Raw genomic sequence first — 57,671 nt, 5'->3', positions numbered from 1 at the left:
TATTCGGCCAGAAAATCTACCAGATAATAGCGGGTTATGCGGAAGATGATGCTGCGGACCACCTGACGGACGATCCGATTTTCACTCAAGTTCTCGGACAAGGAGCGTTAGCTTCCCAACCCAGTCTATCTCGTTTTTGGCCACGTTTTAATCCGGAAGCGATGATTCAATTACAACAAGCCAACCAGGAACTGCTCGATAAAGTGCATCGGCACCGGAAAGCTGAAGCGATCATCTTCGATCTGGACTCGACACATGCCGATACCTACGGCAACCAGTGCGATGCGGCGTACAATGCCCATTACGGGACGGTCGGTTTCCATCCGTTGGTCGCTTTTGACGGGATCACCGGTGATTTCTTGAAAGCCCAGCTGCGCCCCGGCAATGTCTACACATCCAACGGAGTCGTGGATTTCATCCGGCCGCTGATTGAACATTATAATGAACAGTTTCCTGAGACGACGCCGTTCATCCGCGGGGACAGTGGGTTTGCCGTTCCGGCTTTGTATGAACTATGTGAAAAGGAATCGGTCTATTACGTCATCCGGCTCAAATCCAATGCCATCCTGCAATGTCTTGCGGAGGAATACCATCCATCTTCGACACCATCTGACAGCACAAAGACCGAATATCATGTTTCAGAAACAACCTATCAGGCGAAAAAATGGGATAAGCCCCGGAAAGTCGTCATCCAGTCCGCACGGCCTGCGGGTGAATTGTTCTTTACCCATACATTTTTTGTGACGAATTTCACGGACGTGTTCTCCCCGGAAGCCATTGTCCGCACCTATCAAAAAAGAGGAACCATGGAAAATTACATCAAAGAAGCTAAAAATGGGTTTGGATTTGATCGAATGAACAGCCATTCCTACCAAGTGAACGAAGCGAAAATGATGCTAAGCCTGTTGGCTTATAATTTAGTGAATTGGCTGCGCACATTAACGTTTCCGGAAGGGCAAAAGAAGATGCAGATCCAGACCATCCGGACACGACTGGTAAAAGTGGCCAGTAAGCTGGTGAAGTCAGGACGGTCTCTTTACTTCAAATTGTCTTCCAGTTTTGTCTACCAAGACTTCTTTTGGAAAATCCTCGCCCGGATTCAACAGCTGAAAATCGAATAGCTTCTCATTACTCCTTTTTTGAAATTTGGATCTCTGCCAAGGGAGTCGTCTGCCCAAAAACGCTCTTTTTAAATGAGTCGATGCAGAATTTCACGTAGATGAAATGAAAAAGAGGAAATATGCCTTAAAAAATTTCGACAATCAGTGAATTTCAGCTAAATTCCCGGATGAGCGACCAAGCGTGAATAATTCAGGTTTGGGTGTGTTTTCTAAATAAATATTAATTTGTTCTATGTTTGATTCGAATTTATCAGAGTCACTTTCTTCTGTTGGAAAATCAGATATTCCTTTAATGATAATGCATTCAATATCATTCTTCTTACAGATATAAGCAATTGCACTCGCTTCTGTATCGGCTATTGTTATTTCGTTTTCTTTAAGTTCTAAATAGTCCTTCCACATAACTACAGCTTTATCAGCGGTGCCAATTGTTCCCGTATAAAAGTCATTGCCATATTTGGATAAATCAATATCAACTATGAAGGATTGTTTAATAAAAGGCTCAATTTCTTTTACTGTGCAATCATATTGAACGGCTTTCTCAGGTATAAAGATATCCAAATTACTGAACTGCTGATCTATTCCTGCACATGTGCCGGCAACGATTACTTTAGTTAAATTAAATTTAGCAATCATATACTGATTGCCACCAACACCATTTACTTTTCTTACCCCTGTACTATAAAAAACAAGTTCGACATCATCAATTGTTCTTATGAAATATTCGCCATAAGGATAACCGAAACGTTCATTATTTATTACGCTGAAATATTCCAATGTCGCTTCATATTCCCACTTCGTTGCTATACTTATTCCTACCATCGATTGATCACCCTACAAATATAATTTGTCACCGTTTTTGCCAATAATACTATGTTGAAACCCTAAAATTATAATCGAAGAAATATTTTAGAAAATAGCCTTTCGCAAAAGCATTCTTTTTTTAGACTAAAAAAGAAATATGTCTTAATCAGCCAAATAATTCATTCAACCAATGAATCCACCTATCTCTTGTAGTAGTTCTTAATTCTGTACCGTGTCCAATTCCTTCCGCAATATGCAGTCCGACTTTTTTCGAACCGAAACTTTTGAGGATATTATAAAAATTTTGTGTATGAAAATGTCGGATCGCGTGGTCCTCAGTGCCATGAATTAAAAGTAACGGTTTTTCTTTTAAGTTTTCCAAGTAATTCGCAGGAATGGCAATATGGTTTCCCTGTATATAATTTAGCCATTCTTTTTCATCCAGATTCCGGTACACATTTTCATGACATCTCTTTAAATAAGGGTAGAGTGTTGCCAAGTCATCCTCAGGTAAAGCCGGATCGGTATTCTGATACTCGGGTTCTATCAGCGGACATAAGGCGATTGCAGCATCGGCTAAATCAGTTGAACCCAACGCCGAAATGGCTATGCCGCCACCATAACTGACACCAACCAAGACAAGATGCTCTACATTCCAACTTACTTCTTTTTGGTTATTTAGATTAATTGTCTGGCCTTGGGAGAGTAATTCCAAACCTAATATTGCTCCATCAAGCGATGTCGAAGGTCCAAAATCTCCGTAACTTTGCCAATTTCCAGGATAGCGTGCCTGTAATACCGTGAAACCTAAGTCTGACAATGGTTTCCCCATATCTTCAGCCATGGGTTTATTTGGGAGTCCTGCTAGCCACACGAGGCCAATCCCATTATTTTTTTCTTTAGCAGGTATGTATAAATCTCCAAGAATATCTTTATGTTGAACGTATGCAATCATCTAAATCCCCCTATATGCTACTGTAAAAGCGCAGCCAGAGTCGTATCTTCTGAATGCTAATTTGTTTTTATATTATCGGTATTTAAAGGGATGGTTTAGGAACAATCCCCTTAACCTTCTTTAGTTCTTCAGTTTAGTATTAATCTCATATTATCTACCTACCATTAATTGAGCTTCTAAAAGAATTTCTTGATATAACCCATTCCATTCATGATAATAATTAGCAACTTCATTAATCGGAATGAATATTCTTTGTGCGGATTCATGTTCCGCCTTAAAGGGATGCAATGTCTCGATATTCATCCGATAAAATACCTGGTACCCGACCTTAGGGTATTTTCCATTTTCATCCCAAACCAAATTTTCTGAGTGATCGACCACAATATACCCTAGTAGTTGAGAACTCCCTGAAACATATCCCTCTTCCATCGCTTCTCTTTGAAAACATTCCTTCGGGGTTTCGTTCTCTTCGATATGCCCTCCAGGGAAATCCCATCCGCGATGATTCAAATCGACTAAGAGCAATTGATCTTCATAAAAACAAAAGCCATGCACACTAGTTATTAACCGATACTCGGGAAGGGAATTATTCGCTTCCCAAGTTAATTTAACTGTGGCTTCTCCCCACTTCACATACGATGTGGTCATGTATCGATTCCCCTTTTAATAAAGTATAAGTTTCAAATCTGACTTAATTTATATCGCCTAAATAAACAGTATTTCTTTTTTTGTCCTTATACTCTTGAATATATTTACGAATCCCTTTTGGGTAGATGCGAAAGTCCATCAAATCTTGTATCGGTACCCATTCAATTCCTACTTGATGGGAGTCAGGATTAGAAGGCACAGAAGAAATATTTTGTTCAGTGCTAATATGGCACACAAAATAATATTCAATTTGATGAACGTGGCTGTCAAAGTGCGCATGTTCATGATTTTTGCCTATATATTCTCGAATGTGAAGAAGGTCTTTCACTTTCACGTTTTCGCCGATTTCTTCTAAGCATTCTCTTTTTACGGTATCTGACAGAACTTCTCCATGATCTTGTCCCCCGCCAGGAAAAAGATAAAAGTGACCTTCTTGATCTATATTTTTTGTAAGTAGAATTTTGGAGTCCTTAATAATAATTGCTTTAGCAGAATTTCGAATCGACATTTGCTTACCCCTTTAGTATTAATTTTGACTGCATTTTTTTCTAACTTTCTTTTTCTATTCTTTTGAGAGTAAATAACAACAACTAATTTACATTCAATTCTGACTAACCTATATTAGATTAACATTAATTTCCATAAACATGAAGGTGGGCTAAATATTCTTTCTTCAAAATAAAAACCGTTCGTAAAAGTACACTTTTACGAACGCTCTAAAAACAGTGACAAAGCATCAAAAAGAACGTTCGTAAACGTGTCAAAACACTTTACGAACGTTCGCGAATTTGCGGATACATTTACGAACGCTTAATCAGACCAATTTCAGCCTATTCACGTTTCTGCATTTCCTCTGCGATCAACTGAAACGTTTTCAGTTTAGCATTAAAATAATAGGCAGAGGAAACCAACATCACTTCGTCTGCCTCGTACTCTGCGGCTAGTTCTTCTAGCCGGTCCACAACTTCTTCGGGTGTCCCGACAACCATTCGCCGCCGGTTTTCAGCGACCAGTAATTTTTCGAATCTGGAGTAGGGGTAGGCTATTGCCCTGTCAGGCGGGGGCGTACCTTTAGAGGGCATACCTTGGGCTCCCATGGAAAGTGATAAATCCATTGAGGAAGCCACCCACTCCGCCTGTTCCTGTGTTTCCTGGCAGACGACAAAAATGGCAAAGCCTATATGGGGCTTACTTTTTTTATAGGGCATAAAACGTTCACGGTACTCCTTGGCAAAATGCTGCCCGCCTTCGCCATTGATGAAATGTCCGAATAGATAAGGCAATCCTTTTTCTGCTGCGAGCAGTGCCGAGCTTTCACTCGAGCCCAGTATCCAAATAGGCGGGCTGTGCTCAGTGATTGGTGTTGCCTTCATGCCGTAGTATGGATGCTCTTCAGGGATCGAGTCGGTCAAATACATGCGAAGGTCGTCAATCTGGGCAGGGAATTGGCTGGTGTCGCGCTTTTTGCCTTCATTCAATGCATAAGAAGCACGCGGCATGCCTCCAGGTGCTCTGCCGACTCCTGCATCGATCCTGCCTGGGTATAAGGCTTCTAGCAATTTGAAGTTCTCTGCAATTTTAAAAGCTGCGTAATGCGGCAGCATAACACCACCCGAACCAAGACGGATGGTTTTTGTGACAGCACCAAGATGTGCAATTAGCACTTCCGGTGACGACCCAGCTAAAGTCGGTGCATCGTGGTGTTCAGACACCCAAAACCGTCTATAGCCCCACTCTTCAGCTTGTTGCGCGAGTAGTGCTGTCTGTTTTAAGGCTTCCTGCGGCGAGCTGCCTTCTGAAATTGGTGATTGATCCAGCACACTATAGATTATTGCCAAACTTCTTTCTCTCCTTTATCACACGTAACCTGTCATTGGGACAAAGCGTACGACATTGATTTTCTTTATCACTCTTCGATCAAATACCCGACAGAACGCAAAACGGTATGGATAAATGCCTGAGTCGCCAGAAAAGCTGCTTCTTTTTCCGGTTCCTGAAATATGTCGTGGTAACAGAATTTCCATTCTTTGTAGCTGAACTCGGTAAGCTGCTGCTTCAGCAGCCATTGGCGAGCCGCTTCTTTTTCGGTGATCACATCCCGCTCCGCTGTGTGTAGATAAGTCGGAATCTGAGGATACACCTGAACAGCAGCTGCAGTTTCTTTCATATATCCCTGTAACTCTTTATACCATCCCGCAGTAATAACAGAGTGATAAAGCTTGCTTTCGGTTTCCTGGCTATAAGAAAAGCGGTCGCGTGTTAGATGGCGCAGCTCGATGCCATGGTCTATTTTTCTGCGGCCCGTCAATTGCGCAACGCCTGGGAATGCATTCGGCGCTTTTGGCGGCAATTTCTTTAACTGCAGCCAAGGAGACGTAAAGATGGCGCCTGCTACATTGAATTTGCGGTTGCCGAGGACATTCATGGTGATCGTAGCACCGAGGCCGTGGGCAATAACAAACACCGGCAGATCATTTTCTGACGAAAGCTTCAGCATATCATTAACTGCCTGCTCATAGTCATCGAATGACTCCCGGTGAACCTTGTCTGCCCCTGCGTTTTTGCCATGACCCGGCAAATCACCCATATAGATATCAAAACCGGCCGAACGCCACTTTTCAATTTGCCATGCATAACGCAAATGTTGTTCATATGCACTATGTATCAACAAGACTACTGCCTTTGCTGGTCCGTCAGCTTGCCATTTCCACATAATCCAACTTCCTTTCCCTGCCAATCAATTCTTGATGTTGTATTTTAATTTGACGTTTTGACTTGATTTGTTACGATTAAGAATATCTTATCTTGTTTAAAGGAGCTTTGCCATGATTTATCCATTTAAAGAAAAATCCCCCCAAATCGATCCATCTGTTTTTATTGCAGATTATACCACCATCTCCGGTGACGTGATGATTGGCGCAGACTCTTCTGTGTGGTTTAACACCGTTATTCGTGGTGACGTTTCCCCAACGATTATTGGTGAAAAAGTTAATATTCAAGACCTGTGCATGCTTCACCAAAGCCCAGGGAAAATATTGCTCCTTGAAGACAACGTGACGATTGGCCATCAAGTGACTCTGCATAGCTGCACCATTCGGAAAGGCGCTTTGGTCGGCATGGGTTCTATTATTCTTGATGGTGCAGAAGTCGGAGAAGGTGCGTTTGTTGGGGCGGGCAGTTTAGTGCCCCCTGGCAAAGTGATTCCTCCTGGCATGCTTGCTCTCGGTCGTCCTGCAAAAGTCATTCGCGAACTCCGCGAAGACGACAAAGAAGACATGGAACGAATTGTTCGTGAGTACGCTGAAAAAGGGGCTTATTACAAATCGTTTCAAAAAGAGTAAAGCATTAAAAAAAGGACGACCGGGCATTACTGCCTAGTCGTCCTTTTTTTACATGCCAGCTTATACGCCAGCCTGTTCTTTTAAGATCGCTGCTTTGTCTGTACGTTCCCAAGGCAAATCAACATCTGTACGGCCAAAATGTCCGTAAGCTGCAGTCTGCTTGTAGATCGGGCGACGAAGATCTAGCATTTTGATGATTCCAGCAGGACGCAAATCAAAGTTCGCGCGTACCAAATCGTCTAATTTGTCTTCATCGACAAGACCAGTGCCAAACGTGTCAAAAGCGATCGATACAGGATGTGCTACACCGATTGCATACGCCAATTGCACTTCACATTTGTCTGCAAGACCAGCTGCTACGATGTTTTTCGCTACATAACGAGCAGCGTAGGCTGCTGAACGGTCAACTTTTGTCGCGTCTTTTCCTGAGAAAGCACCGCCGCCGTGACGTGCATAGCCACCGTATGTATCAACGATGATTTTGCGGCCAGTCAAGCCTGCATCTCCTTGAGGTCCGCCAATAACGAAACGACCAGTTGGGTTGATGAAGTACTTGGTTTCTTCATCGATCCATTTTGCTGGTACAACTTCTTTAATGACATATTCTTTAATATTGCGTTGAATTTGCTCCAAAGTTACTTCTGGATGATGTTGAGTAGAGATAACAATCGTGTCCACGCGAAGTGGTTTATTGTTTTCATCATACTCAACGGTCACTTGCGTTTTGCCATCTGGACGTAAATACGGAAGAATTTCTTCTTTGCGTACTTCAGCTAAGCGGCGCGCCAATTTATGCGCCAACGAAATCGGCAATGGCATCAATTCTTCTGTTTCATTGTTAGCGTACCCGAACATCAACCCTTGGTCGCCTGCTCCGATATCATCCAATTCTTTATCTGTCATTTGGCCTTCGCGTGATTCAAGTGCTACGTTGACACCTGCAGCAATATCCGGTGATTGCTCATCAATCGCTGTAAGAACAGCACTTGTTTCTGAGTCAAAACCATATTTAGCTCGCGTGTATCCGATTTCTCTTACGGTTTGTCGAACAACTTTTGGAATATCTACATAAGTGGAAGTGGTGATTTCTCCGGCTACCAGAACCAACCCTGTAGTTACTGTTGTTTCGCACGCGACACGCGCATTTGGATCCTCGGTTAAGATTGCATCTAAAATAGCATCTGATATTTGGTCACAGATTTTATCCGGATGTCCTTCTGTTACTGATTCTGATGTAAACAATCGACGGTTTTTCAAAAATGTTCCTCCTTATATCCTGCGAGATTGCTCTCGAAATTGATACGGTACTCGTTTCCCATGTCAAGTTTGTTCCAGAAAAATCCGGATTGAACTTCAAGCCGTTGTGGCCTTTTACACGAGGATTAAGGGCATTCCATAAGAAAAGCGCAAGCGCCCGTGTAGATTCGACGGGCATGAGACGATCTGGCGAAGCAACGTGTTTTTGTCGCACAGCCAGAGTGGCTTATGATCCCGAGAATCTGGGTGCTGGGGTCTAGACCAAAATATGCCGCTTCCCTAGCCTCGCTCAAACTCACAAATGTATGTTCTTATAGACATAAAAAAATCCTTTCACTCATTCATCATGAGGAAAGGAAAATCATCTTAAGCACCTTTCACTCTTATCATCCAAGGCCTGTGCGCCTTGCTTCAGGTTGGGCACCATCACTGCAGTTGCAGCAGGTTGCCGGGTTTCATAGGGCCTGTCCCCTCCACCAGCTCGGAATAAGAGTATCCGTTCAATTTTTCATCATACGGAAGTAGCATAAAAATGTCAATGTTTTTGGCAAACAAAATTATTTCTTTTAGTTTTTTTTGAGAATTTTTTTGGGTGACCGCTGTCAGATGGTGTAGGAAGCCGACTAAAAAAGATTTTGAATGACCCTTATATGGTCTGTTTGTCCGGATTTTGCAACCTCATGTAGAGGTGCAATTCAATAATTTTGATTTCCGAAGTGGATTAGTATAGACTAATAAACCTAATGTGTTATACTAATGAACGAATATACATCCTCCCCATCGTCATGGGAATAACAGAAAAGGAAGGTACATATATATGACTTCAGTGAACTTTGCAAACGATTTAAAGGATCTTTTAACTGGCCAAAATGTACATGTTCAATTATCAGTGCCACAACTAGTGGAAGCAGCAACATCCCGCGGGGAAGCGGTATTGACTCGGGAAGGCGCTGTAAAAGCGGAAACAGGAAAATACACTGGCCGCTCACCGAAAGACAAATACATGGTCGAAGAAGAAAGCTCTAAAAACAAAGTCGACTGGGGCAATGTGAACCGTCCGATTTCCAGCGAAGTGTTTGAAAAACTGTACGCCAAAGTCATCAAGCATTTAAAAGAAAAAGATGCACTTTTCGTTTTCAAAGGATTTGCAGGAGCAGACCACGAATCACGTGTGCCGATCCAAACAATCAATGAATACGCATGGCATAACTTGTTTGCTCATCAATTGTTCATCCGTCCTTCGGCTGAGGAATTGGCAGCACATGAAGCTGAATTTACTGTGGTTTATGCCCCTACTTTCATGGCAGACCCCGCAGTTGATGGTACAGCTTCAGAAACATTCATTATCGCATCGATGGAACAACGCATTATTTTGATCGGCGGAACTGAGTACGCTGGCGAAATGAAGAAATCAATTTTTTCTATTATGAACTACCTATTGCCGGAACGAGGTATTCTTCCGATGCACTGTTCAGCAAACGTTGGCCAGGACGGCGATGTGACTTTGTTCTTCGGCTTGTCCGGTACAGGCAAAACGACTTTGTCGGCTGACGGAGACCGCAAGCTAATCGGCGATGACGAGCACGGCTGGTCCGATAACGGCGTCTTCAATATTGAAGGCGGATGCTATGCAAAAACCATCAACCTGTCCCGTGAAAACGAACCACAAATTTACGACGCGATTCGTTTTGGCTCGGTTCTTGAAAACGTTGTTGTAGATCCTGATACACGTATTCCCGACTACAATGATGGATCATTAACTGAAAACACTCGTGCAGCTTACGCAATGCAAGCCATCGACAATATCGTGGACCCTTCAGTAGCAGGGCACCCAAAAACAATTGTCTTCTTAACAGCTGATGCATTTGGCGTATTACCTCCAATCAGTAAATTAACAAAAGAACAAGCTATGTACCATTTCCTAAGTGGTTACACTTCGAAATTAGCTGGTACAGAACGCGGAATCACAATACCTGAAGCTACATTCTCAACTTGCTTTGGTTCACCTTTCTTGCCATTACACGCAACGGTGTACGCAGAAATGCTTGGCAAAAAAATCGATGAGCATGGTGTTCAAGTTTTCCTTGTTAACACAGGGTGGACAGGCGGAGTATATGGCGTTGGAAGCCGTATGAAGCTTTCTTACACACGCAAGATGGTTCGCGCTGCAATCAAAGGCAACTTGAACAATGTTGCTACTGAACAAGAAGCCATCTTCGACTTTGAAATTCCAACTGAAGTTCCTGGAGTGCCAAGTGAAGTATTAAACCCACGCAATGCATGGTCGGATAAAGATGCATACGACCAAAAAGCAACGGAATTGTCGCAAGAATTCCAAGAAAACTTCAAGAAGTTCGGTACTGTTGCACCTGAAATCAGTGTGTTAGGCGGTCCTGTTCAAAAATAAAGAGTTTACAAAAGCCCGTTCGGATTTTACTCCGAACGGGCTTTTGTGTTCTAGATGAAAAATAGAACTGTCACTTTTCGATACCTCGTTATGCCTCTGTATCTCTCATCCACTTACAAACCGCTTTAACTGTTTTTCGGTTGGCTGCTGGCGGGAAGAAATGCGTATAATTTGGAAAGTACCAGGTTTCATGCTTCTGGTCGTTAAGCTTTAATGCCTCTTCTAGTAAATAGGCCTGTTCAGCGGACACATTTTCGTCCTGTAGACCATGGATAATCAGCATCGGCACATGGTTTTCTTCGATTCGCAATAACGGATTGCGTTCTTCGTACTCGGTCAGTGCTGTATTCGGTGTGCCCCCATAGAGACGCTTCATCATGCGTCGCATATCCGGACGTTCTTTGTAGGTCAATACCGTATCTGTAACTCCAGCCCAAGTGACAAGTGACGTAATATCCGGACGCAGAATTGCGGTCCACAAGGCCATGATGCCGCCTCTTGAAAATGCCAGCAGGTGCACCTTTCCGTTGCTGAATTTCTTTAATACATCGACTGCATAGACGGCATCCCAGCGATCAGCTCCGGCAAACTCGTCTCGACCTTCTCCGCCTCGGTTGCCTCTGTAATAAGGCGCAAACACTACAAAGCCCTGCGCAGCAAATTGGGCAATCCGGGCAGGGCGCACCATGCCAATCGACTGGATACCTCCCCTCAAGTACAAGATGCCGCTATAAGTTCCTGGCTCTTTCGGTTCCGCAAGCATCCCTTTGACCTTTAAACCTTCTGACCAATAAACGATTTCCGTTAAACGGACATGGGGATTGGGTGAAGGATAGCGTTTTTTCGATCTAATCGTCCCATTTTTCAAGTTGTTTCACCTTCTCTATTATTGTCCTCATTCCTGCGTCTTTCATTAGGAAACTAAACTCACCGCCCGGCTCTAACTCTTCCACCAGTATAATTCCTTGCGTCTCAAGAAGCGGAATCTTGTTCACCTTTTCCACCGCTCCAACAAAAACGGTTTTGCAAAACGGTTTTGTTGAATAAACCATGTATTCAGCGAACCATTCGAGGCTATTTACACAGGCACCAGTTTCCTCATACACTTCCCGCTTTGCAGCAGCTTGTAAACTTTCACCAGTTTCTACTTTGCCACCTGGAAACTCCAGGCCCCGCTCGTTATGCCTCGTCAGCACCCATTTTCCGTTGTAGCGGCAGATTACCAGAACATGCCTGCTTTCGTAAGAAAAATTATTTTTTTCGAATGATAGTTCACATGGATAGCCGTTCAAATCCCGATACTGCATTCTTCCACCTCGATGCCATAAGAAAAGCGTACACTAAAAATAAGTGTACGCTTGTATAATTCTATTTTACTTCTTTTCACCAAGGAATGCTGATAACATCCAAGAATGTTTTTCTAAATTCTGGTGAACGGCATTCAACATATCTTCTGTCATGTCATCGCCGTCTGCGGCAGCCAGTTCCATGCCTTTTTTCAAGGATTTCATGATTTCATCGTAATCACTGACTACAGTATCGACCATGTCTTCTGCCGATTCCTTGCTACTAGCTTCTTCAATCACTGACAGTTCGAGCTGTTCTTTCATAGTAGCGACCGGTTTACCGCCTAGTGCTAGTAAACGCTCAGCAATTTCGTCCATGTGAAGAGTGGCCTCATTGTACAATTCCTCAAATTTCACATGTAATGTAAAAAACGAAGGTCCTTTTACATACCAATGAAAATTATGTAATTTCGTATAGGCAACCGACCATGTCGCCACTTGCACATTTAGTTCGTGGTTTAATTCGTTTGACATTTCCAATCACTCTCCAATTAGTTTGATAAGTTCTTATACTTTATCTATACCTCTAAGCCCCTTACAATAAACATACCAAGTATTCATACGAAAAGAGCTGAACAATCATGAAGACTGTTTTACTGCGAATGTTCCGCTTTTATCAGCGGTTCATATCCCCTTTATCGGCGCCAAGTTGCCGTTTCTATCCAACATGTTCTCATTATGGCATCGAAGCTGTAGAAAAGCACGGCGCGCTGAAAGGCGGATATCTGGCAGCCAAACGTATTCTAAGCTGCCACCCTTTCCATAAAGGCGGAATCGATTTTGTTCCAGAAGAATGGCCACCAAAAAAATAATTGGTGGTTTTTCTTGTGTTTTTTAAGATCATCCTGTAGTATTTTAATAGTCATTAAAACGTAATCATTACATTTTGGAGGTATAACATGAAAAAGATTTTAGTATTGGTATCTTTAATTTTACTACTGGCCGCTTGTGGAGAAACTAGCGAAGAAGCACAAAGTGTCGACGAAGATCCGGACAAGCTGCAGGTCTTCACGACGGTTTATCCACTGACTTATTTCACTGAACGCATCGCTGGTGATTTGGTTGACGTGCAGTCGATCTATCCTGCCGGTTCAAACGAACACACCTTTGAACCAACGCAGCAGGAAATGATCCAGCTGGCAGACGCTGACCTAATGTTCTCCATCGGTCTGGGCCTGGAAGGCTTTATTGACAGCGCCAAAAAGACCCTGCAGGATGAAAATGTCGAATTTATTGCTACTGCCGATCAGATTTCAGACGAAGAACTGGAAGCGGCATTAGGGCATGAAAAAGAAGAAGCCCATGAAGAGGAAGCTCATGGCGAAGAAGCTCATGGCGAAGAAGCTCATGGCGAAGAAGCCCACGGCGAAGAAGTTCATGACGAAGAAGCTGGGGGCCACGATAGCCATGACCACGGTTCGACTGATCCACATGTGTGGATGTCGCCGGTACTGAGCGAAAAGTTGGCGGAATCGATTAAGAACTCGTTGACGGAAGCAGATCCGGAAAATGCAGAAACTTACGAAAGCAATTTCACGGAATTGGTTGTAGAGCTGGAAACCTTGGACCGTTCGTTCGATGCTTTGTCTGAACGCGTCACCAAAGATACTTTCTTTGTTTCACATGCGGCTTTCAACTATCTGTCAGAGCCATATGGCTTTGAGCAAGTCGCAATCGCAGGATTGAACAGCCAAGACGAACCTTCACAAAAAGAATTGACCGAAATTGTTGATCAGGCAAAAGAAAAGGATATACAGTATATCGTCTTTGAACAAAACGTTTCTTCCAACCTGACTGAGGTCATCCAAAAAGAAGTGGGTGCCGAAGCAATTGAAATGCACAATCTCGGCGTTCTGACACAGGAAAACATCGACAATGAAGAAACTTACTTCACGTTGATGGAAAAAAATCTGCAAGTACTTGAAACGATTCTTCAATAACAAAAGCATGATAAAAAGCACTGCTGCGAAATTTCGCAACAGTGCTTTTTTCTATTTGAAAAGAAGACCTACCTGCTAACTGCTGGCTGTCAATTTGGTTAATCGCTTGGTTAAAAACTGTCGCCATTCATCCGCCAGATCTTCTGCTCCAAGCACTTTGACAATTCCATCGATATCTTTCGGACGGTGGAAATTAATTTCATTGGCATACAGAACGGATACTTGCTGAGGATCTTTCGCTACTGGGCGAATGACGGAATCAGCTCTGATCGTGCCTTCTTCTAATACCCGACAAAGATATCCGGTATACCCAGTTTTCACCATTTCTTTCAATAACGGCTTCATGTCGAGCCTTCTGTCGATCGTGTTGCAGGGAACTCTCCCTTGTGTCACCTGGATTACCGCTTCGCCAATTTGAAAAATATCACCGATACAAATGTTCCGCTCTAGCATATTCGTCACCGTCAAGTTTTCTCCGAAGGCAGTAGCGGGTAATTGGGTCTCAAAATAGTTGTTCCAGTAATCATAATGTTCGTATGGATAAACACAGACGGCACGTTCGGGTCCTCCGTGATGCTTCAGATCTGCAACGCCATCCCCGTGGAAACCATCTTTGGTTAAAAATGCTTCCTCTACCTGCTGCTTTCGAATAGCTGATTCCATTTCCTTGCCGTCTCCATATGTCATTTTTTCCGGCAACCCAACAGCAAAATTCTTTATGACCGCCTTCTCGGAATTCCTCACATGCCACCCCACCTTTTTTTCAGTCACAATAAAAACTTCTCTTTATTGTCATTATACAGTCAATCTTCCAGTATTTCTTTCAAAAATTTTTCCCGATGATTAAGGAAATATTTAGTGATCCGGTAATGGTCTGTCATTTCATAATCGATTTCTTCGATAGAGTCCCCATCAAAACTTAAAATTGGGGCTTCTGGAAAGCCGAGCAGAATCGGCGAATGAGTCGCGATAATAAATTGGCCACTCTCTTGTTCCGTTAAATCCTTTAAAATTCGGAGAAATGTCAATTGACGCTGTGGAGACAGTGCCGCTTCCGACTCATCCAGCAAATACAGGGCACGGTCATTAAAGCAGTTCAAAAACAAGGACAAGAACGATTCCTCATGCGATTGTTCGTGTAAAGAACACCTGCCATAAGACTGAAATCCATCTCCGTCCACTTCTTCTAAATGAGAGGCAAAATGATAAAACGATTCTGCCCGCATACAGAACCCACTCGTCACTTTCGGCATCCATGAAAGCCGGATATAGTCGCCAAGCACAGATTCAGCCGCATGTACTTCATAGGTATTATTGCGTCCGCCACCGGCCGTATTGAATTCACATTTATCCGCTATCCCTTCAAGCAGTGTAGACTTGCCCGAACCATTTTCTCCGACAAAAAACGTGATTGCATTGCTCAGATCCAATTGCTCCCAACTGTTTATCGAAGGCACGGTAAATGGAAATTACTTAAAATCTTGTACATGCTCTTTTACTAAACTGATCCGATTTAAAAACATCGGTCCATCCCCTCACCTACTGTATCCTATTGATTTATGCAAACAGAAGCCAAGTGCCAGTGCATCTACATAATAGATTGAAAACCAAATCGGCTGCTCTTTCAGGCTTTTATCCGAGTAATTTCTGAAGTGATCGAAGTGAATAAAAATTTCATATTTATTCGTTTTAATTAATTATTATTCATTATTTTATACTTTTTTTCTGTCGAAAACAACTACTTCATTTTAATAGTTAGTAATATTCTTGCTTCATTAATTGAAGTTTTTCACAAAAAAGCTGGATTCCAAATCGTTTCAAACCACCTTATAGCCAATTCCAGGTCGTTCGCTCAAAAAAATTTTGCCGTTTTCTACTGAAATCTCTGGTTCAATAATATCCTTTTCCCAGAAATGAGCGGAGGCTGAAAAATCACCTGGATAATTAATTCCCGGTAATGACGCTAAAGCCAAATTATGTGCTTTAGAAACACCAAATTCAATCATGCCACCGACCCACATGCCAATCGTATTCGCTTTGCACAGGTCAATAACCTTCAAGGTTTCCGTCCAACCACCGAGACGACTCATTTTCAAAACAATAATGTCGCCTGCTTCTAGGTCGATCATTTGTTGAACATCCTCCGCACTACAAATACTTTCGTCCAAACAGATCTTAGTTTTCAGCTGTTTTTTCGCTTGTGTATGCAAGTCCCATTGTCGTTCACCAAAAGGCTGTTCAATTAACGTAAAGCCGACCTCATCAAATTCCTTTAACCGGTCTAAACGATGTCCAGAAAAGCTTCCATTGGCATCCGCAAAAAACTGCAGTTCTGGATAAGCGTAGACCACTGTCTTTAAGAAAGACGGCTCTGAATCAGGATGAATCTTTATTTTGATACGTTGGTAACCAGCTTTAGCCGCCTGTGCTACTTGCTCTTTAATCTTTGAAGGATCTGCGGCCACCACGACACCTGCTGGAATTGATTGCTGAGTACCTCCTACAAATTTCCATAACGGCTCTTCTTGCTGCTTAGCGAACAAATCCCAAACTGCCATTTCAATAGCTGCTTTGGCCATGCGGTTGCCTTTGACAACTTTGAACAACTCCCAAACTTCTTGTGGATGCTCGATGGTTTTATTCGTCAGCACTGGCATTAAAACTTGCTCCAACACAAAACGGCAGCTCGAGATAGTCTCTTCATTATACCAAGGCGTTTCAAATGCAACACATTCCCCGTATCCGACGTCTCTCGAATCACCAGTAACTGCAACCACAATCACTTCCCGCTCTGTAACTTGCTGTAAAACCGTATTAAACGGTGTTTTTAGCGGTTGGCGGACTGTTTCCAAATGAATACCCTCAATTATTACAGCCATGCTCTCAGCTCTCTTCTTAGCAGCTTGTTCGAAGCGTTGCGCGGCAGCGCCTCGACAACTGACAGCCGCTTCGGCACTTTATAGGCAGCCAGCTGTTCGCAGCAATAAACCAGCAATTCAGCTACCGTTGTTTCTTTGCTCAGCACCACGAATGCCACGGGAACCTCGCCCCATTCTTCACTCGCTGCACCGCAGACACCCACTTCACGAACAGCTGGATGGGTCATCAATACTTTCTCAATTTCAGCTGGGTAAATATTTTCTCCGCCAGAAACAATCAGGTCCGAACGGCGATCTACTACGAATAAAAAACCTTCACCGTCCAAATAACCGATATCTCCAGTATGGAGCCAGCCGTCTTTTTGGACATTCCGCTCTGCAAATTTGCCGATATAACCCGGTGTCACTTGAGGACCTTGGATAAGAATTTCGCCTTTATCCCCCGGATTTTCTGCTTTGTCTATTATCACTTGATATAAAAATAACGGCTTACCGGCAGAACCAATTTTTCGTGTTGCGTCAGCCGACTGCAACGTAGTGGTCTGCGAAGAAGTTTCTGTCATGCCATATGTTTGCAAAACCGGAATTCCACATGCGGCGGCGCGCTCCATATAAGCGACTGGAACCGGACCACCTCCTGCAAGCACCGCTTTGAAACGGGGTGACGCCTGCACCGAAGCTTTTTCCATTTCGCTAAGAACACGTTCAAGCATGACACCGACGAGCGACATATGTGTCACGGTTCCATTATGGATTTCTTCTGCACTGCTTTTAGCATCGAATTTTTCATACAAACGCACACCCATGCCATAAATCAGCGATCTCATCAAAATCGAAAATCCACTAATATGAAATAGCGGCACTGAACAAAGCCATATATCTTCAGGAGCAATGCCGATATTCAGTGCAGAAGAAATGGCACTGGAAAAATGATTTTCCGCTGTCTGCCGTACACCTTTAGGATGTCCCGTAGTGCCAGATGTGTACATAATCGATAGCGTCTGATCTTTCTGCCACTGCTTTTCTGGTTCGCAACGAACCGGCATTGTATCGTCCAATTTACTAAACAAGATAACTTTTGAAGATACGATTTTTTCCTTTAGCACATCGTCTACTAAAATAGAATCTACTTGAGCATCATCAATTTGATAGGCTAACTCGCCAGTTGCTAGACGTTCATTGAGCATAACCATTTCACAGCCAAGATGAAGGCAACCATACATGACAAAGACAAACTGAGGATTCGACTTGGACAGAATTGCCACACGCGACTCTGCCTTTATTCCAAGTGCAGTCAGTTTACCTGCATAAGCAAGCGCTAAGTCGTTGATTTCTGAAAAGCTCCATTGCTGTTCTTGGAATGATAAAGCCATTCGGTCGCCGCTCAAATAACTCCGCTGGCTCAACCAGTTTGGATAGGTCATCTAAAAAATCCTTTCTTTAAAAAAAGCTGTCCCCTGAGAGGACAGCTTTCAATTATTCGAGTAATCATGGGAAACGTGGGAATTGACCAAAGTCCGGTTTGCGTTTTTCTTTAAACGCATCGCGACCTTCTTTTGCTTCGTCTGTTGTGTAATACAACAAAGTTGCGTCTCCGGCCATTTGCTGCAATCCAGCAAGGCCATCCGTATCAGCATTCATAGCCGCTTTCACAAAACGAAGTGCAGTCGGACTCATTTCGAGCATTTCCTGACACCATTGAACTGTTTCATCTTCTAGCTGATCAAGAGGCACGACCGTATTCACTAAGCCCATGTCTAGTGCTTCCTGTGCATCGTATTGACGGCATAGGTACCAAATTTCGCGTGCTTTCTTGTGACCAATAATGCGTGCCAAGTAACCAGAACCGTACCCCGCGTCAAACGAACCAACGCGTGGGCCTGTTTGACCGAATCGTGCGTTATCTGCTGCAATTGTCAAGTCACACACAACGTGCAAAACGTGCCCGCCGCCAATTGCGTAGCCTGCTACCATGGCGACAACCGGTTTTGGAATCACACGGATCAAGCGCTGAAGATCTAACACGTTCAAACGTGGAATCTCGTCTTCTCCAACATAGCCACCATGTCCGCGTACGGATTGGTCTCCACCTGAACAGAAAGCTTTTTCGCCTTCTCCAGTTAAAACAATAACGCCTACTTGGGCATTATCGCGTGCACGAGAAAATGCATCGATCAATTCGTGAACCGTTTTCGGACGGAATGCGTTACGCACTTCCGGACGATTAATGGTAATTTTAGCAATGCCGTCAAAAATTTCATACTTGATATCTTCATATGTACGTTCTGTAATCCACTTGCGTGTCATGTTTTTCCTCCTTAGTAGGTCAAGCTTAAATACTCTCTTACTATTGTAGCAAATTCAGCAGGTTTTTCCACATGTATCGCATGTCCCGCATCGATAGTTTTATGAATAGCATTTGGCATCAGCCCAGCCATCTCCTCAGCAATCGACTCAAACTTCAAATCCAACTGTCCTGTCACCAATAAAACTGGGATTTCCAGCTTCGCTAACTTATTCCAGTAAGATATTTGCGCACCAGTTCCCATACCTCGCAGGCTGTTTGCAAGTCCTGTTGGATTTTGAGACAGCCGCTCTTCACGAATAGATCGTTTGACCGCATACGGCAGAGATTTTTGGCTGTCAAACAAAGAAATGTTTTCCCAACGATCAACAAAATTTACTATTCCTCCAGCAATAATCCGTTCTGCCAGCCTCTCGTCACGCATCCGACGTTCCTGCCGCTCTGCGTCAGACCGAAGTCCAGGAGAAGCACTTTCCAGCACGAGTCTTTTGATTCGCTCTGGAAATCTGCAGGCATAAGCCAGTGCTGTCCGTCCGCCCATCGAATAGCCCACAAGCGTTAAACAAGCCAAATTCAACTGACTGAACAATGCATCCAAATCTTCCAGCTGCCGTTCCATTGAATAAGAATCAATCATTTCTGGACAATCGGTTTCACCATGACCAATCAAATCAATCAAGACGACTTTAAACTCATTCCACGATTTTGTAATCGGCTGCCAGCTCTTAGTACTGCCCGTAAAGCCATGCAGAAAGACAACCGCTTCCTGCATGTCTCTATTAGTCATTTCAACATGATAGTGGACTCCGTTAATATCGAGCTTCATTGCTTAGCTAGCTCCTCGCCAAAGCGGGTCCATAATTTTCGGTGCGTTATGACATTCTTCTGACGATCTGTGAACACTTCAATGATTTTCACAGCTTTGTCTTTCGGCTGATCCAACGCTTCTGCCAATTGTTCTACCGTTTCCACAGCTACATATTGCGTATCATACATTTTCGCTACGTCGCCGAAAGTTAAACCCGTCGGTGTACCGAACAAATCCTCAAAATAACGCTCTTCTTGAGACTGGGGGAGATAAGAGAAAATACCGCCGCCATCATTATTCATGATAACAATCGTCAAATCCGTTGCCTGCATTTTGGACGCAATCAGACCGTTCATATCATGCAAGAACGATAAGTCGCCGATAAATAAGTAGGCCGGCCGTTGTTTTGCCGCCTGGACACCAAATGCTGTTGACACAACACCGTCAATGCCGTTTGCACCGCGGTTGGCATAAATCATGACATCCCGCTCAGTCGATTTAAAGAAGGTATCAACATCACGAATCGGCATACTGCTACCGACGATTAAATCGCAGGCATCTAATCGATCAAAAAATATTTTTGCTAAGATGCCTTCATCTAGCTCCTCCTGGCAGTGGCGGCTAACAACTTCCCAGTATAAGGCTGAAGCAACCGTCCATTTTTCCTGATAAGGGTTCTTTTTTTTCATCTCCAAAGGCAACTGCCATAAGCCGTTTGCCGAAGCCTGAATATGATGCGTAGCAACTGACTGCGCGTCCCGTAACATCGGACTTTCATCGAACACAACATAGACTTCCGGTTTCGCTGCAGCTAGGAACAAAGTCAACGGTTTTGAAACCGGCTGAGGTCCGACCCGGATAACCGCTTCAGGCACTACCTCTTCCTTGAATGCTTCATTTTTTAATAAGGCATCATACGAATCGATAATTAGATCTTTTGCTTCAGAAGGCATATTGCCCCTCAGATTCGACAAAGGATCCGCAAGAACCGGCCAATTAAGCTTATTGATAAAGTCCCAGAACTCAGGCGGCATCGGTTTTGTCATTTCTCCGACAATCAACAGGCCCTTTTTCTTTTTCATCAGCCTCTGAAAAAATTCACGGCTTTCAGGAGATAAAGACATGTCTCCACCAAAATGGGCGATTTCCCCACCACTTTCGTAAGTCTGTTCAAAATCGATGCGCAGTGGTTCACGGAATGGAACATTGACATGTACCGGGCCTTTCGGTTCGCTGCTTGCACTCTGGACAGAACGATGCAGATGGCGAGACAAGAACGCCAATTGGTTATCTGTTTCCGGCATCGGCAAATCCGTCGCCCATTTGACATGCGTTCCGAACAAATTGACTTGGTTGATCGCTTGCGGCGCTCCAACTTCCCGCAACTCATGCGGCCGGTCTGCCGTCACGACAATTAAAGGCACGCGCGCATAATACGCTTCGACAATCGCTGGGAAATAATTAGCCGCTGCAGTTCCAGACGTGCACAACAGCATCACGGGTCTGCCAGACGCTTTCGCCATGCCCAGCGCAAAATAAGCCGCTGAACGTTCATCGATTTGCCGGTATACTGTCAAGCCTTCCTGCATCATACAGGCATAGGCGAGCGGTGTGGAACGGGATCCCGGACTGATTACAGCATCCAACACTCCAAGCCCGACCAGCGAATGGGTAAATGCAGATACATATTCTGTTAACGCTTTACGACTCGTCACTCAATTGACCTCCCAATGCCCGAAGCATCGGTCTGAATTTAACCCATGTCTCGTCATACTCTGATTGCGGCGTGGAATCTGCTACAATTCCACCGCCCGCATATAAATAAGCTCTTTCGCCATCCAACAAAGCCGACCTTATCGAAACAGCAAATTCGCCATCACCTTTAGCATCAATCCAGCCAATTGGAGCTGCATAATAGCCACGGTTCATCGCTTCGTGCTCGCGGATCATCTGCAGCGCCTTCAATTTCGGCTCTCCGCCAAGCGCCGGTGTCGGATGAAGAACCTCCACCAAATCAAATAAGGTTGCGCCTGGTTTTAACTCGCCTTCAACCGGTGTATACAAATGCTGAATGTCCCTGATCTTCATTAATTTTGGCAATTTAGGTACGACCATCCGGCTGCAATTCGCTTCAAATACATCGCTGATCATCTTGACCACAAATTGATGCTCAGCCCGATTTTTCGGATCTTTCAGCAAGGCTTCGCCAAGTTCGGTATCCTTCTCAACCGTCTTGCCGCGCGGAGTGGAACCTGCTAAACATGTCGAGAGTGCTTTTTGGTCTTCTACTTTTACCAACCTTTCAGGAGTTGCTCCAAAGAAGAATTGCTCTTCCGCTTCCAAACCGAACAAGAAACTTTCAGGCTGTTCATTGGAAACCTGATACAACGCAGAAGAAGGCGAAAATTTGTGTTCAAATTCCAACTTCAGCGTCCGTGCAATAACGACTTTTTCCACTTTTTTGGCTTTAATAATATCGGTAACCTGCTGAATGGAATCCAGGTACTCTTCTTTTCTTAGTTCTATGCGGCCAGTTGCCTGTGGTTTATCATATTTATCGACTTCAGATACCTGTGCCGCATGGATCAGTTTATCACGTTCTTTACGCATCGCATCAAATTCTGCATAGCTCTCTTGTTGTTCCGTAATTAAATGAATGCTGACAAAAGCCTGCTCACCTTTTAAAACCAACTGAAAAGTTGGCACCGCAAAATAAGCCTGTGGAAACCGTGTCCATTCACTCGATTTGCTATTTAAGGGATCGAACGAAAATCCTCCGAATAGGACTGGCTGGACAGAACTTTCTTCATTGACGATTTGTTTGCAAAGGTTCTTCCAGTCATCCTTGATTTTCTTAAATCGCCCTGTTGCTTTGTTTGTAGAAAGGACATGGGCATGTCCGATTCCAACCAACGTGAAGGTCTTTTCACGATTCTGCCAGTACATGCGTTTTCCTAAGTATTCATCTCCCCCGGCTTCAAAGAATGCCAATGCTGACATGCGAGTGACTTCGATTGTTTCGGTATAAAAACGGTAGCCTTCGTAATGGCTTTCCGTAGATTTTTGGGTCGATGAAGACGATTCTGAATTCACCTGATTACCTCCGTTTTAAGACAAGAGTCTCGTTTATTCCACTTACTTTTCTACTTTTTAATATCTACCTTCTATCATACTCTTTTCTGCTAAAATCAGCACATCATTTGCTGTATTCCCTTCTATATTTGAAGTACAATGAACAGTGGAAAGAATTAAAGGAGAGATAGATATGACACATTCACTACAGGCAGACAGCGGATGGCGCGTCTGGTGGCAACTAACCCGGCCCCATACTTTAACCGCATCCTTCGCTCCTGTCTTCTTAGGAACGATGATTGCTTTAAATCATTCCCCGATCGACTGGATTTTATTCTTGGCTATGCTTGTTGCAAGTTTATTGATTCAGGCAGCTACTAATATGTTCAACGAGTATTATGATTTCGCTAGAGGCTTAGATAATGAAAATTCTGTCGGCATCGGCGGCGCAATCGTTCGGAACGGAGTCAAACCGAAAACCGTTTTAGCGTTAGCTCTAATGTTCTACGGGATCGCCGCGGTCATCGGCATCTATATTTGTTCACAAACCAGCTGGTGGCTTTTGGTTGTTGGCGGAGTAGCGATGATGATCGGCTATCTTTATACTGGCGGACCTTATCCCATTGCTTATACTCCTTTCGGTGAGCTCTTTTCCGGAGTGGTCATGGGCTATTTAATTGTTATCATTGCCTTCTACATTCAAACTGGAATGGTTACATGGGAGGCTTCTTTACTTGCTGTACCGAGTACTTTGCTGGTAGCTGCAATTATGTTGGCCAATAATATCCGCGATATTGTCGGAGACGAGGAGAGCGGCCGTAATACGCTTGCAATATTAGTCAGAAGACCCGCAGCAGTAAACATTCTAATGATGTTCTTCATACTAGCCTATGCTTGGATTGTAATTTTAGTGATCACAGGGACGCTGACACCTTGGGCTTTACTGGTATTCCTCAGCGTGCTAAAACCTATCAAAGTCGTCCAGATTTTCAAACACTTCACGGCACCGCTAAAAGTGATGCCCGCGATGAAGGATACCGGTAAAACAAATACATTTGTCGCGTTTTTACTTGGAATCGGATTGCTGATTGATTACCTTCTATAATAAGATGCTTAAAAAGGGATTTCTATGGAAATCCTTTTTTTATATCCAAATAATACTTTGAAGAACTGAATACTTGCGCTATAGTGGATGAATAATTTATATGCTTTTGTTTTAGGAGGACATAAGGTGAAACCTATTATTTTCGGTATTATCGTAGCTTTTTTCTTTGCTTTTACTTTTTTGCTGAACGCTACGACGGAAACAGTTGGCGGAAGCTGGATTGGGAGTGCCTCTCTTCGCTATATTTTTATGGTGCCCTTTTTGCTGATGATCGTTCTTTCCCGAAAAAATCTAAAGCCCCCTACTACAAGAGATGAGCAAAAATAAAGAAGCTTGGGTGTTATGGAGTTTTATCGGATTCGTTTTTTTTATGCTCCCTTGTGTTTTGCCGCTGCCTATTCTCCTAGCTCGTTGATTGCAGGAACATGGCAAATCACTATTATTGCGGATACTCTCCTTACACCCTTATTTTTAATTACCGCACATAGTAATAAAGACAACGTTTATATGCGAAGGAAAATCCCTTCGAAAGGCTTACTGATTTCTTTTATCATATTAGCCGGGGTATGTCTGATGCAGGTAGAACATATAGCAGCCGTTCCTTCTGCGACTTTATGGTTTTGTTTTATTCCCGTTATTATTGCTACTTTTGCATATCCATTGGGCAATAGAAAAATGATGGATCCATGCGGTGATAGACTGGATGCATATCAACGAGTTTTAGGAATGACATTAGCGAGTTTGCCTTTTTGGCTAATGTTATCGCTTTATGGACTGATCGCTGTCGGTGGTCCGACTGCTTCGCAAAGCTACCAAACCTTTATTGTAGCAATCAGTTCCGGAGTCATTGCTACGGTGGTTTTCTTTAAAGCCACGGACTTAGTCAGGGGAAACATGTAGAAATTAGGTGCAGTCGAAGCCATACAATCGTTGGAAGTTTTATTTGCTTTGTCTGGAGAAATTCTTTTCTTGTCCATCGCCTTGCCATCCAACTTATCTTTGATTGGCCTTCTATTGGTGATGTTAGGCATGATGGTTCACAGCTACGTTTCCGGTAAAACGAAAAAAAGAGTCATGCAATTGAATGCATGACTCTTATCGATGATGACCCCTACGGGATTCGAACCCGTGTTACCGCCGTGAAAGGGCGGTGTCTTAACCGCTTGACCAAGGGGCCAAATACTGGCGGAGAAGGAGGGATTTGAACCCTCGCGCCGGTTGCCCGACCTACACCCTTAGCAGGGGCGCCTCTTCAGCCACTTGAGTACTTCCCCAGTTTGGCTCCGAAGGTAGGACTCGAACCTACGACCATCGCATTAACAGTGCGGTGCTCTACCACTGAGCTACTTCGGAATGGTGGGCCTAAATGGACTCGAACCATCGACCTCACGCTTATCAGGCGTGCGCTCTAACCAGCTGAGCTATAGGCCCATATGTGTATATATATGGAGCGGGTGAAGGGAATCGAACCCTCATCATCAGCTTGGAAGGCTGAGGTTTTACCACTAAACTACACCCGCAAAAGTGGTGGGTCAGGACGGAATCGAACCGCCGACACTTAGAGCTTCAATCTAATGCTCTACCGACTGAGCTACTGACCCACTGTATTGAATAAAAATGGCGGTCCCGACCGGGATCGAACCGGCGATCTCCTGCGTGACAGGCAGGCATGTTAACCGCTACACCACGGGACCATTTGGTTGCGGGGGCAGGATTTGAACCTGCGACCTTTGGGTTATGAGCCCAACGAGCTACCGAACTGCTCCACCCCGCGATAATAATATAGATATTAATTCTAGCACACGCTTCATTAATAATTGTCCACACATTTTAAAAATATGGAGGAGGAAGAGGGATTCGAACCCCCGCGGGATTTGACTCCCCTGTCGGTTTTCAAGACCGATCCCTTCAGCCAAACTTGGGTATTCCTCCGTGATAAAATACATATGGTGGACCTTGCAGGACTCGAACCTGCGACCGGACGGTTATGAGCCGTCTGCTCTAACCAACTGAGCTAAAGGTCCTAAAAAAGTGGCGGCAGAGGGGATCGAACCCCCGACCTCACGGGTATGAACCGTACGCTCTAGCCAGCTGAGCTACGCCGCCGAGATTTTTAATGTGATAAGTTGGTGGAGCCTAGCGGGATCGAACCGCTGACCTCCTGCGTGCAAGGCAGGCGCTCTCCCAGCTGAGCTAAGGCCCCATTGTTTGGTCGGGAAGACAGGATTCGAACCTGCGACCCCTTGGTCCCAAACCAAGTGCTCTACCAAGCTGAGCTACTTCCCGAACTGAGTTGCTGAGTGTAAAAATATGGTGCGCCCGAGAGGACTCGAACCTCTAACCGCTTGATTCGTAGTCAAGTACTCTATCCAATTGAGCTACGGGCGCATATAAGGGATTCATCTGGTTTGCATAAATGGTGCCGAGGACCGGAATCGAACCGGTACGGTAGTCACCTACCGCAGGATTTTAAGTCCTGTGCGTCTGCCAGTTCCGCCACCCCGGCTAAGGGTCGGTATAATGTGCAAAAAAAATATGGAGCGGAAGACGAGGTTCGAACTCGCGACCTCCACCTTGGCAAGGTGGCGTTCTACCACTGAACTACTTCCGCAAAAATGGTGCGGGTGAAGGGAGTCGAACCCCCACGCCCGAAGGCGCTAGATCCTAAGTCTAGTGCGTCTGCCAGTTCCGCCACACCCGCGTGGCAATGATTCAATTAAAATGGTGAGCCATGAAGGATTCGAACCTTCGACCCTCTGATTAAAAGTCAGATGCTCTACCAGCTGAGCTAATGGCTCATTTACATGAGTGGTGCCGGAGAAAGGACTTGAACCCTCAACCTACTGATTACAAGTCAGTTGCTCTACCAGTTGAGCTACTCCGGCGAAAGAAAAAATGGTGGAGGATGACGGGATCGAACCGCCGACCCTCTGCTTGTAAGGCAGATGCTCTCCCAGCTGAGCTAATCCTCCGATAAGTATTGCCCAGCGACGTCTTACTCTCACAGGGGGAAACCCCCAACTACCATCAGCGCAAAAGAGCTTAACTGCCGTGTTCGGGATGGGAACGGGTGTGGCCTCTTTGCCATCATCACTGGACTATTTGGTTTTGAAAGACAAGATTGATTATACCAATCTCACAGGTTTTTACAAGCTTTTTCATAAAAAAACTTTTCCTTATTCTTTCAAAACTGGATAAACGACATTGACCCATTGAAATTCCTTCATGATACATTGTTTGGTTAAGTCCTCGATCGATTAGTATTCGTCAGCTGCACGTGTCGCCACGCTTCCACCTCGAACCTATCTACCTCATCGTCTTTGAGGGATCTTACTTGCTTGCGCAATGGGAAATCTCATCTTGAGGGGGGCTTCGTGCTTAGATGCTTTCAGCACTTATCCCGGCCACACATAGCTACCCAGCGATGCCCTTGGCAGAACAACTGGTACACCAGCGGTGTGTCCATCCCGGTCCTCTCGTACTAAGGACAGCTCCTCTCAAATTTCCTGCGCCCGCGACGGATAGGGACCGAACTGTCTCACGACGTTCTGAACCCAGCTCGCGTACCGCTTTAATGGGCGAACAGCCCAACCCTTGGGACCGACTACAGCCCCAGGATGCGATGAGCCGACATCGAGGTGCCAAACCTCCCCGTCGATGTGGACTCTTGGGGGAGATAAGCCTGTTATCCCCGGGGTAGCTTTTATCCGTTGAGCGATGGCCCTTCCATGCGGAACCACCGGATCACTAAGCCCGTCTTTCGACCCTGCTCGACCTGTACGTCTCGCAGTCAAGCTCCCTTCTGCCTTTACACTCTGCGAATGATTTCCAACCATTCTGAGGGAACCTTTGGGCGCCTCCGTTACTCTTTAGGAGGCGACCGCCCCAGTCAAACTGCCCGCCTGACACTGTCTCCCATCCCGATCAGGGATGTGGGTTAGAATTTCAATACAACCAGGGTAGTATCCCACCGACGCCTCCTCCGAAGCTGGCGCTCCGGGCTCTAAGGCTCCTACCTATCCTGTACAAGTTGCACCAAAATTCAATATCAGGCTACAGTAAAGCTCCACGGGGTCTTTCCGTCCTGTCGCGGGTAACCTGCATCTTCACAGGTACTATAATTTCACCGAGTCTCTCGTTGAGACAGTGCCCAGATCGTTACGCCTTTCGTGCGGGTCGGAACTTACCCGACAAGGAATTTCGCTACCTTAGGACCGTTATAGTTACGGCCGCCGTTTACTGGGGCTTCAGTTCGCACCTTCGCTTGCGCTAAGCACTCCCCTTAACCTTCCAGCACCGGGCAGGCGTCAGCCCCTATACGTCACCTTACGGTTTTGCAGAGACCTGTGTTTTTGCTAAACAGTCGCCTGGGCCTATTCACTGCGGCTCTCTCGGGCTATTCACCCTACCAGAGCACCCCTTCTCCCGAAGTTACGGGGTCATTTTGCCGAGTTCCTTAACGAGAGTTCACTCGCTCACCTTAGAATTCTCTTCTCGCCTACCTGTGTCGGTTTGCGGTACGGGCACCTCCCGCCTCGCTAGAGGCTTTTCTTGGCAGTGTGAAATCAGGGACTCTGAGGTAAACCTCTTGCCATCACAGCTCAACGTATCAGGAATGGGATTTGCCTCATTCCACGCCTCACTGCTTGGACGTGCACAACCAACGGCACGCTCTCCTTATCCTTCTGCGTCCCCCCATTGCTCAAACGGCGGGGAGGTGGTACAGGAATATCAACCTGTTGTCCATCGTCTACGCCTATCGGCCTCGACTTAGGTCCCGACTAACCCTGAGCGGACGAGCCTTCCTCAGGAAACCTTAGGCATTCGGTGGACGGGATTCTCACCCGTCTTTCGTTACTCATACCGGCATTCTCACTTCTAAGCGCTCCACCAGTCCTTCCGGTCTGACTTCAACGCCCTTAGAACGCTCTCCTACCACGGATCTCCGAAGAGATCCATCCACAGCTTCGGTAATCCGTTTAGCCCCGGTACATTTTCGGCGCAGTGTCACTCGACCAGTGAGCTATTACGCACTCTTTAAATGATGGCTGCTTCTAAGCCAACATCCTGGTTGTCTAAGCAACGCCACATCCTTTTCCACTTAACGGATATTTGGGGACCTTAGCTGGTGGTCTGGGCTGTTTCCCTCTTGACTACGGATCTTATCACTCGCAGTCTGACTCCCAAGCATAAATCACTGGCATTCGGAGTTTGTCTGAATTCGGTAACCCGGGATGGGCCCCTAGTCCAAACAGTGCTCTACCTCCAGGATTCTCTATCTTGAGGCTAGCCCTAAAGCTATTTCGGAGAGAACCAGCTATCTCCAGGTTCGATTGGAATTTCTCCGCTACCCACACCTCATCCCCGCACTTTTCAACGTGCGTGGGTTCGGGCCTCCAGTAAGTGTTACCTTACCTTCACCCTGGACATGGGTAGATCACCTGGTTTCGGGTCTACAACTGCATACTCTGTCGCCCTATTCAGACTCGCTTTCGCTGCGGCTCCGCCTTCTCAGCTTAACCTTGCATGCAATCGTAACTCGCCGGTTCATTCTACAAAAGGCACGCCATCACCCATTAACGGGCTTTGACTACTTGTAGGCACACGGTTTCAGGATCTATTTCACTCCCCTTCCGGGGTGCTTTTCACCTTTCCCTCACGGTACTGGTTCACTATCGGTCACTAGGAAGTATTTAGCCTTGGGAGATGGTCCTCCCGGATTCCGACGGAATTTCACGTGTTCCGCCGTACTCAGGATCCACTCTGGAGGGGCAGGGTTTTCGGCTACGGGGCTATTACCCGCTGTGGCGGACCGTTCCAGGTCGCTTCGCCTAATCCTGCCTTTTGTAACTCCGTATAGAGTGTCCTACAACCCCAAGAGGCAAGCCTCTTGGTTTGGGCTGATCCCGTTTCGCTCGCCGCTACTCAGGGAATCGCATTTGCTTTCTCTTCCTCCAGGTACTTAGATGTTTCAGTTCCCTGGGTCTGCCTTCTCATGTGCTATCAATTCACACATGGATACTGCCCAATTAAAGGCAGTGGGTTCCCCCATTCGGAAATCTCCGGATCACAGCTCACTTACAGCTCCCCGAAGCATATCGGTGTTAGTGCCGTCCTTCTTCGGCTCCTAGTGCCAAGGCATCCACCGTGCGCCCTTTCTAACTTAACCAATGGTTAATTAAAAAGTTGTGGCACCAAGTGCCACACGTACATGAATTGCTTCATTTTTGTTTCAATGTCGTTTTATCCAGTTTTCAAAGAACAAGATTGAAAGTCACAAAAAAAGGCGTTGCCGCCTGAAGGTGAACCTTCAAAACTGAACGCAAAACGTCAACCCCGAGAAAACCTCGGTTCCGAATTTATCCTTAGAAAGGAGGTGATCCAGCCGCACCTTCCGATACGGCTACCTTGTTACGACTTCACCCCAATCATCCGTCCCACCTTCGGCGGCTGGCTCCACAAGGGTTACCTCACCGACTTCGGGTGTTACAAACTCTCGTGGTGTGACGGGCGGTGTGTACAAGGCCCGGGAACGTATTCACCGTGGCATGCTGATCCACGATTACTAGCGATTCCGGCTTCATGCAGGCGAGTTGCAGCCTGCAATCCGAACTGAGAACGGTTTTCTGGGATTGGCTTGCCCTCGCGGGGTTGCAGCCCTTTGTACCGTCCATTGTAGCACGTGTGTAGCCCAGGTCATAAGGGGCATGATGATTTGACGTCATCCCCACCTTCCTCCGGTTTGTCACCGGCAGTCACCTTAGAGTGCCCAACTAAATGCTGGCAACTAAGATCAAGGGTTGCGCTCGTTGCGGGACTTAACCCAACATCTCACGACACGAGCTGACGACAACCATGCACCACCTGTCACCGCTGTCCCCGAAGGGAAAGGCGTATCTCTACACCGGGCAGCGGGATGTCAAGACCTGGTAAGGTTCTTCGCGTTGCTTCGAATTAAACCACATGCTCCACCGCTTGTGCGGGCCCCCGTCAATTCCTTTGAGTTTCAGCCTTGCGGCCGTACTCCCCAGGCGGAGTGCTTAATGCGTTAGCTGCAGCACTAAGGGGCGGAAACCCCCTAACACTTAGCACTCATCGTTTACGGCGTGGACTACCAGGGTATCTAATCCTGTTTGCTCCCCACGCTTTCGCGCCTCAGCGTCAGTTACAGACCAGAAAGTCGCCTTCGCCACTGGTGTTCCTCCACATCTCTACGCATTTCACCGCTACACATGGAATTCCACTTTCCTCTTCTGCACTCAAGTTCTCCAGTTTCCAATGACCCTCCACGGTTGAGCCGTGGGCTTTCACATCAGACTTAAAGAACCGCCTGCGCGCGCTTTACGCCCAATAATTCCGGACAACGCTTGCCACCTACGTATTACCGCGGCTGCTGGCACGTAGTTAGCCGTGGCTTTCTGGTGAGGTACCGTCAAGGTACCAGTAGTTAGTTGGTACTTGTTCTTCCCTCACAACAGAGTTTTACGATCCGAAAACCTTCGTCACTCACGCGGCGTTGCTCCGTCAGACTTTCGTCCATTGCGGAAGATTCCCTACTGCTGCCTCCCGTAGGAGTCTGGGCCGTGTCTCAGTCCCAGTGTGGCCGATCACCCTCTCAGGTCGGCTACGCATCGTCGCCTTGGTAGGCCATTACCCCACCAACTAGCTAATGCGCCGCGGGCCCATCCTGCAGTGACAGCGAGATGCCGTCTTTCCGTGCCGCCTCAGGAGAGGCGACAAACTATTCGGTATTAGCACCGGTTTCCCGGAGTTATCCCGATCTGCAGGGCAGGTTGCCCACGTGTTACTCACCCGTCCGCCGCTAAACCAGAAGGAGCAAGCTCCTCTGGTTCCGCTCGACTTGCATGTATTAGGCACGCCGCCAGCGTTCGTCCTGAGCCAGGATCAAACTCTCCATTATAGAGAACATTTGACTGCTCTAGTTGTTGCTGGCACCATCCGAAGATGGCTTGATCTGCACAAAGCTGATCAGTAAGTTGTAGTCACGAACACCGAGTAGATGAACAACTCTGCTCCAATTGCCGGTGGCAACCTTCGCAAAAGCCGTTCTCGCACCGAAGTGCTCGTGACGTCTTTCGTTGACGTTTTGCTGTTCAGTTTTCAAGGTTCAGTTTGTTTGCCGCGCTTATTGGCGACTTGATTAATATACCTTACTTCAAACTCACTGTCAATACTATTTCAAAATATTTTCGCGAGTTGTTTTAAGGACATATATAAATATAAACCGCCACAAGCAAAAAATCAAGCCTTTAATTTTAAAAATCGTATTTTAATTTTTTGGTAGTCTGCAACAAACAATGCGATCCCTGCCAGCACTATACTTCCTCCTACTATTTGAGAGACACTCAAATACTCGCCAAGTATAAAGTAAGCTAATACAGCAGCCCCTATCGGTTCAAAAAGTATTGCGATTGATATCACATTAGTGCTTACCCACTTCAAAGCCCAGTTGAATAAAGTATGCCCAAGCAAATTCGGAATGAGCGCCAATAACAAAAACCACATCCACTCAGATGCCGGATACGGACCGAAGGATTCTCCTTTGAATAAAATATAGAAGAATAACGTTATGGTACTGACTCCATATACCACAAATGTGTAGGTTACTAATGACAATCTCTTTCGGACATCCTGCCCAAATAACAAGTAGGCCGTTATTAATGCACAGGCAATCAAAGCAAGCAGATCTCCATACAAAGCACTGCCACTTACTTTGAAATCTCCATAGCCGATTAACACACTACCCGATATTGCAACAGCCCCAGCAATGAGTGCTTTTTTAGAAAGCTTTTCATTAAAGAAAAAATATGTACCTGCAAAAGCGAATAAAGGCTGCAGAGTTACAAGCACCGTTGAACTGGCCACCGATGTATAATTCAACGATTCAAACCATAAGATAAAGTGGAAAGCTAAAAATACTCCGGCAACGGTAGTGAAGATCCAATCCCTTTTGCTTAGCTTTTTGATTTCATGGGTATATTTTATAAAGAAGACCGGACTCATAATCGCTATGGAGAATAGCATACGGTAAAAAGCAGTGACTCCAGAATCAGCAGATGTCATCTTTACAAAGATGGCTGACAACGCTACTGAGAAAACTCCTACTATAATAGGGATATACGGGTGGATAGCCGGTTTTTCCATTCGAACACCTCTTCTTCTCCAACATCACCGACAATGCACATAATAAGTTTGCCACTTTCACCAAGCGGAATCAATACAAGATAAATAAATGGAGGTTTTCCTTATGGAGTTTTTCAGCGCAATGCAAATTTCTTCATATGAAACTTTCTTCAAGCTTGTTATAGCCGCTCTTTTGAGTTTAGTTATCGGTCTAGAAAGGGAACTAAAAAGAAAGCCAGTCGGTTTGAAGACAAGCGTGGTCATTTCGACTTTTAGTTGTCTGTTAACTATCATCTCGATTGAATCCGCTTATATTGCACAAGGCAGCGAGTATGACAATGTTAATATTACGATGGATCCGCTGCGCCTCGCCGCACAGATTGTTTCAGGTATCGGATTTTTGGGAGCTGGAGTTATTTTAAAGCGCGGCAATGATTCTATTTCCGGATTAACGACTGCCGCCATGATCTGGGGCGCTGGCGGAATCGGTATTGCAGTTGCGGCCGGCTTCTATATTGAAGCAGTGACTGCAGTTCTGTTAGTTCTAATTGGAATAGAAGCTCTGCCTCCCCTGCTCTTTAAGTTCGGACCAAAGCGTTTGAAGATGGTGGAAGCAAATTTAAAAGTGATTGTTGCTGATCGAGCGGCTATCCGGGAGGTGTTAGATGAGTTAAAAATAGGCGGATCGGTTATCGAGAGCATTTCCATAACCCATCCAGATAAGGAGAGTTCCGCTTCGCTCCACGTACTATCGATTCGCATGTCTTTTTCTCATGAGAAAGACACAATCGATTTGTACCAAGAAATATCAGATATGAAAAAAGTTGTGCAAGTTGAAATTGAACTGATTTGATCGAGGAGGAATTTTTATGAAGGAATTTTTTGGGTTATTGAAAAATGGCAATAAACCGTCTTTGACGGCAGCAATAATTAATACATTTATCGCGATAATGAAAGGAGTCGCATTCTCTCTTACAGGGAACGTTGCCATGTTTGCAGAAACCATGCACTCGATCGGCGATGCAGCCAACCAATATTTTGTTTTCATCGGTTCAGCACTCTCGAAGAAAGCACCGACTAAACGATTCCCTAATGGTTTTGGGCGTCTGTTGAACATCGTTCTCCTTGGTGCGGTACTGATCGTCGGAATCATGGCATATGAAACGGCCATCGAAGGATGGCACCAACTAACTCAACCTGTTCAAGCAGAAGGTTTCATCATCAGTGTTGTGGTATTATCTATTGCAATTATTCTTGAATTCTTCGTTCTTTATAAAGCCGGCAAAGAAATTTTGCATGAAGCTGGTGTGAAGGGTGGCGCAATGGCTCCACTGACGACTAGTTTTACGCATTTGGATCGAGCAAAGCCGGCAACAAAATTGGTGTTTCTCGAAGATCTAGTGGCTACTGCAGGTGGCCTATTGGCTTTGACTGCCGTGCTGATCGCGCATTTCATAGGCCTCCTGCAAGTCGAAGGCGCGGCATCTATCGCCATCGGCTTTATGATGCTATACGTTGTTGGGAAAGTCTTTTTGGATAATGCCCGTGGAGCCATTGGCGAAACAGACGAACAAATGGTCAACCACATCGCGCACATATTAAGCGAACATCCTGACGTTCGGGACATTAAAGAACTGGAAGTTGTTAAAGAAGGCGAATTTCTTCATGTTGAAACTAAAATTGAGGTTGATCCAAATTTAAATGTCACCCAAGCTGATGCTTTGCAGGAGCACTTAGCAGAAATTATCCTTAGCCAACCAAGCGTCGATGACGTAATTGTTTCTCTCGATGCAGATGACGGCCAAACTCAATGGAAACATCTGAGCAAACGTCCGGCATCACTTGATAAAAATAAACAAAAAAAGGCTCGGCGCTTAGCGCGAGGCCACTGAAAAAGTCTCTTCAATTCAAAAAAGGTATGATTTCTCATAAATTTTGAGGAATCGTGCCTTTTTTTGTTTTATAATGGAATTACTACAGACAGACGGGTGGTCCAATGATTCAGCGACAAGAGACGATGAACCTCAGTTCTTTTATGGAAATTTATGATTTAGTCGTGCCAAAAGATAACCTATTGCGTAAAATCAACGAATTAATCGATTTCTCTTTCGTCTATGAAGAGCTGGTCACGAACTACTATCTGGATAACGGATGGAACGTGATTCATCCCATCCGCATGTTCAAGTACTTATTGTTGAAATCCCTTCATCGTTTATCGGATGAAGATCTTGTCGAGCGGGCCCGTTACGATCTGTCACTCAAGTATTTCCTGGAAATGGCTCCGGAAGACTTCACCATTGATTCGAGTTCGCTAACGAAGTTCCGCAGACTGCGACTGAAAGATGTCGCTCTTTTAAATCTGCTTATTGGGAAAATAGTGGAGATTGCCATCGAGAAAGGGATTCTCATAAGCAAGTCCATTATTGTCGACGCTACTCAAACGAAAGCTCGCTATAACTAGAAATCCCCCAAAGAGATCTTGGAAGATCAAGCGAGGCTGCTTCGGAAATCTATCTATCAAATTGATGAAAAGATGAAAATGACGTTCCCATCAAAAATAACGACGAATGAATTGGAAGATGAAATTAGCTACTGCGGAAAATTGATCGACGTCATCGAAAAAGAAGAGATTCTTCGGGAATATCCGATCGTGAAAAAAATGAATCTATTAAAAGAGACATTGGCGGACGATCTCGAACAGTTGCGCATCTCGAAAGACGAAGATGCCAAAGTGGGTCACAAATCAGCAGACTCATCTTTTTTCGGCTATAAGACCCATTTGGCGATGAGTGAAGAACGCATCATTACAGCGGCTGTCGTAACAACCGGCAAGAAGAATGACGGGAAGCAACTGGAGACATTAATCGAAAAAAGCAAGGAGACCGGTATGGTCATTGAAAACGTCATCGGTGACGCCGCTTATTCCGAAAAAGCCAATATTGAATACGCCAATGAAAAGGAATTGAAACTGATAGCAAAGTTGAACCCCTCTGTTACAAAAGGTTTTCGAAAAAAAGAAGATGAACTTCAATTCAATAAAGATGCCGGCATGTACGTCTGCAAGGCAGGTCATCTAGTCATCCACAAAGCTCCCCAAGGAAAAAAAGGCGTGGGCACCAACCAAACGGATACTTACTATTTTGATACGGAGAAATGCCGGCGTTGCCCCTTCCAAGAATGGTGTTATAAAGAAGGCGCGAAAAGCAAAAGCTATTCTGTGAGCATCAAGTCAGCTGGGCACACTGAACAAGCCAGGTTTCAAGAAAGCGACTATTTCAAAGAGAAAGCCAAAGAGCGCTATAAAATAGAAGCGAAAAACAGCGAACTGAAACACAGACACGGCTATGATGTAGCATCTTCGTCGGGTCTCTTTGGCATGGAGATGCAAAGTGCCATGGCGATTTTCACGGTCAATCTGAAGCGAATTGTGAAGTTACTGGACAAAAAAAGAAGCCGAATAAGGCTCCAAAAAAGACAAAAAAACCTAAAAAAGACGACGCAACAATTCAAAAAATGAATTGGCGTCGTCTTTTTTGATTCGACTACTAAATGAGAAAAAAATTGCAAGTTTTTCAGTGGCCTCCTTAGCGTCGAGCCTATTTTATAGAGAAGCCTGCAGAATTTCTTTAACGTCTTCGCCTTTTAATTTTGCAAAGTTGCCAAATTCACCATAAATCACCGCTTTTTCGACCATCAAGTCGATTTTAGAATCATCGATTTCGTAGTAGTCCAACCGCGTTGGTGCTCCGAGTGAAGTCCAAAATGCTGATAAGCGATCGATGCCTTCGAAAGCGACATCAGACTCCGACTTACCTGCCGGATCGACATCAAAGACACGAACCGCCATTTGAGCAAAGCGGCCAGGATTCACTTTCACATTATGGCGCATCCATTGCGGGAAAAGAATTGCCAATCCACCAGCATGAGGAATGTCGTAAACAGCAGACACCGCGTGTTCGATGTTATGTGAACCCCAGTCTCCTCTGTAGCCCATTTCAAGAAATTTATTCAAAGCCATTGTGCCAGCGAACATAATGGTTTCGCGATGCTCATAGCTTTGAAGATCCTTCATTAGTTTCGGTGCAGTTTCGATAACTGCACTCAAGACCCCTTCACACATCCGATCTTGCACTGGTGTGCTAGTAGCATCATTGAAATATTGTTCGAAAATATGGGACATCATGTCAACAATTCCATAGACCGTGTGGTTTTCCGGTACCGATAAGGTGTAAGTCGGATCTAGGATTGAGAATTGAGGAAACGACAATGGGCTTCCCCAGCCATACTTTTCCTGTGTTTCTTCGTTGGTGATTACAGAACCTGCATTCATTTCAGAACCAGTTGCGGCGATTGTCAAAACTGTTCCGAAAGGCAACGCTTCTTTCGGCTGTGCTTTGCGGGAAACTAAATCCCATGCATCTCCATCATACTTGGCGCCACATGCGATGAGTTTAGTGCAGTCAATGACCGAACCGCCACCAACTGCTAACAGCATATCAATGCCTTCTTTTTTGCAGATTTCGATCCCTTTTTTCGCGGTTGAGATCCGTGGATTTGGTTCCACTCCGGCTAGTTCGAAAACTTCAAGCTTAGCTTCAGCTAAGGTTTGAATAACTTCATCGTAAAGGCCATTCTTTTTAATGCTGCCTCCACCATATACAAGTAAAACTTTTTTGCCGAATTTCGGTAATTCTTTCTTGATCGCTTGAAGCTGGCCTTCACCGAAAATAAGTTTTACCGGGTTATAAAATGAAAATGCATTCATCCAATCATCCTCCTCTATTCAAATCATAGTATGATGTTTCTTACATAGAAAAGCAAAAGATTGAGATAGAAAAACCGCCTGGATCAAAATCTCCAGGCGGTTTCTTTGAGTCTTATACCCATCCACGGAAGCGTGAAGCTTCAGCAGTTCTGCGGGCGCCGACCATATAAGCTGCTAAACGCATATCGATATTGCGTGTAATGGCAACGTTGTAGACATTTTCAAATGCATCAACCAGTTTTTTATTGAGTTTCTCGTCCACTTCTTCCTGTGTCCAATAATAACCTTGGTTATTCTGCACCCATTCAAAGTAAGAAACCGTAACTCCACCAGAACTTGCCAAAACATCAGGAACCAGAAGGATTCCACGATCCGTCAGCATCTTAGTGGCTTCAGCTGTCGTTGGACCATTCGCTGCTTCAACAACGATCGAAGCTTTGATGTTATTGGCATTTTCTTCCGTAATCTGATTTGCGATAGCTGCTGGTACCAGAATATCACAATCCAGTTCAAACAACTCTTTGTTTGTAATGGTGTTATCAAATAACGTAGTAACCGTACCGAAACTGTCACGGCGGTCCAACAAATAATCGATGTCCAAGCCATCTGGATCGTGAAGAGCACCGTATGCATCCGAAATCCCGACTACTTTTGCTCCTGCGTCATGGAGAAACTTTGCCAGGAAGCTTCCTGCATTACCGAAACCTTGAATAACAATGCGTGCCCCCTGCATATCGAGGCCGCGTTTTTTTGCAGCTTCATTAATACAGATGGTCACTCCTTGTGCAGTCGCTTTGTCTCGGCCCTGAGATCCACCAAGAACAATTGGCTTTCCTGTAATAAAACCAGGAGAGTTGAATTCATCGAGTTTGCTGTATTCATCGTACATCCAGGCCATAATCTGGGAGTTGGTGAACACATCAGGTGCCGGAATATCTTTGTTCGGTCCGACAATCTGGCTGATTGCGCGAACATAGCCACGACTCAATTTCTCAATTTCGTGCATGGACATTTCACGCGGATCGCAGATAATGCCACCCTTCGCTCCGCCGTAAGGCAATTCCACAATTCCACATTTTAATGTCATCCACATTGATAAAGCAATGACTTCATCGCGATTTACATCCGGATGAAAACGGACTCCACCTTTTGTCGGTCCAACCGCATCACTGTGTTGAGCGCGGTAACCTGTAAAGACTTTTGTTTTGCCATCATCCATACGCACCGGAATGCGCACTTCCAAAATCCGCATCGGTTCTTTTAGAAGTTCGTACATCGCATCTTCGTATCCAAGCTTATCCAATGCAGTTTTAATAACATTCTGCGTAGACGTCAACAAGTTCAAGTTTTCAGCCATTGTATTAGTTCGCCTCTTTATATTTTAGTAATTACTCAGCATCTAGTGTAACACATGTCAAGAATTATGTGCCATGCCGATGTTATTTAGAAAATACTTTTTGAATGCGTTCGATTGCCCAATCCAATTCTTCTTTTGAAATGATTAATGGGGGGGCAAAACGGATGACCGTGTCATGCGTTTCTTTGCACAAAAGGCCTAATTCTTTCAATTGCTCGCAATAAGGTCTTGCTGCTTCAGTCAATTCCATACCGATGAATAAGCCACGGCCTCTAACTTCTTTCACAGATGGATGATCGATTTCACGCAATTTCTCCATAAAGTACTCACCCAGCTCTTGAGAGCGTTCAGACAGTTTTTCGTCAAGCAATACTTCTAGAGATGCTACCGAAACAGCACAAGCTAGTGGATTCCCACCAAAAGTAGAACCGTGTGATCCCGGATTAAATACACCCAGAACAGATTTGTCTGCTACGACGCATGAGATCGGGAATACGCCGCCGCCAAGCGCTTTTCCTAGAATATACATATCTGGATTTACATCTTCCCATTCACAAGCGAACATTTTACCTGTTCGCGCAAGACCACACTGGATTTCATCAGCAATGAAAAGCACGTTGTTTTCACGGCAAAGTTCTCTAGCAGCTTTTAAGAAACCTTTTGGAGGCATAATAATTCCGGCTTCTCCTTGAATTGGTTCGATCAAGAATGCAGCAGTGTTTGGTGTGATGGCATTTTTCAATGCTTCCAAATCACCAAAAGCAACTACATTAATGCCTGGAAGCATCGGTCCGAAGCCTCTACGGTATTCAGGATCTGAGGATAATGAAACAGCTGTCATCGTACGACCGTGGAAGTTTCCTTCACAGGCTATGATTTCTGCCTGGTTTTCAGCAACGCCTTTGACGTCATAAGCCCAGCGGCGAGCTGCTTTTATGGCTGTCTCTACAGCTTCAGCGCCTGTATTCATCGGCAACGCCATCTCCTTGCCGGAAATATCGCAGATCATTTGATACCAAGGAGCCAATTTATCATTATGGAAAGCACGTGAAGTTAAGGTAACGCGGTCTGCTTGGTCTTTCAACGCCTGAATGATCTTCGGATGACGATGTCCCTGATTGACAGCTGAATAAGCTGACAGCATATCCATGAATTTATTGCCTTCTGGATCTTTTACCCAAACGCCTTCCGCTTCTGTAATAACGATCGGCAGCGGATGATAATTGTTCGCTCCGTATTTTTCTGTTTGTTCGATGATAGTTTGTGTTTGTGTCATGTGATTTCCTCCTTTTTTTAAAAAAAGGCAGACATCCGTCTGCCTTTTGGTGAGTTATTATAACATTTTATGATTTATCAGTACATTTCAGAAGTGATTTTTGCTTGCATATGAAGACCGATATAATCTGGTCCGCCTGCTTTTGAATCAGTTCCTGACATATTGAATCCGCCGAATGATTGATATCCAACGATTGCACCTGTGCAACCGCGGTTAAAGTATAGGTTTCCGACATGGAAATCTTCACGGGCTTTTTCAAGGTTCACGCGGTTGTTTGTGATAACTGCACCCGTCAAGCCGTACTCCGTATTGTTGGCAATTTCAAGTGCATGGTCAAAATCTTTTGCTTTCATTAGGCCAACAACTGGGCCAAAGATTTCTTCCTGCATGATGCGTGCTTGTGGATCAAGATCTGCAAAGACAGTTGGGTTTACGAAGAAACCTTTAGAATTATCTCCGTCTCCACCAGCTACTAAACGTCCTTCTTCTTTACCAATTTCGATATAGCTCATGATTTTGTCATATGAGTTGCCGTCGATAACTGGCCCCATGTAGTTAGACTGATCTGTTGGGTCACCGATTGTCAATTCTTTCGTCAATTCGATAACGCGCTCAAGTACTGTATCGTATACGTCTTCAACGATAACTGCACGTGATCCAGCTGAACATTTCTGTCCACTAAAGCCGAAAGCAGATTTCACAATTGATTGCGCAGCAAGCTCAAGATCAGCTTCTTTATCCACTACCATTGTATTTTTTCCGCCCATTTCAGCAATCAAACGTTTCATCCAAATTTGTCCTTCGTGCACTTTTGAAGAACGTTCTGCGATGCGCAATCCGACTTCTTTTGAACCAGTAAATGAGATAAAACGAGTGTTCGGGTGATCGACTAAATAGTCTCCAACTTCAGAACCTGGTCCAGGAATAAAGTTAACCACGCCTGCTGGCATACCTGCTTCTTCAAGAACTTCGATAAACTTGTAAGCAACGATTGGCGTTGTTGAAGCTGGCTTTAATAGTACAGTATTTCCTGCTACCATCGCTGCTGCAGTTGTTCCAGCCATAATTGCGAATGCAAAGTTCCACGGGGAAATAACAACGCCTACACCTAAAGGAATGTAGTCATAACGGTTATCTTCACCTGGACGGCTTTCTACTGGCATACCATCTTTAAGGCGCAGCATTTGACGAGCATAGTATTCCAAGAAATCAATTGCTTCAGCTGTATCTGCATCTGCTTCGTTCCAAGGCTTGCCTGCTTCTTTTGTTAAAAGTGCTGAGAATTCGAACTTGCGGCGGCGTATAATTGCAGACGCTCTAAGCAATACATCAGCGCGAACTTCAGGTTTTACTTTTTTCCATGTTTTAAAAGCTTCGTCAGCTGACTGCATTGCTTTTTTAGCTAATTCTTTATTTGACTTAGAGACATTGCCAATTAGTTCTTCTTTATTTGAAGGATTAAATGAAACGATTTTATCTTCAGTAGTGATGCGTTCTCCACCAATAATTAACGGGTAGTCTTGTCCAAGGTAAGCTTCAACTGTTTTCAAGCCCTCAAGGTAATCTGTGCGGTTTTGATCAACCGAGAAATCTGTGAACGGTTCGTGTTTATAGGGAATCATGTAAATCCTCCTTGAATTTTAAGTAAGCGCAAAAAAAATTTGCACTTTTAAACTGTTTCCACTTATAATAATGCAAAAGATTGTTGCATAATTCAAGTATTTTCGTTTAAAAAGTCAAAATAATTTTGGAGTGATCGTTTTGAAGCCAGAAAATATCGACTTATCCCCGTTCTATAAATTTGCTGGAGAACACGTGGCTATTGGGATTCACGCCATAGATACAAAAGGAAAAACCATTCTTTATAATAAAAAAATGCGAGAAATTGAAGGGTTCGATTTCGAGGAGCTGGTAGATCGTTCACTGCTTGAGATGTTCCGCTTCGACCAGCATGAAAGCACCCTGCTGCAGGTTTTACAAAGCGGTACGCCAGTTTTTAACGTCAAACAAACTTATTGGAACCGGAAAGGCCAGGAAATTACGACAATCAATGATACTTATCCGGTCCTCGATGGAAAAAACCTAATTGGCGCCATTGAATTGTCACGTGATGTGACAACGCTTGAAAAAGTGATTTATCAGCCACTTAGAAAATACGACGAACCTATCACTTTCTCGACGATTACCGCTCTATCCAAAAGTATGAAAAAAGTGATTGCTACGGCCGAAAAAGCAGCGACAGCAAAACTCCCAGTGCTGCTGGTGGGAGAATCGGGAACCGGCAAAGAATTGATTGCGGAAGCGATTCATTGGGCGCATTCTTCTGGCAGACAGATGTATACACTCTATTCCCATGGAACAGACGGCACCATCATCGAGCAACTAGGTGAAGATAGCAAACAGATAGGTGATGGCACGATTTACTGTGAAAGAATCGATTTACTGCCGCTGTCTTTGCAGCAGCAATTACTGGAGATGGCCGAAGAAGGTTCACGCAGTAATACTTATTTTATCGCCAGTGTCGGCGACGATCCGGTCGAATTGATCGCTTCGCATAAATTACTGAAAGACCTGTATTATTTCTTTTCATCCATGACCATTAAAGTAGAACCGCTGCGGTCGAGAAAAGAAGATATCTTGCCGTTTGTTTACGATTATTTTTCCCGCCACCGGATGAAAGTTGGTTCGGTCGTTCGTGGACTGGATGAGGAAGTAGCGGATTTACTGTATACATATGACTGGCCGGGTAATTTAAAAGAGCTCGAATTGCTGTTAGATGAAACCACATCCATGCTGACAACGCAGGAAATCGTGACCGCAGACATGCTGCCCAACCATTTCAAACTTAAGAGCGATCTGAACGGAGCGCATAAGCCTGAGGATTTTATCGTTCAATCCAATACGGATCTGCTGCCGCTCGAGGATTACTTGTTTGAAGCTGAAATATATTACTTGCAGAAAGCGATGGATCTACATGGTGGAAATGTTACAAAAGCTGCTGCTGCACTTGGCATGAGCCGTCAAAATCTACAATATCGATTGCGGAAAATCAAAAAAAACGAAGCGCAGACATGATTGTCTGCGCTTCGTTTTTTATTTTCTTACTGTCCAGCTTCAGCGCCCAGATTCTCAGGTCATAAACCAACCCGACTGTGTGGCAAAAAGCGCCACTTCGTCAGTTGGTCTTATGCCTGTTAAATCTAAATTGGCGCTTACTCAATTCTTACTGTCCAGAGCGTTTGATCCACTCTTGCATTTTGTCTTTCAAAGAGTTGAATCCTTCAGAATCACTCTCGTTAACGTGCGACTGAAGAGATTGTTTTGGTTTTTCAGTTTTTTGAGCTGCTGGTGGCTGCTCTTGGAGCGCGCGGATTGACAAGCTGATTTTTTTGGACTTTTCATCAACTTCCAATACTTTCACGTCAACTTCTTGTCCTACTGCCAAATACTCACTTACTTCTTTCACGTAACCGTGAGTGATTTCTGAAATGTGAACCAATCCTTGTGTTTGGTCATCTAAAGCTACGAATGCGCCGTATGGCTGGATTCCTGTAACTTTACCTGAGACCGTATCGCCTGTTTGGTATGTTTTCGTCATGTTTACCCGCTCCTAGTCATATCTAATTGTCCTGTACACCTATTGGCATCTGTATATTATAGCACAGGTATATGCTGAGAGCAAAATCAGTATTCGTTTATGTTCGACATTCGCCAGCCATTTTTGGTTTTCTCCATGAAAAAATGCTCTGGAAACAAGCCGTCTTGAAGTCCTGAAGCATAGAGTATTTCCACTGAACCCGCATGACCTGTTGCTTTGTTCGGAGCAAAATGGCTCTTGAATGTTAATTGCGCCAATTCGGAAAACGGACGGAAACTATGCGATTCGAATAAGGCAGTAAAATCTTCATCTTTCCAATCGACTTCTTCCATTAAGTTTTTCACGGTCAGAATATCTTCGTTTTCAACAGCTTTAAAAAATACACCCGCTATTTCTCCTGGTTTGGCTTCCGCTAGAAGTTGTTGCTGTTGATCAACAGAAAACGCTTGATACAACAAATCAACGGTTTGCTTAAACTGCTGATCTTCGCCTTGCAAATCGTAGCTTTCGTATTGACGATAGTCGATTTGCCAAATCTGATTTTTCTCTGTAACCAATAGCAGATCTAATCGCTCATCAAATTCGTACATATCGACTTGAGGATACATATAGACTTTGTCTTTTACTCTTTGTTTGAATGAATTGCTAGAAAGCTCAATCCATCTCGCTGTTTTCGTCAGTTCAGGAATCTGTTTCCAGTCCCTTATGAATGTCTCCAGTGTGGGCTTTAACGGACTGTCTGCCAACAGATGCCACTGCGTCTTTGCATCTTCTACTTTATTGGCGTAATGATACACAAATAGCACATCTAGAGGCTGCACACCCGATAACAGCTGCAAATCATGGGACACTTTAAACGATTCGTATAGGGATTGGATGCGGCTATAGTCGAAATCCTGCATATCGACGAATTCATCTTCGATCATTAAATTGCCATTGGGCAATTTATCAGCAAGCTGCCCGGACTTTTCCATCTCCAAAGCATCCTGCAAATCATGGAACTCCAATTCATCGTAAGCAGCTGAAGTGGTCCACTCGCTCGCTTCCATTTCTTCTAAAATCGGCAGTATGATAAACGCCATTGGATTGGACGAAGCAATACTATTCCAAGCGCTTTGGTATTCTACTTTAACTTTGCCTTGCTTATCAAAAACAGGAGAGCTGTCGCTGCCTTTTACCAACTGCCAGAACGTTTGCTGATAGGCCACTTCTATTCCATCAAACAATGCTGACTCTTCCTCCTCCACTAGTAAAGACTCCTCCATAGAGATCAGGTTGTGTGTAATATTATCAATTGGCCAGAAAAATCCACTGTCATCAAAATAAGGTTCCCCACTTAACCAGCTCAAATATTGAAAAGCGTAGGGGTGAGATGCAATTACATGTTGTTGATTGAGCTTGTTGACATCTCGAATTGTTCTAAACTGATTGTCATTTGGATTGACGATTGCAAGCAAATTGTACTCCGGTAAAGCTTCTATCACTTTACGCAATTGCTCGGGATAGCTATGAGATTGTGCTACCAGTTTTTCTGGAGACAACTGGCCCATTACAATTGTCGTTTCTAATTCCTGTTGGTATTTCTGCATCATCCCCTCGACAAAAAAACGTAACTCATCTGTCTTCGCTGCATAATTTAGTAGAAAATCATCTACTGCAGAAGACAACATCGAATTACTAGATAAAGAATCGACCATTCCTTGTGGGGTTTCAATCTGCCAGAAAAGACGATAGACAGTAGATTCCATTTTAATAGGATCATCTTTTAATGAATCTAGCATTTCATCGCTAAAAACCCTTTCCCTTTCAGCATCGGCCAGTTTGACGTAATCCAGCTGAACATACTGCTTTTGAGACATCCCCAAACGTTCCGGTGATGTTTCTTTAATCATTTCGTATTTGCTATGCCAATCTGCAACCATTTCATCCGTCACTTTTTCAGCCTGCTTCCCTTCCGACGTACCTGCCGTTTCCATCAGCTGGTCGTTGACAGAAAAACTGACGCCGATGACCGTTATCAGAAAAAGGCTGGCAGCTCCCAGCACGATAGCTGGCTTTTTACGGATTTGCCTAGGTGATGCAGTTGTTTTTGAGACTTCCGGAACAGAAAATTTTTCGTCCGCACCCTGAATCTCCTGATCAAATGGTGCTGGCGGCATAAAACGCTGATAGGATTTCTGAAGCATGGCCAGACGTTGAAACACCTGCGCCTCATCCAATCGCAGATTGTGCTGCAATGCCTGCAGCCCATCGTTCATTGTTTGTATGATCTGATGCTCCGTTTTCTCCGCAATCATGGCGATGTCTACTTTCGAACGGTTATGAAAATGAGTTAGAACCAAGGGGATCCGCTGGTTCAGTTCTAGTTTCTGCAGCTCGGCATGCAGTTCATCGTCTTCCGGAAAGCCAAGCACTGCGAGATTTTCTTTGATTTCAAGTTCAAGGGAATTTGTGGATAGTTGCTGGACCATTATTTTGTAAAGGTCGACTTGTGCCTGTTCTTGCGTAAGATACTCTAGTTGTCTATGCAGTTGCTGCAAACTCCGCCGTTGGAACTTCGGTAATGCTTCTATGGAAACTCCTAGTTGATAGGAGAACCGCCCCATATTAGGTTGAATAGTGTCGGCCCATAGTTTAAATGCGAATTCATCCCCTATTTGAGCCTTTCTGTATAAATCAGTTTCTGATGTCATTGCCACACTCCCCGATTCGTCGGAATAATCATTCTATTAAACTTAATGATAGTTATACGGACTAATCGATGCAGCGTTTCAAAAACTGCTATTTTTTTTAGTGCCGCTCATGTAAAATGAGGAAATCTATATGAGATAGGAGAGATGATTTTGAAAAAACGTGAACAATGGAGTTCCAAGCTAGGCTTTATTCTTGCAGCAGCAGGAAGTGCGATCGGCTTAGGTGCCATTTGGAAATTTCCATACGAAACCGGCGCAAACGGCGGCAGTGTCTTTATCCTGCTGTTTATTATCAGCACAGTGGCAATTGGATTACCGGTCCTGCTCGCTGAATTTGTCATCGGCCGCAGAGGTCAGGCAGATGCTGTCAGCGGGTTAAGAAAACAAGCACCAGGAAAACCGTGGTATTTAATCGGATGGTCTGGATTTATTTTTTCATTTCTGATTTTATCTTTTTACAGTGTTGTTGGCGGCTGGGTATTATCCTATCTAGGACGCTCTGTCCTATTCCAGCTATCTGATTTAGGGGACAATGAATTTGCCGAGCTGTTCACTGGGATTATTACAAATCCATGGGAAGTTCTACTTGCACAGGCTGCTTTCATGGGATTGACAATTTGGATTGTTCAAGGTGGCATTAAAGGCGGTATCGAACGCGCCAGCAAAATTATGATGCCCGCTTTACTGGTTTTCTTTGTAGTGCTGATGATTCGCTCATTGACACTTGATGGTGCCATGGAAGGCGTACGCTTCATGTTCGTTCCAGACTGGTCTTTCTTCAACTTCGAGACAGCATTAGTGGCACTTGGCCAAGCCTTCTTCTCCTTGAGCGTCGGTGTTGCAGGAATGATCACTTATGCATCCTACTTATCAAAGTCGGAAAACCTGACGCGTTCTTCTGTCAGCGTTGTATCATTGAACATCGTGATTTCGATTATGGCGGGCTTGATCATCTTCCCAGCTGTTTTCGCTCTGGGATATACGCCAAATCAAGGGCCGGGACTAGTCTTCATCATTCTGCCAGCCATTTTCGATCAATTGTTCATGGGTGAATTCCTGATGATCATCTTCTTTGTCCTATTGCTTTTTGCAACTTTGACTTCTTCCATCTCTATGCTGGAGATTACGGTTTCCATTGGCGTCAAAAACAAATACGATCGCCGCCGCCGCGTCGCACTGATTTTCGGCTTGATGATTTTCATCGTCGGGATTCCAAGCGCTTTGTCATTCGGCGTCATGCCGCAGGAAATTTTCTTCGGCTTGACATTCTTCGATTTCGTCGACACCTTGACCAGCCGGATCGGGTTGCCTCTGGGTGCCCTATTCACTGCGTTATTTGCGGGTTATGTCCTGACGAAGGAAGATGCGCACAACGAGTTGTCACAGCAGACATTATGGGTTGATGTCTGGCGTGCATTGGTGCGCTACGTAGCTCCTGTCGCTATTATCGTTGTGTTCGTCCAAGGAATCATTGCCATTTTCTGATTTAACTGTTCGAAAAATGCCATAACTTCTCCTTTCGAAAAATATCAGTGCGTGATAGTATATAAATAGAAGAAAGTTCCATATACGAAGGAGTGCATGAATTTGAAAAATGACTTACACGCCCAATTAAAAGTGCTTCGCGAAGAGCGCAATCTTTCATTAGATGAACTTGCTTTAAAAACAAGAATCGGTGTAGCCAAACTTCAAGCCTATGAAAGCGGTGAAGAAGTACCATCAAATCAAACCATCCTCATCCTTTCAAATGCTTTGGAAGTTCCAGCTTCTAACTTAGTGGACGGCTTAGGATCTAACTAAGACATCATGAAAAAGAGCTTTCGGCAAATATCGCCGAAAGCTCTTTTTTGTTTCAGATAATGTGCTTTGCTTCGTATTTGAGTGCCAGTAGTTTGTAGGAAAGGTCAACGCATTGCTCTAAAGGAATCCATTTCCCAAACGCAAACTCATAGCTAGGTGGAAGAGCCTAGTAAAAAGATTTCTTAAGCTTTGTTATTGTTGGAGAATTTCGATGGAATCGATGGTCACGTCTTCAATTGGCTTCTCGGCTTCGGTTTCAACTGCTGCAATGGCATCTACTACATCCATTCCTTCAATCACTTGACCGAATACAGTATGGGCACCGTCAAGCCAAGGTGTGCCTCCTTGCTCTAAATACACTTCTCGAATTTCCTCTGGATAATCGCCTGTCAGCATGCCTTCTTCTACTGGCGGTGCTTGGACGATGAAGAACTGGCTACTATTCGTGCCTGGTCCAGCGTTGGCCATGGACAAAGCTCCACGAATATTGAACAAGTGATCGTTGAATTCATCTTCAAATGGAGCCCCGTAAATACTTTCACCGCCGCCACCTGTGCCGGTTGGATCTCCTGTTTGCAACATGAAATCTTCAATGATTCGGTGAAAGGTTAACCCGTCATAATAACCTTCTTCTGCATGTGTCAAAAAGTTTTCCACCGCTTTTGGCGCAATGTCAGGAAACAGTTTGATTTGCATGGCCCCCATCGATGTGGTGACTTCGACAAGCGCTTCATTGTCTGCAGCTTCTGTCGATAGCTGCGGGTAACCTTCCACTTCAACTGCTTGGCTTTCACTAGTTTCAGTTGTTGTTTCTGACTGTTCTTCTTGTCCTGAGCATGCACCCAGGAACAATGCCAATAAAATCGGCGTAACGATTGTTTTTTCCATCTTTTTCACCCCGCTTTATTTTAGCATAAATTCACTTAACTGGAGAACTAGCTTTTCAAACTCGATACCAGCGGGTACAACGAAAAAATCGCTCCAGGCGGACGCTTTTGGCGCACAGGATGTGGGTCATGCAATTGGAAGAACATTGATCGAAGAGGGTTCGGGCAATGGCTTTGCGACGAAGCTATCGTAGCGATGCAGGAGCACATCTCTGCACCTCGCCGTCCCCCGCTCTTTCTTCTAAACGTCCTTGGACAATAAATTATCAGGATGTGGAGCGAAACCAATGGAAAAAAAACTATTCTTCACAAAGCTCAAGTTAGTTCGGCGTAAGCTCGCAGGAAAGATATGAACCAAATAAGTTTGTGCCGTGTATTTGCGACGAAGCTAACGCAGGAATGCTGAAGCATAAGTTTTCAGTATACTGGATTTCGGAATATCGACAGGCTTAGTCATTAGTTCAGCTTAGTATAGATAGATTTATTAGAATTAACTAATAAAACCTAGTGCTTTTTTCGTGTGTCGAAGTAATATATAATAAGAACAGATGCTCCTTTCAGAAAGAAGGGTTCCTTATGGATACTCAGAAAAAGAATTTCGTTATTATCATGTTCACCAATTTCCTGGTCGCCGGCAGTACGACCATGATCATGCCTTTTTTATCTCTTTATATTGAATCGCTCGGAAATTTTACGGACGAGTATGTTCAGCGTTGGTCTGGCCTTATATTTGGGATCACTTTTGTTGCCGCTTTGATCATGTCGCCGATTTGGGGACGCATTGCCGACAAATATGGCTTCAAGCCCATTTTAATCATCAACGGATTCGGCATCGCCACCAGCATCTTCCTAATGGGAACAGCCGATTCTGTTTCAGAGCTGTTCATGATCCGCTTGTTCATGGGCGTAGTGACAGGGTTCATTCCAACATCCTTGGCTTTTGTCAGTTCCCAGACATCTAAGGAGACAGCGGGAAAAACACTAGGAACGCTGCAAATGGGCAGTGTCTCGGGTACGCTGTTTGGTCCTGTTCTCGGTGGCTTGATGGCAGATGCTTTCGGTTTTGAATATACTTTCCTGATTACAGCCAGTGTGATTGCCATTGCGGCCTTGTTCGTGGTCTTCGGCCTGCATGAAATCAAACGCGTCAAATTGAAAGATGCCCATGTCTATGCGCCGAAGACGATTGTTAACGGAATTTTAAGCCACCGTCTGATGCTCAATGTCATGATTATCACAGCATTGATCCAAATCGGTAACTTTAGCATTCAGCCCCTACTGTCTCTGTATGTGGCGGAATTGACGGAAGGTAGCACTCAAGTGGCATTCCTTGCTGGGATTACGTTTAGTGCCACCGGTGTCGGCAACTTGCTGTTCGCCCGCCGTTGGGGCAGACTGGGCGATTCGATTGGCTATGAGAAAGTTTTAGGCTTCCTGCTTTTACTGGCATTCGTCTTTATCATTCCTCAGGCTTTCGTCACTGAGCTTTGGCAATTGATCGCTTTGCGCTTATTGTTCGGCATCGCGGTCGGCGGCATGATCCCGACGACAACTGCCTTAATGCGCCGGGAAGCGCCAATTGAAATTCAAGGAGAGATCATGGGCTATAATACTAGCTTCCGTTTCCTCGGAAACATTATCGGCCCGATGTTTGGCGGGATTGTCAGCGGCTTTATCGGCATTTCTTCGGTCTTTATCGTAACAGGCGTACTGTTTGTCCTTGCTTTTGCCTTCCTGCGATTTACACTGGCCAAACCGCAGCAGGATTTCGAAGATGTATTGCTTGAACAGGAATTGAAAAACACATAAAAAAAAAGCCGGTTTTCAGTTGAAAATCGTCTTTTTTTTACCTTTATCCAAATTCACAAAATTAACTTAATTGGGTTTCTTCCTATCTAAAAAGCGTACGGAAAGTCTATTGGATTCAGCTCTCTTAGTGGATGAACGGTGCAAATCCACTCGATTTGCGTTATAATTTCTAATTAGAACTCATCACGTTTATGCCGGAAGGAGGATTCATTTGTCATTTGTGTTTTTAATCTTTTTACCTTTGCTTGCAGCCTTGTTCATTCCGCTGTTATTTAAGAAATTCGGAAGGATTCACACGGGCTGGTTTGTGTTGACCGTTCCCGTCGTGTTATTCATTTACTATGCCTCATTGCTCCCCACAACCATCGCTGGCGGCAACCTGGTTTCTGAATTCCAATGGATTCCTTCACTTGATATCGCGTTTGTCGCGTATATCGATGGACTGAGTCTGCTGTTCACTTTACTAATAACCGGCATCGGAGCTTTAGTGGTGCTGTACTCCATATTCTATTTGGACAAGCACCGTGAGCAATTACATAATTTCTACGTCTATCTATTGATGTTCATGACTGCGATGCTCGGCATTGTTCAGAGTGACCACTTGATCACTCTCTACCTTTTCTGGGAGTTGACATCGATTTCTTCTTTCCTGTTGATCGGTTATTGGTATACCCGTGACCGTTCAAGGTTCGGTGCATTAAAATCAATGATGATTACCGTCTTTGGAGGATTGATGATGCTTGGAGGCTTTGTACTGCTGAGTATTATGGGCAATACATATTCGATACGCGAATTGATTCCGCAGGCACAGGAAATGATAACGCATGATTTCTTTATTTGGGCTCTCGTGTTGGTGCTGCTTGGTGCGTTTACAAAGTCCGCCCAATTCCCATTTTACATTTGGCTTCCGGATGCGATGGAAGCCCCTACTCCAGTCAGCGCTTACCTACACTCTGCGACAATGGTCAAAGCGGGCTTGTATCTCGTTGCTCGCCTGACGCCTGTTTTTGCTATATCCGGTACGTGGATGTGGTTGGTTGCAGGAGTCGGATTGTTCACCATGTTCTGGGGATCGTTCTTTGCCTTGAAACAAAAAGACCTGAAAGGCATACTGGCATTCTCGACAGTTTCACAGCTTGGTTTGATCATGTCGTTGCTCGGAGCTTCTGCAGCCGGTTATCACATTGACAATATTGCGGAAACCACTTTCAAGTATGCTGGATTCGCAGCGATTTTCCATTTGATCAACCATGCGGTCTTTAAAGGCAGCCTGTTTATGATTGCCGGCATCGTCGATCACGAAACCGGAACGCGGGATATCCGCAAACTAGGCGGGCTCATGAGCTTGATGCCGATCAGTTTCACCGTTGCCATGATTGGAGCATTCTCCATGGCAGGTTTACCTCCATTTGGCGGCTTCCTGAGCAAGGAAATGTTCTTAACTGCTATGCTGTCATTGACGGAATTTGATTTATTCTCGATGGACGTCTGGGGCGTCCTGTTCCCAGTCGTCGCTTGGCTCGGCTCAGTTTTCACATTCATTTACTGCTTCTATTTTGTGTTCCATACCTTTGCCGGTAAGCATAAGCCTGAACAATTGCCGAAGCCTGCTCATGAAGCTCCCATCGGAATGCTCATTTCTCCGGTGTTTCTAGCCCTTCTTGTCATCGTGATTTTCTTCATACCAAATCACGTCGGCGACTGGCTTGTTAAGCCGGCCGTCATGGCCATCCAACCCTTCCTGTACAATTCACCGGCAGAAGTGGATGTCCATGTATCAGCCTGGCATGGTTTCAACACTGAACTGTTTATGACCATCGGCATCTTTGCCATCGGTGGACTGATGTTCTGGACGCTACGCAGATGGCAAAAGAGCTACGACCGTTTTCCGGATTCCATCTCATTAAACGCTTTGTACGACAATTTGATGTTTCTGAGTGACGGTGGCGCAAACCGCTTCTCTATGCTATACATGACCGGCTTTATCCGTTCTTATTTAGTGTATATGTTCAGTTTCGTTATTTTCATCCTTCTCGGAACTTTGTATCTGACCGAGGCGTTCGCACTGGATCTAACCAACCTGGCACCAATCGGCTTTTATGAAATTGTTATCTTAGTGGCATTGGTCGGTTCGACGCTGACCATTCTCGTTTCAAAATCGAGGCTTACATCGATTATCGCGCTGGGGGCTGTCGGCTATTCAGTCGCCTTGTTCTTCGTCATTTTCCGTGCGCCGGATTTGGCGTTGACCCAGCTGGTGATTGAAACCATTTCTGTTGCGCTGTTCCTGTTGGCATTTTATCATTTGCCGCAACTCAGTCGAAAAGAAGAGCGTATAGGCTTCCGTCTTGGAAATGCCCTGGTTGCAGTAGGTGTCGGCGTCACTATGACTTTAATTGCTCTATCGTCCCATTCGCAGAAGGCATTGCCTTCGATCTCCGAGTTTTATAAAGAAACCGTTTATTCGGAAGCTGGCGGTGGAAATATCGTCAATGTTATCTTGGTTGATTATCGTGGATTTGATACATTGTTTGAAATTGTTGTGTTGGGTATTACCGCTATCGGCATTATCACCATGATCAAACTGCGGTTGTCAAAAAAGGAGGGGCAGCATGAGAACAAATGATGTCATGCTTCAAACTGCCACTAAAGTAGTAACTTTCATCATTTTGATGTTTTCTGTACACATTTTCTTTACGGGGCATTATACACCGGGCGGTGGGTTTGTTGGCGGGTTATTGACTACTAGTGCGATTGTCCTGCTGATGCTTGCTTTTGACATTGAAACGGTTAAAAAAATACTGCCGATCAATTACTTGACGATGACCGCAGTCGGCTTATTGCTGGCACTTGCTACAGCTTCTGCATCTATCGTCTTTGATGTCCCATTCTTCACTCATGCATACGATTACTTTGATTTACCGCTTTTCGGTAACACTTCCCTGCATTCGGCCTTGCTGTTTGATACAGGCGTTTACCTGGTTGTTGTCGGTGTAACGATGACCATTATTCAAACGATTGGAGAGGATGAATAATGGAAATAATTATGTCGGTTGCCATCGGATTTCTTTTTATGGCAGCTGTTTACTTAATGCTTTCGAAAAGCTTGATCCGTATCATTATCGGTACGGGACTGTTGAGCCACGGCGCCCACCTTTTACTATTGACAATGGGTGGGCTTGGCGGTAACTCTCCGCCTGTGGTGACTGATGGAGTCAGCGTCAGCGATTATGCAGATCCCCTGCCCCAGGCACTGATTTTGACAGCAATTGTCATTTCATTTGCCGTTACATCATTTTTCCTTGTGCTCGCATACCGTTCTTATCAGGAGCTCGGTACCGACAATATGGAATTGCTGAGAGGAACTGAAGATTATGAGTAATTTACTCCTATTTCCAATCATCATTCCTTCGTTTTTTGCTGCTATTCTGATGATATTTCCAAAACGCTTGAAGCTCCAGCGAGTACTGGCTACTGTAGGAGCGGGATCTGCCTTGATCTCCGCCTTGGTGTTGCTGACAAAAGTCAATACTGACGGTGTCCAAGCAGTAACGCTCGGCAGTTGGCCGGCACCTTTTGGTATTTCCATGGTATCGGATCCATTGTCCGCTCTACTGGTCGTCACGTCGTCGATTATCACTTTGTTCGTCGTGTTCTATAGTTTTCCAACCATCGGCGTGAAACGTGAACAATCCTATTACTATCCGGCTGTGCTATTCCTAATGGTCGGCGTGAACGGCGCCTTCACGACTGGCGATATCTTCAACCTTTTTGTCTTTGTTGAAGTACTGCTGATGGCTTCTTATACCTTGATCGTTCATGGCGGAGAAAAGCCGCAACTGCGTGAATCCATCAAATACCTGTTGGTGAACATCATTTCATCTGCTTTATTTGTCGCAGCTGTCGCTTTCCTCTACTCAGTTACCGGAACTTTGAATATGGCCGATCTGGCAGTGAAGATTCCACAGATTGAAGAAACCGGCATCCTGACTGTCATTGCTGTGATGTTCTTAGTTGTCTTCGGTTTCAAAGCCGCAATCTTCCCTTTGTATTTCTGGCTGCCAGGCTCTTATTACACACCGCCAATTCCTATACTCGCGCTATTTGGAGCTTTGCTGACAAAAGTCGGCGTCTATGCGATCATGCGTACATATACGTTGTTCTTTACGATGAATATCGGCTTTACCCATGAATTGCTTGGAATAATCGCCATCCTAACCATTCTTGCCGGGTGCATCGGTGCACTTGCTTATTTTGACGTAAAAAAAATTATTATTTATAACATCATTATTGCTGTCGGTGTCATCCTATTCGGAATTGCACAGTTAAATCAGCCGGGCGTTGATGGATCTGTTTTCTATCTGATCCATGATATGTTAATCAAAGCTGCTTTGTTCTTCCTGATTGGAATTGTCGCTGTGCTTTTCGGCACGACAGATCTACGGAAAATGGGTGGATTGATCAAAACCTACCCGGTTCTTGGGTGGGTTTACCTGGTTACTGCATTTGGTTTAGCCGGAATTCCGCCGCTCAGTGGATTCCCAGGGAAGCTGCTGATTGTCCAGGGTGGATTTGAAGGCCCTCAATTCTGGGGCAGCATTGTTATTCTCGCTACCAGCCTAATTGTTTTGTTGAGTGCTGTGCGCATTTTTGTCTATGCATTCTGGGGGGAACCGGTTGAAACCGTCCCGTTAAAAAAATCAGTATTCAATCAAATGTTCATACCGACAGTAATCCTTGTTACCATTACAGTGGTATTCGGGGTCGGCGCGGAACTCTTCATGCCGTTCATTTCAGGCGCGGGTGAAGTGCTGCTGAATCCATCCATCTATATCGATGCGGTCTTAAAGGAGTAGGTGACATATGGCTTTACAAATCTTATTGAATTTCTTCCTGGCCTTTGTCTGGATGTTTATGACCGTCTCCTTCAGCCCCGACGGATTCGCCATCGGCTTTATCGTCGGGCTCGCCATTATCCTGCTGATGCGCCGGTTTTTTTCATATCGCCTCTATACTTCACGGGCATGGGCTGTCCTCAGGTTGTTCCTGTTGTTCCTTAAAGAGCTCTTCATGTCGAGTATTCAAGTTTTGCGAATTGTCATCGCGCCAAATATGAACCTTAAGCCAGCTATATTCGAATTGGAAACCGAATTAAAAGAGGATTGGGAAATTACCTTGCTGTCCGCTTTGATCACTTTGACACCCGGAACACTAGTTGTCGGCATTTCAGATGATCAGAAGAGGCTTTATATCCATGCGCTCAACTTCGAGGACATTGACAAGGCTGTCAATTCGATCAAAGACACATTCGAAAGAGCCATTCTGGAGGTGAGCCGTCCATGATGATGTTTTACTGGATTTCACTTATCATTGTCAGTATAGGCTTTACAGGGCTTCTATTCCGTCTTGTTAAAGGACCGTCAATTGCCGACCGAGTAGTGGCGCTAGATGCCATTGGAATCTCACTCGTATCAATTGTCGCTTTGTTATCATTGATTATCGAGACGGAATTCTTCTTGGAAATTATCTTATTATTAAGCATCCTGTCCTTTATCGGTACCATTGCTTTTGCAAAATTCCTTGAGAGAGGAGAGATTTTCGATCGAAACAATAATCATTAACATCCTCATCATCCTATTAATGAGCACAGGCGTCGTTTTCAGCCTCGTTACGGCTTTAGGGCTTATTCGCCTGCCGGATGTCTACACGCGCACGCACGCTTCCTCTAAGAGTTCGACGCTGGGGGTTCTCTGCGTATTGCTTGCTACCTTTATCCACTTTTGGCTGGTCGAGGGCATCTTCAATACACAGATGATTATTGCCATCGCGTTTCTTTTCATCACAGCTCCGGTAGGTGGACACTTAATTGGACGTGCTGCATATATGTCTGGCATCAAAGTGGCCGAAGAAACGGTGCGTGATGACATGGAGGACGCATTGGCAGAACAAAAGAAAAAACTGATGGATAACAAAACCACTGAACAATAGAAAAAAAACCTGCAGGCAATATTGCCTGCAGGTTTTTTTTCTATTGTTCATCTGCCATCTTTTCGACTAGCATAGCCAACGTTCTAACCATAGCACCGGTGCCGCCTTTCGGTCCTAAATCGTGTGCTCCCTCTGCGTCGGAGGTTCCGGCAATATCCAAATGGATCCAAGGCGTGTCTCCCGCAAATTCTCCGACAAATCCTCCACCAAAAATCATATGGCCATCACGTCCCGGCGAATTGTTTAAGTCTGCAACATTGCTTTTCCGGATACGTTTTTTATCGCTTTCTGTGAGCGGCAAACGCCAAACAAATTCACCACTTTCCATGGAAGCTTCCAAGAAAGTCTCAAAAAATGATTCATCAT

45 protein-coding genes, 20 tRNA genes, 3 rRNA genes, 4 pseudogenes and 1 riboswitch (2 of these 73 cut by a window edge) are annotated in these 57,671 nt (G+C 44.7%); of the genes and pseudogenes, 21 read left to right on the top strand and 51 right to left on the bottom strand.

The features are described from left to right. Positions 1–1,121: the 3' portion of an IS1380 family transposase gene (locus BBH88_RS06600; protein WP_065536202.1), read on the top strand. Its footprint begins 196 nt before the window's first position; 1,121 of the gene's 1,317 nt are visible here — the last part of the coding sequence; its start codon lies off the left edge, out of view; it ends in the stop codon at positions 1,119–1,121. Between the two features lie 141 nt (positions 1,122–1,262). Here BBH88_RS06600 and BBH88_RS06595 read toward each other — a convergent pair whose 3' ends face one another. From BBH88_RS06595 to BBH88_RS06570, 6 genes are all read right to left on the bottom strand, one after another. Then, the gene (locus BBH88_RS06595; RefSeq protein ID WP_065537088.1) at positions 1,263–1,943 is read right to left on the bottom strand and encodes a 5'-methylthioadenosine/S-adenosylhomocysteine nucleosidase family protein; all 681 of its coding nucleotides are present in this window, start codon (positions 1,941–1,943) and stop codon (positions 1,263–1,265) included. Between the two features lie 148 nt (positions 1,944–2,091). After that, positions 2,092–2,880 (bottom strand): alpha/beta hydrolase family protein, encoded by a 789-nt coding sequence (locus BBH88_RS06590; protein ID WP_065537089.1) that lies wholly within the window; start codon positions 2,878–2,880, stop codon positions 2,092–2,094. Between the two features lie 150 nt (positions 2,881–3,030). Then, complete coding sequence (locus BBH88_RS06585) at positions 3,031–3,528, bottom strand: NUDIX hydrolase (protein ID WP_006831241.1); 498 nt, start codon at positions 3,526–3,528, stop codon at positions 3,031–3,033. A gap of 43 nt (positions 3,529–3,571) precedes the next feature. Further along, the gene (locus BBH88_RS06580; protein WP_006831240.1) at positions 3,572–4,036 is read right to left on the bottom strand and encodes an NUDIX domain-containing protein; all 465 of its coding nucleotides are present in this window, start codon (positions 4,034–4,036) and stop codon (positions 3,572–3,574) included. Positions 4,037–4,358: 322 nt separating this feature from the next. Next, a complete protein-coding gene (locus BBH88_RS06575) occupies positions 4,359–5,366 on the bottom strand; it encodes an LLM class flavin-dependent oxidoreductase (RefSeq protein ID WP_065537090.1) in 1,008 nt (335 codons plus the stop codon). 68 nt (positions 5,367–5,434) lie between these two features. Continuing rightward, positions 5,435–6,241: an alpha/beta hydrolase gene (locus BBH88_RS06570; RefSeq protein ID WP_065537091.1), complete on the bottom strand. Its 807-nt coding sequence runs from the start codon at positions 6,239–6,241 to the stop codon at positions 5,435–5,437. Between the two features lie 112 nt (positions 6,242–6,353). On the opposite strand from BBH88_RS06570, the gene BBH88_RS06565 reads away from it, so the two are divergent. Next, positions 6,354–6,869 carry a gamma carbonic anhydrase gene (locus tag BBH88_RS06565; protein WP_006831237.1) on the top strand — a complete coding sequence of 172 codons (516 nt, stop codon included), beginning with the start codon at positions 6,354–6,356 and terminating at the stop codon, positions 6,867–6,869. Positions 6,870–6,929: 60 nt separating this feature from the next. On the opposite strand, the gene metK is transcribed toward BBH88_RS06565, so the two are convergent. Beyond that, the gene (gene metK / locus BBH88_RS06560; protein WP_006831236.1) at positions 6,930–8,126 is read right to left on the bottom strand and encodes a methionine adenosyltransferase; all 1,197 of its coding nucleotides are present in this window, start codon (positions 8,124–8,126) and stop codon (positions 6,930–6,932) included. 380 nt (positions 8,127–8,506) lie between these two features. Beyond that, positions 8,507–8,619: riboswitch (SAM riboswitch) on the bottom strand. 324 nt (positions 8,620–8,943) lie between these two features. Here metK and pckA point away from each other — a divergent pair. Beyond that, positions 8,944–10,533: a phosphoenolpyruvate carboxykinase (ATP) gene (pckA, locus tag BBH88_RS06555; protein WP_006831235.1), complete on the top strand. Its 1,590-nt coding sequence runs from the start codon at positions 8,944–8,946 to the stop codon at positions 10,531–10,533. Positions 10,534–10,621: 88 nt separating this feature from the next. On the opposite strand, the gene BBH88_RS06550 is transcribed toward pckA, so the two are convergent. From BBH88_RS06550 to BBH88_RS06540, 3 genes are all read right to left on the bottom strand, one after another. Continuing rightward, a complete protein-coding gene (locus BBH88_RS06550; protein ID WP_006831234.1) occupies positions 10,622–11,401 on the bottom strand; it encodes an alpha/beta hydrolase family protein in 780 nt (259 codons plus the stop codon). Next, entirely contained in the window at positions 11,382–11,840 is a 459-nt protein-coding gene (gene ytkD, locus BBH88_RS06545) for an RNA deprotection pyrophosphohydrolase (protein WP_006831233.1), read from the bottom strand. Before ytkD ends, BBH88_RS06550 begins: the two co-directional genes overlap by 20 nt. A 66-nt stretch (positions 11,841–11,906) precedes the next feature. Beyond that, entirely contained in the window at positions 11,907–12,353 is a 447-nt protein-coding gene (locus BBH88_RS06540) for a Dps family protein (RefSeq protein ID WP_006831232.1), read from the bottom strand. A 107-nt stretch (positions 12,354–12,460) separates the two neighbouring features. Between BBH88_RS06540 and yidD the strand changes: the two genes are divergently transcribed. Then, entirely contained in the window at positions 12,461–12,691 is a 231-nt protein-coding gene (gene yidD / locus BBH88_RS06535) for a membrane protein insertion efficiency factor YidD (protein WP_006831231.1), read from the top strand. Positions 12,692–12,778: 87 nt separating this feature from the next. Further along, a complete protein-coding gene (locus BBH88_RS06530) occupies positions 12,779–13,819 on the top strand; it encodes a metal ABC transporter solute-binding protein, Zn/Mn family (RefSeq protein ID WP_065537092.1) in 1,041 nt (346 codons plus the stop codon). A gap of 75 nt (positions 13,820–13,894) precedes the next feature. On the opposite strand, the gene BBH88_RS06525 is transcribed toward BBH88_RS06530, so the two are convergent. The 8 genes and pseudogenes from BBH88_RS06525 to BBH88_RS06490 all read right to left on the bottom strand — a co-directional run bounded on the left by BBH88_RS06525 (position 13,895) and on the right by BBH88_RS06490 (position 22,904). Next, the gene (locus BBH88_RS06525) at positions 13,895–14,563 is read right to left on the bottom strand and encodes an MOSC domain-containing protein (protein WP_006831229.1); all 669 of its coding nucleotides are present in this window, start codon (positions 14,561–14,563) and stop codon (positions 13,895–13,897) included. 59 nt (positions 14,564–14,622) lie between these two features. After that, positions 14,623–15,342: pseudogene (locus BBH88_RS06520) on the bottom strand (AAA family ATPase). Between the two features lie 294 nt (positions 15,343–15,636). Further along, entirely contained in the window at positions 15,637–16,698 is a 1,062-nt protein-coding gene (menC, locus tag BBH88_RS06515) for an o-succinylbenzoate synthase (protein ID WP_065537093.1), read from the bottom strand. Then, on the bottom strand, positions 16,689–18,122 hold the full coding sequence (locus BBH88_RS06510) for an o-succinylbenzoate--CoA ligase (protein WP_006831226.1): 1,434 nt from the start codon (positions 18,120–18,122) through the stop codon (positions 16,689–16,691). The genes menC and BBH88_RS06510 overlap by 10 nt, the downstream gene beginning before the upstream one ends. A gap of 64 nt (positions 18,123–18,186) precedes the next feature. Next, positions 18,187–19,005, bottom strand: a complete 819-nt coding sequence (menB, locus tag BBH88_RS06505; RefSeq protein WP_006831225.1) for a 1,4-dihydroxy-2-naphthoyl-CoA synthase — start codon at positions 19,003–19,005, stop codon at positions 18,187–18,189. Positions 19,006–19,016: 11 nt separating this feature from the next. Continuing rightward, complete coding sequence (gene menH, locus BBH88_RS06500) at positions 19,017–19,829, bottom strand: 2-succinyl-6-hydroxy-2,4-cyclohexadiene-1-carboxylate synthase (protein ID WP_065537094.1); 813 nt, start codon at positions 19,827–19,829, stop codon at positions 19,017–19,019. Beyond that, a complete protein-coding gene (gene menD / locus BBH88_RS06495) occupies positions 19,826–21,526 on the bottom strand; it encodes a 2-succinyl-5-enolpyruvyl-6-hydroxy-3-cyclohexene-1-carboxylic-acid synthase (RefSeq protein ID WP_006831223.1) in 1,701 nt (566 codons plus the stop codon). Before menD ends, menH begins: the two co-directional genes overlap by 4 nt. After that, on the bottom strand, positions 21,513–22,904 hold the full coding sequence (locus BBH88_RS06490) for an isochorismate synthase (RefSeq protein WP_006831222.1): 1,392 nt from the start codon (positions 22,902–22,904) through the stop codon (positions 21,513–21,515). Before BBH88_RS06490 ends, menD begins: the two co-directional genes overlap by 14 nt. A gap of 172 nt (positions 22,905–23,076) precedes the next feature. Between BBH88_RS06490 and BBH88_RS06485 the strand changes: the two genes are divergently transcribed. Both BBH88_RS06485 and BBH88_RS06480 read left to right on the top strand, forming a co-directional pair. Beyond that, the gene (locus tag BBH88_RS06485; protein WP_006831221.1) at positions 23,077–23,988 is read left to right on the top strand and encodes a 1,4-dihydroxy-2-naphthoate polyprenyltransferase; all 912 of its coding nucleotides are present in this window, start codon (positions 23,077–23,079) and stop codon (positions 23,986–23,988) included. A 126-nt stretch (positions 23,989–24,114) separates the two neighbouring features. Next, positions 24,115–25,080 (top strand): annotated as a pseudogene (locus BBH88_RS06480) (DMT family transporter). A 13-nt stretch (positions 25,081–25,093) separates the two neighbouring features. Here BBH88_RS06480 and BBH88_RS06475 read toward each other — a convergent pair. From BBH88_RS06475 to BBH88_RS06360, 24 genes are all read right to left on the bottom strand, one after another. Beyond that, positions 25,094–25,165: transfer RNA gene (locus BBH88_RS06475), tRNA-Glu, on the bottom strand. A gap of 6 nt (positions 25,166–25,171) precedes the next feature. Next, positions 25,172–25,262, bottom strand: a tRNA-Ser gene (locus BBH88_RS06470). A gap of 4 nt (positions 25,263–25,266) precedes the next feature. Further along, positions 25,267–25,341, bottom strand: a tRNA-Asn gene (locus BBH88_RS06465). 1 nt (position 25,342) lies between these two features. Beyond that, positions 25,343–25,419 (bottom strand) — tRNA-Ile (locus BBH88_RS06460). Positions 25,420–25,434: 15 nt separating this feature from the next. Further along, positions 25,435–25,508, bottom strand: a tRNA-Gly gene (locus BBH88_RS06455). Between the two features lie 5 nt (positions 25,509–25,513). After that, a tRNA-Phe gene (locus BBH88_RS06450) sits at positions 25,514–25,589 on the bottom strand. 17 nt (positions 25,590–25,606) lie between these two features. Beyond that, positions 25,607–25,682 (bottom strand) — tRNA-Asp (locus BBH88_RS06445). Between the two features lie 3 nt (positions 25,683–25,685). After that, positions 25,686–25,762: transfer RNA gene (locus BBH88_RS06440), tRNA-Met, on the bottom strand. Between the two features lie 65 nt (positions 25,763–25,827). Continuing rightward, positions 25,828–25,920, bottom strand: a tRNA-Ser gene (locus BBH88_RS06435). Positions 25,921–25,935: 15 nt separating this feature from the next. Next, a tRNA-Ile gene (locus tag BBH88_RS06430) sits at positions 25,936–26,012 on the bottom strand. Positions 26,013–26,020: 8 nt separating this feature from the next. Further along, positions 26,021–26,094 (bottom strand) — tRNA-Met (locus tag BBH88_RS06425). A gap of 21 nt (positions 26,095–26,115) precedes the next feature. Continuing rightward, a tRNA-Ala gene (locus tag BBH88_RS06420) sits at positions 26,116–26,191 on the bottom strand. A 6-nt stretch (positions 26,192–26,197) separates the two neighbouring features. Then, a tRNA-Pro gene (locus BBH88_RS06415) sits at positions 26,198–26,274 on the bottom strand. A 25-nt stretch (positions 26,275–26,299) separates the two neighbouring features. Further along, a tRNA-Arg gene (locus BBH88_RS06410) sits at positions 26,300–26,376 on the bottom strand. Positions 26,377–26,405: 29 nt separating this feature from the next. After that, a tRNA-Leu gene (locus BBH88_RS06405) sits at positions 26,406–26,494 on the bottom strand. 30 nt (positions 26,495–26,524) lie between these two features. Then, positions 26,525–26,599: transfer RNA gene (locus BBH88_RS06400), tRNA-Gly, on the bottom strand. A gap of 5 nt (positions 26,600–26,604) precedes the next feature. Then, positions 26,605–26,689: transfer RNA gene (locus tag BBH88_RS06395), tRNA-Leu, on the bottom strand. A 21-nt stretch (positions 26,690–26,710) separates the two neighbouring features. Continuing rightward, positions 26,711–26,786 (bottom strand) — tRNA-Lys (locus BBH88_RS06390). A gap of 11 nt (positions 26,787–26,797) precedes the next feature. Then, positions 26,798–26,873: transfer RNA gene (locus BBH88_RS06385), tRNA-Thr, on the bottom strand. 11 nt (positions 26,874–26,884) lie between these two features. After that, positions 26,885–26,960, bottom strand: a tRNA-Val gene (locus BBH88_RS06380). Positions 26,961–26,970: 10 nt separating this feature from the next. Further along, positions 26,971–27,086: ribosomal RNA gene (gene rrf / locus BBH88_RS06375) — 5S ribosomal RNA — on the bottom strand. A gap of 139 nt (positions 27,087–27,225) precedes the next feature. Beyond that, positions 27,226–30,157, bottom strand: a 23S ribosomal RNA gene (locus tag BBH88_RS06370). A gap of 200 nt (positions 30,158–30,357) precedes the next feature. Next, a 16S ribosomal RNA gene (locus tag BBH88_RS06365) occupies positions 30,358–31,909 on the bottom strand. Together the 16S, 23S and 5S rRNA genes with 20 tRNA genes alongside form the textbook arrangement of a ribosomal RNA operon. 341 nt (positions 31,910–32,250) lie before the next feature. After that, entirely contained in the window at positions 32,251–33,153 is a 903-nt protein-coding gene (locus tag BBH88_RS06360) for a DMT family transporter (protein WP_006828550.1), read from the bottom strand. A gap of 103 nt (positions 33,154–33,256) precedes the next feature. Between BBH88_RS06360 and BBH88_RS06355 the strand changes: the two genes are divergently transcribed. From BBH88_RS06355 to BBH88_RS18810, 3 genes and pseudogenes are all read left to right on the top strand, one after another. Continuing rightward, the gene (locus BBH88_RS06355; RefSeq protein ID WP_006828549.1) at positions 33,257–33,985 is read left to right on the top strand and encodes an MgtC/SapB family protein; all 729 of its coding nucleotides are present in this window, start codon (positions 33,257–33,259) and stop codon (positions 33,983–33,985) included. A gap of 16 nt (positions 33,986–34,001) precedes the next feature. Continuing rightward, positions 34,002–35,024: a cation diffusion facilitator family transporter gene (locus tag BBH88_RS06350; protein ID WP_006828548.1), complete on the top strand. Its 1,023-nt coding sequence runs from the start codon at positions 34,002–34,004 to the stop codon at positions 35,022–35,024. A 104-nt stretch (positions 35,025–35,128) separates the two neighbouring features. Beyond that, positions 35,129–36,571, top strand: a pseudogene (locus BBH88_RS18810) (IS1182 family transposase); the annotation flags it as partial. Positions 36,572–36,733: 162 nt separating this feature from the next. Here the strand turns inward: BBH88_RS18810 and BBH88_RS06335 are convergent. The 4 genes from BBH88_RS06335 to pruA form a co-directional block, all read right to left on the bottom strand. Further along, a complete protein-coding gene (locus tag BBH88_RS06335; protein ID WP_006828547.1) occupies positions 36,734–37,897 on the bottom strand; it encodes an iron-containing alcohol dehydrogenase in 1,164 nt (387 codons plus the stop codon). Between the two features lie 112 nt (positions 37,898–38,009). Further along, positions 38,010–39,254 carry a Glu/Leu/Phe/Val family dehydrogenase gene (locus BBH88_RS06330; protein WP_006828546.1) on the bottom strand — a complete coding sequence of 415 codons (1,245 nt, stop codon included), beginning with the start codon at positions 39,252–39,254 and terminating at the stop codon, positions 38,010–38,012. Positions 39,255–39,336: 82 nt separating this feature from the next. Beyond that, positions 39,337–40,530, bottom strand: a complete 1,194-nt coding sequence (locus tag BBH88_RS06325; protein WP_006828545.1) for an ornithine--oxo-acid transaminase — start codon at positions 40,528–40,530, stop codon at positions 39,337–39,339. Positions 40,531–40,607: 77 nt separating this feature from the next. Continuing rightward, positions 40,608–42,152 carry an L-glutamate gamma-semialdehyde dehydrogenase gene (gene pruA, locus BBH88_RS06320; RefSeq protein ID WP_006828544.1) on the bottom strand — a complete coding sequence of 515 codons (1,545 nt, stop codon included), beginning with the start codon at positions 42,150–42,152 and terminating at the stop codon, positions 40,608–40,610. A 139-nt stretch (positions 42,153–42,291) separates the two neighbouring features. On the opposite strand from pruA, the gene BBH88_RS06315 reads away from it, so the two are divergent. Continuing rightward, positions 42,292–43,605, top strand: a complete 1,314-nt coding sequence (locus BBH88_RS06315) for a sigma-54-dependent Fis family transcriptional regulator (protein ID WP_006828543.1) — start codon at positions 42,292–42,294, stop codon at positions 43,603–43,605. A gap of 148 nt (positions 43,606–43,753) precedes the next feature. Here the strand turns inward: BBH88_RS06315 and yugI are convergent, their stop codons facing one another. Both yugI and BBH88_RS06305 read right to left on the bottom strand, forming a co-directional pair. Continuing rightward, entirely contained in the window at positions 43,754–44,128 is a 375-nt protein-coding gene (yugI, locus tag BBH88_RS06310; protein ID WP_006828542.1) for a S1 domain-containing post-transcriptional regulator GSP13, read from the bottom strand. A gap of 86 nt (positions 44,129–44,214) precedes the next feature. After that, complete coding sequence (locus BBH88_RS06305; protein ID WP_065537097.1) at positions 44,215–46,821, bottom strand: hypothetical protein; 2,607 nt, start codon at positions 46,819–46,821, stop codon at positions 44,215–44,217. Positions 46,822–46,971: 150 nt separating this feature from the next. Between BBH88_RS06305 and BBH88_RS06300 the strand changes: the two genes are divergently transcribed. Next, entirely contained in the window at positions 46,972–48,306 is a 1,335-nt protein-coding gene (locus BBH88_RS06300) for a sodium-dependent transporter (protein WP_154669132.1), read from the top strand. 96 nt (positions 48,307–48,402) lie between these two features. Continuing rightward, on the top strand, positions 48,403–48,621 hold the full coding sequence (locus BBH88_RS06295) for a helix-turn-helix domain-containing protein (RefSeq protein WP_006828539.1): 219 nt from the start codon (positions 48,403–48,405) through the stop codon (positions 48,619–48,621). A gap of 52 nt (positions 48,622–48,673) precedes the next feature. On the opposite strand, the pseudogene BBH88_RS18805 reads toward BBH88_RS06295, so the two are convergent. Beyond that, a pseudogene (locus BBH88_RS18805) lies at positions 48,674–48,760 on the bottom strand (DUF1871 family protein); the annotation flags it as partial. A gap of 53 nt (positions 48,761–48,813) precedes the next feature. Beyond that, a complete protein-coding gene (locus BBH88_RS06290) occupies positions 48,814–49,509 on the bottom strand; it encodes a peptidylprolyl isomerase (protein ID WP_006828538.1) in 696 nt (231 codons plus the stop codon). 575 nt (positions 49,510–50,084) lie between these two features. Here BBH88_RS06290 and BBH88_RS06285 point away from each other — a divergent pair. The 8 genes from BBH88_RS06285 to mnhG all read left to right on the top strand — a co-directional run bounded on the left by BBH88_RS06285 (position 50,085) and on the right by mnhG (position 57,305). Beyond that, positions 50,085–51,317, top strand: a complete 1,233-nt coding sequence (locus BBH88_RS06285; protein ID WP_006828537.1) for an MFS transporter — start codon at positions 50,085–50,087, stop codon at positions 51,315–51,317. A gap of 211 nt (positions 51,318–51,528) precedes the next feature. Further along, complete coding sequence (locus tag BBH88_RS06280) at positions 51,529–53,943, top strand: Na+/H+ antiporter subunit A (RefSeq protein ID WP_006828536.1); 2,415 nt, start codon at positions 51,529–51,531, stop codon at positions 53,941–53,943. Next, the gene (locus tag BBH88_RS06275; protein WP_065537099.1) at positions 53,930–54,352 is read left to right on the top strand and encodes a Na(+)/H(+) antiporter subunit B; all 423 of its coding nucleotides are present in this window, start codon (positions 53,930–53,932) and stop codon (positions 54,350–54,352) included. The genes BBH88_RS06280 and BBH88_RS06275 overlap by 14 nt, the downstream gene beginning before the upstream one ends. Continuing rightward, positions 54,352–54,699: a Na(+)/H(+) antiporter subunit C gene (locus tag BBH88_RS06270; protein WP_006828534.1), complete on the top strand. Its 348-nt coding sequence runs from the start codon at positions 54,352–54,354 to the stop codon at positions 54,697–54,699. Before BBH88_RS06275 ends, BBH88_RS06270 begins: the two co-directional genes overlap by 1 nt. Further along, positions 54,692–56,173, top strand: a complete 1,482-nt coding sequence (locus BBH88_RS06265; protein WP_006828533.1) for a Na+/H+ antiporter subunit D — start codon at positions 54,692–54,694, stop codon at positions 56,171–56,173. Before BBH88_RS06270 ends, BBH88_RS06265 begins: the two co-directional genes overlap by 8 nt. Positions 56,174–56,180: 7 nt before the next feature. Beyond that, on the top strand, positions 56,181–56,660 hold the full coding sequence (locus BBH88_RS06260) for a Na+/H+ antiporter subunit E (RefSeq protein WP_006828532.1): 480 nt from the start codon (positions 56,181–56,183) through the stop codon (positions 56,658–56,660). Beyond that, a complete protein-coding gene (locus tag BBH88_RS06255) occupies positions 56,657–56,938 on the top strand; it encodes a Na(+)/H(+) antiporter subunit F1 (RefSeq protein ID WP_006828531.1) in 282 nt (93 codons plus the stop codon). The genes BBH88_RS06260 and BBH88_RS06255 overlap by 4 nt, the downstream gene beginning before the upstream one ends. Before the next feature lie 19 nt (positions 56,939–56,957). Then, positions 56,958–57,305: a monovalent cation/H(+) antiporter subunit G gene (gene mnhG, locus BBH88_RS06250; protein ID WP_040851819.1), complete on the top strand. Its 348-nt coding sequence runs from the start codon at positions 56,958–56,960 to the stop codon at positions 57,303–57,305. A gap of 40 nt (positions 57,306–57,345) precedes the next feature. On the opposite strand, the gene BBH88_RS06245 is transcribed toward mnhG, so the two are convergent. Continuing rightward, positions 57,346–57,671: the end of a leucyl aminopeptidase gene (locus tag BBH88_RS06245; protein ID WP_006828529.1), read on the bottom strand. 1,168 nt of this gene lie beyond the right edge of the window; the window shows 326 of its 1,494 coding nt (coding positions 1,169–1,494); the start codon falls outside the window, past its right edge; its stop codon occupies positions 57,346–57,348.

Source organism: Planococcus antarcticus DSM 14505, assembly GCF_001687565.2.
In the GTDB taxonomy this organism is placed as follows: Bacteria; Bacillota; Bacilli; order Bacillales_A; family Planococcaceae; genus Planococcus; species Planococcus antarcticus.
This window is presented reverse-complemented; position numbering and strand designations above follow the sequence as displayed.

What these genes read in the sequence shown, in the direction of transcription:
- BBH88_RS06485 (WP_006831221.1), top strand. Translation starts at nt 23,077, where the DNA reads ATGACACATTCACTACAGGCAGACAGCGGATGGCGCGTCTGGTGGCAA.
- menH (WP_065537094.1), bottom strand. Translation starts at nt 19,829, where the DNA reads ATGAAGCTCGATATTAACGGAGTCCACTATCATGTTGAAATGACTAAT.
- BBH88_RS06255 (WP_006828531.1), top strand. Translation starts at nt 56,657, where the DNA reads ATGATGATGTTTTACTGGATTTCACTTATCATTGTCAGTATAGGCTTT.
- BBH88_RS06275 (WP_065537099.1), top strand. Translation starts at nt 53,930, where the DNA reads ATGAGAACAAATGATGTCATGCTTCAAACTGCCACTAAAGTAGTAACT.
- BBH88_RS06355 (WP_006828549.1), top strand. Translation starts at nt 33,257, where the DNA reads ATGGAGTTTTTCAGCGCAATGCAAATTTCTTCATATGAAACTTTCTTC.
- BBH88_RS06260 (WP_006828532.1), top strand. Translation starts at nt 56,181, where the DNA reads ATGGCTTTACAAATCTTATTGAATTTCTTCCTGGCCTTTGTCTGGATG.
- BBH88_RS06360 (WP_006828550.1), bottom strand. Translation starts at nt 33,153, where the DNA reads ATGGAAAAACCGGCTATCCACCCGTATATCCCTATTATAGTAGGAGTT.
- BBH88_RS06270 (WP_006828534.1), top strand. Translation starts at nt 54,352, where the DNA reads ATGGAAATAATTATGTCGGTTGCCATCGGATTTCTTTTTATGGCAGCT.
- BBH88_RS06510 (WP_006831226.1), bottom strand. Translation starts at nt 18,122, where the DNA reads ATGACCTATCCAAACTGGTTGAGCCAGCGGAGTTATTTGAGCGGCGAC.
- pruA (WP_006828544.1), bottom strand. Translation starts at nt 42,152, where the DNA reads ATGATTCCCTATAAACACGAACCGTTCACAGATTTCTCGGTTGATCAA.
- yidD (WP_006831231.1), top strand. Translation starts at nt 12,461, where the DNA reads ATGAAGACTGTTTTACTGCGAATGTTCCGCTTTTATCAGCGGTTCATA.
- BBH88_RS06325 (WP_006828545.1), bottom strand. Translation starts at nt 40,530, where the DNA reads ATGACACAAACACAAACTATCATCGAACAAACAGAAAAATACGGAGCG.
- menB (WP_006831225.1), bottom strand. Translation starts at nt 19,005, where the DNA reads ATGACACGCAAGTGGATTACAGAACGTACATATGAAGATATCAAGTAT.
- yugI (WP_006828542.1), bottom strand. Translation starts at nt 44,128, where the DNA reads ATGACGAAAACATACCAAACAGGCGATACGGTCTCAGGTAAAGTTACA.
- BBH88_RS06335 (WP_006828547.1), bottom strand. Translation starts at nt 37,897, where the DNA reads ATGAATGCATTTTCATTTTATAACCCGGTAAAACTTATTTTCGGTGAA.
- ytkD (WP_006831233.1), bottom strand. Translation starts at nt 11,840, where the DNA reads ATGCAGTATCGGGATTTGAACGGCTATCCATGTGAACTATCATTCGAA.
- BBH88_RS06265 (WP_006828533.1), top strand. Translation starts at nt 54,692, where the DNA reads ATGAGTAATTTACTCCTATTTCCAATCATCATTCCTTCGTTTTTTGCT.
- BBH88_RS06590 (WP_065537089.1), bottom strand. Translation starts at nt 2,880, where the DNA reads ATGATTGCATACGTTCAACATAAAGATATTCTTGGAGATTTATACATA.
- BBH88_RS06580 (WP_006831240.1), bottom strand. Translation starts at nt 4,036, where the DNA reads ATGTCGATTCGAAATTCTGCTAAAGCAATTATTATTAAGGACTCCAAA.
- BBH88_RS06290 (WP_006828538.1), bottom strand. Translation starts at nt 49,509, where the DNA reads ATGGAAAAAACAATCGTTACGCCGATTTTATTGGCATTGTTCCTGGGT.
- BBH88_RS06540 (WP_006831232.1), bottom strand. Translation starts at nt 12,353, where the DNA reads ATGTCAAACGAATTAAACCACGAACTAAATGTGCAAGTGGCGACATGG.
- BBH88_RS06330 (WP_006828546.1), bottom strand. Translation starts at nt 39,254, where the DNA reads ATGGCTGAAAACTTGAACTTGTTGACGTCTACGCAGAATGTTATTAAA.
- BBH88_RS06285 (WP_006828537.1), top strand. Translation starts at nt 50,085, where the DNA reads ATGGATACTCAGAAAAAGAATTTCGTTATTATCATGTTCACCAATTTC.
- BBH88_RS06350 (WP_006828548.1), top strand. Translation starts at nt 34,002, where the DNA reads ATGAAGGAATTTTTTGGGTTATTGAAAAATGGCAATAAACCGTCTTTG.
- menC (WP_065537093.1), bottom strand. Translation starts at nt 16,698, where the DNA reads ATGGCTGTAATAATTGAGGGTATTCATTTGGAAACAGTCCGCCAACCG.
- BBH88_RS06530 (WP_065537092.1), top strand. Translation starts at nt 12,779, where the DNA reads ATGAAAAAGATTTTAGTATTGGTATCTTTAATTTTACTACTGGCCGCT.
- BBH88_RS06295 (WP_006828539.1), top strand. Translation starts at nt 48,403, where the DNA reads ATGAATTTGAAAAATGACTTACACGCCCAATTAAAAGTGCTTCGCGAA.
- BBH88_RS06570 (WP_065537091.1), bottom strand. Translation starts at nt 6,241, where the DNA reads ATGTGGAAATGGCAAGCTGACGGACCAGCAAAGGCAGTAGTCTTGTTG.
- pckA (WP_006831235.1), top strand. Translation starts at nt 8,944, where the DNA reads ATGACTTCAGTGAACTTTGCAAACGATTTAAAGGATCTTTTAACTGGC.
- BBH88_RS06305 (WP_065537097.1), bottom strand. Translation starts at nt 46,821, where the DNA reads ATGACATCAGAAACTGATTTATACAGAAAGGCTCAAATAGGGGATGAA.
- mnhG (WP_040851819.1), top strand. Translation starts at nt 56,958, where the DNA reads ATGAGCACAGGCGTCGTTTTCAGCCTCGTTACGGCTTTAGGGCTTATT.
- BBH88_RS06565 (WP_006831237.1), top strand. Translation starts at nt 6,354, where the DNA reads ATGATTTATCCATTTAAAGAAAAATCCCCCCAAATCGATCCATCTGTT.
- BBH88_RS06595 (WP_065537088.1), bottom strand. Translation starts at nt 1,943, where the DNA reads ATGGTAGGAATAAGTATAGCAACGAAGTGGGAATATGAAGCGACATTG.
- BBH88_RS06585 (WP_006831241.1), bottom strand. Translation starts at nt 3,528, where the DNA reads ATGACCACATCGTATGTGAAGTGGGGAGAAGCCACAGTTAAATTAACT.